At 62.5% G+C, this 56,292-nt stretch carries 57 protein-coding genes (2 of these 57 running past the window's edge); 33 read left to right on the forward strand and 24 right to left on the reverse strand.

The genetic code is table 11. The features are described 5' to 3' along the window. Nucleotides 1-410: the start of a PLP-dependent aminotransferase family protein gene (locus tag QCE73_RS22950; RefSeq protein WP_309883709.1), read on the reverse strand. Its footprint begins 1,000 nt before the window's first position; the window shows 410 of its 1,410 coding nt (coding positions 1-410); its start codon is at nt 408-410; the stop codon falls past the left edge of the window. A gap of 309 nt (nt 411-719) precedes the next feature. Between QCE73_RS22950 and QCE73_RS22955 the strand changes: the two genes are divergently transcribed. The 9 genes from QCE73_RS22955 (at nt 720) to QCE73_RS22995 (ending at nt 11,924) form a co-directional block, all read left to right on the forward strand. Continuing rightward, a complete protein-coding gene (locus QCE73_RS22955; RefSeq protein ID WP_309883710.1) occupies nt 720-2,147 on the forward strand; it encodes an amino acid permease in 1,428 nt (475 codons plus the stop codon). Beyond that, nucleotides 2,147-3,379 carry an FAD-dependent oxidoreductase gene (locus tag QCE73_RS22960; protein ID WP_309883711.1) on the forward strand — a complete coding sequence of 411 codons (1,233 nt, stop codon included), beginning with the start codon at nt 2,147-2,149 and terminating at the stop codon, nt 3,377-3,379. Before QCE73_RS22955 ends, QCE73_RS22960 begins: the two co-directional genes overlap by 1 nt. A gap of 96 nt (nt 3,380-3,475) precedes the next feature. Further along, nucleotides 3,476-4,627 carry a branched-chain amino acid ABC transporter substrate-binding protein gene (locus tag QCE73_RS22965; RefSeq protein WP_035501388.1) on the forward strand — a complete coding sequence of 384 codons (1,152 nt, stop codon included), beginning with the start codon at nt 3,476-3,478 and terminating at the stop codon, nt 4,625-4,627. After that, nucleotides 4,624-6,003: an ethanolamine ammonia-lyase subunit EutB gene (locus QCE73_RS22970; RefSeq protein ID WP_309883712.1), complete on the forward strand. Its 1,380-nt coding sequence runs from the start codon at nt 4,624-4,626 to the stop codon at nt 6,001-6,003. Before QCE73_RS22965 ends, QCE73_RS22970 begins: the two co-directional genes overlap by 4 nt. Then, nucleotides 6,003-6,770, forward strand: a complete 768-nt coding sequence (eutC, locus tag QCE73_RS22975; RefSeq protein ID WP_309884187.1) for an ethanolamine ammonia-lyase subunit EutC — start codon at nt 6,003-6,005, stop codon at nt 6,768-6,770. Before QCE73_RS22970 ends, eutC begins: the two co-directional genes overlap by 1 nt. A 252-nt stretch (nt 6,771-7,022) precedes the next feature. Then, nucleotides 7,023-7,328, forward strand: coding sequence for a DUF485 domain-containing protein (locus QCE73_RS22980; RefSeq protein ID WP_035501389.1), 306 nt, complete (start codon nt 7,023-7,025; stop codon nt 7,326-7,328). After that, nucleotides 7,325-8,986: a cation acetate symporter gene (locus tag QCE73_RS22985; RefSeq protein WP_309883713.1), complete on the forward strand. Its 1,662-nt coding sequence runs from the start codon at nt 7,325-7,327 to the stop codon at nt 8,984-8,986. Before QCE73_RS22980 ends, QCE73_RS22985 begins: the two co-directional genes overlap by 4 nt. Before the next feature lie 148 nt (nt 8,987-9,134). Then, entirely contained in the window at nt 9,135-10,592 is a 1,458-nt protein-coding gene (locus QCE73_RS22990; RefSeq protein ID WP_309883714.1) for an NAD-dependent succinate-semialdehyde dehydrogenase, read from the forward strand. A 114-nt stretch (nt 10,593-10,706) separates the two neighbouring features. Continuing rightward, on the forward strand, nt 10,707-11,924 hold the full coding sequence (locus tag QCE73_RS22995) for a hypothetical protein (RefSeq protein WP_309883715.1): 1,218 nt from the start codon (nt 10,707-10,709) through the stop codon (nt 11,922-11,924). Between the two features lie 9 nt (nt 11,925-11,933). Here the strand turns inward: QCE73_RS22995 and QCE73_RS23000 are convergent, their stop codons facing one another. From QCE73_RS23000 to QCE73_RS23015, 4 genes are all read right to left on the reverse strand, one after another. After that, on the reverse strand, nt 11,934-12,380 hold the full coding sequence (locus QCE73_RS23000) for a universal stress protein (protein ID WP_187604016.1): 447 nt from the start codon (nt 12,378-12,380) through the stop codon (nt 11,934-11,936). A gap of 70 nt (nt 12,381-12,450) precedes the next feature. Continuing rightward, nucleotides 12,451-15,192 (reverse strand): MGH1-like glycoside hydrolase domain-containing protein, encoded by a 2,742-nt coding sequence (locus tag QCE73_RS23005; protein WP_309883716.1) that lies wholly within the window; start codon nt 15,190-15,192, stop codon nt 12,451-12,453. Between the two features lie 114 nt (nt 15,193-15,306). Continuing rightward, nucleotides 15,307-16,719 (reverse strand): cation:dicarboxylate symporter family transporter, encoded by a 1,413-nt coding sequence (locus tag QCE73_RS23010; protein ID WP_309883717.1) that lies wholly within the window; start codon nt 16,717-16,719, stop codon nt 15,307-15,309. Between the two features lie 26 nt (nt 16,720-16,745). Then, entirely contained in the window at nt 16,746-18,116 is a 1,371-nt protein-coding gene (locus QCE73_RS23015; RefSeq protein ID WP_309883718.1) for an adenylosuccinate lyase family protein, read from the reverse strand. A 136-nt stretch (nt 18,117-18,252) separates the two neighbouring features. Between QCE73_RS23015 and QCE73_RS23020 the strand changes: the two genes are divergently transcribed. From QCE73_RS23020 to QCE73_RS23060, 9 genes are all read left to right on the forward strand, one after another. Further along, a complete protein-coding gene (locus QCE73_RS23020) occupies nt 18,253-18,984 on the forward strand; it encodes a GntR family transcriptional regulator (protein WP_238211130.1) in 732 nt (243 codons plus the stop codon). A gap of 83 nt (nt 18,985-19,067) precedes the next feature. Then, the gene (locus tag QCE73_RS23025) at nt 19,068-19,601 is read left to right on the forward strand and encodes a DUF4142 domain-containing protein (RefSeq protein ID WP_309883719.1); all 534 of its coding nucleotides are present in this window, start codon (nt 19,068-19,070) and stop codon (nt 19,599-19,601) included. A 1-nt stretch (nt 19,602) separates the two neighbouring features. Beyond that, nucleotides 19,603-19,905, forward strand: coding sequence for a cupredoxin family copper-binding protein (locus QCE73_RS23030; RefSeq protein ID WP_309883720.1), 303 nt, complete (start codon nt 19,603-19,605; stop codon nt 19,903-19,905). A gap of 8 nt (nt 19,906-19,913) precedes the next feature. After that, nucleotides 19,914-20,600, forward strand: coding sequence for an RNA polymerase sigma factor (locus tag QCE73_RS23035; protein ID WP_309883721.1), 687 nt, complete (start codon nt 19,914-19,916; stop codon nt 20,598-20,600). 44 nt (nt 20,601-20,644) lie between these two features. Further along, nucleotides 20,645-20,956, forward strand: coding sequence for a hypothetical protein (locus QCE73_RS23040; RefSeq protein ID WP_309883722.1), 312 nt, complete (start codon nt 20,645-20,647; stop codon nt 20,954-20,956). A gap of 124 nt (nt 20,957-21,080) precedes the next feature. Further along, nucleotides 21,081-21,830: an electron transfer flavoprotein subunit beta/FixA family protein gene (locus QCE73_RS23045; RefSeq protein WP_309883723.1), complete on the forward strand. Its 750-nt coding sequence runs from the start codon at nt 21,081-21,083 to the stop codon at nt 21,828-21,830. After that, nucleotides 21,830-22,762: an FAD-binding protein gene (locus QCE73_RS23050; protein ID WP_309883724.1), complete on the forward strand. Its 933-nt coding sequence runs from the start codon at nt 21,830-21,832 to the stop codon at nt 22,760-22,762. Before QCE73_RS23045 ends, QCE73_RS23050 begins: the two co-directional genes overlap by 1 nt. Next, nucleotides 22,762-23,589 carry a CoA ester lyase gene (locus QCE73_RS23055; protein WP_309883725.1) on the forward strand — a complete coding sequence of 276 codons (828 nt, stop codon included), beginning with the start codon at nt 22,762-22,764 and terminating at the stop codon, nt 23,587-23,589. The genes QCE73_RS23050 and QCE73_RS23055 overlap by 1 nt, the downstream gene beginning before the upstream one ends. Nucleotides 23,590-23,673: 84 nt before the next feature. Continuing rightward, nucleotides 23,674-24,621: a LysR substrate-binding domain-containing protein gene (locus QCE73_RS23060; RefSeq protein ID WP_309883726.1), complete on the forward strand. Its 948-nt coding sequence runs from the start codon at nt 23,674-23,676 to the stop codon at nt 24,619-24,621. Here QCE73_RS23060 and QCE73_RS23065 read toward each other — a convergent pair. The 3 genes from QCE73_RS23065 to QCE73_RS23075 are packed head-to-tail and all read right to left on the reverse strand — an operon-like array spanning nt 24,618 to nt 27,834. After that, entirely contained in the window at nt 24,618-25,796 is a 1,179-nt protein-coding gene (locus QCE73_RS23065; RefSeq protein WP_309883727.1) for a CaiB/BaiF CoA-transferase family protein, read from the reverse strand. The genes QCE73_RS23060 and QCE73_RS23065 overlap by 4 nt on opposite strands. 12 nt (nt 25,797-25,808) lie before the next feature. After that, entirely contained in the window at nt 25,809-26,972 is a 1,164-nt protein-coding gene (locus QCE73_RS23070; RefSeq protein ID WP_035505759.1) for an acyl-CoA dehydrogenase family protein, read from the reverse strand. Nucleotides 26,973-27,018: 46 nt separating this feature from the next. Then, a complete protein-coding gene (locus tag QCE73_RS23075; RefSeq protein ID WP_309883728.1) occupies nt 27,019-27,834 on the reverse strand; it encodes a MaoC family dehydratase N-terminal domain-containing protein in 816 nt (271 codons plus the stop codon). A 247-nt stretch (nt 27,835-28,081) separates the two neighbouring features. Here QCE73_RS23075 and QCE73_RS23080 point away from each other — a divergent pair, with 247 nt between their 5' ends. Further along, nucleotides 28,082-28,942: an NmrA family NAD(P)-binding protein gene (locus tag QCE73_RS23080; protein WP_309883729.1), complete on the forward strand. Its 861-nt coding sequence runs from the start codon at nt 28,082-28,084 to the stop codon at nt 28,940-28,942. 10 nt (nt 28,943-28,952) lie between these two features. Here the strand turns inward: QCE73_RS23080 and QCE73_RS23085 are convergent, their stop codons facing one another. From QCE73_RS23085 to QCE73_RS23105, 5 genes are all read right to left on the reverse strand, one after another. Then, the gene (locus QCE73_RS23085) at nt 28,953-29,411 is read right to left on the reverse strand and encodes an MEKHLA domain-containing protein (RefSeq protein ID WP_309883730.1); all 459 of its coding nucleotides are present in this window, start codon (nt 29,409-29,411) and stop codon (nt 28,953-28,955) included. 36 nt (nt 29,412-29,447) lie between these two features. Next, nucleotides 29,448-29,828 (reverse strand): DUF1090 domain-containing protein, encoded by a 381-nt coding sequence (locus tag QCE73_RS23090; protein WP_035505767.1) that lies wholly within the window; start codon nt 29,826-29,828, stop codon nt 29,448-29,450. Nucleotides 29,829-29,914: 86 nt separating this feature from the next. After that, a complete protein-coding gene (locus QCE73_RS23095) occupies nt 29,915-30,685 on the reverse strand; it encodes an SDR family oxidoreductase (RefSeq protein WP_309883731.1) in 771 nt (256 codons plus the stop codon). Between the two features lie 14 nt (nt 30,686-30,699). After that, entirely contained in the window at nt 30,700-31,671 is a 972-nt protein-coding gene (locus tag QCE73_RS23100) for a zinc-binding alcohol dehydrogenase family protein (protein WP_309883732.1), read from the reverse strand. A gap of 43 nt (nt 31,672-31,714) precedes the next feature. Further along, nucleotides 31,715-32,569 (reverse strand): alpha/beta hydrolase, encoded by an 855-nt coding sequence (locus tag QCE73_RS23105; RefSeq protein WP_309883733.1) that lies wholly within the window; start codon nt 32,567-32,569, stop codon nt 31,715-31,717. 145 nt (nt 32,570-32,714) lie between these two features. On the opposite strand from QCE73_RS23105, the gene QCE73_RS23110 reads away from it, so the two are divergent. Continuing rightward, entirely contained in the window at nt 32,715-33,341 is a 627-nt protein-coding gene (locus tag QCE73_RS23110) for a CGNR zinc finger domain-containing protein (protein ID WP_309883734.1), read from the forward strand. Between the two features lie 15 nt (nt 33,342-33,356). Here the strand turns inward: QCE73_RS23110 and QCE73_RS23115 are convergent, their stop codons facing one another. Further along, a complete protein-coding gene (locus QCE73_RS23115) occupies nt 33,357-34,475 on the reverse strand; it encodes an MBL fold metallo-hydrolase (RefSeq protein WP_309883735.1) in 1,119 nt (372 codons plus the stop codon). Between the two features lie 111 nt (nt 34,476-34,586). On the opposite strand from QCE73_RS23115, the gene QCE73_RS23120 reads away from it, so the two are divergent. Further along, complete coding sequence (locus tag QCE73_RS23120) at nt 34,587-35,216, forward strand: TetR/AcrR family transcriptional regulator (protein WP_309883736.1); 630 nt, start codon at nt 34,587-34,589, stop codon at nt 35,214-35,216. Here QCE73_RS23120 and QCE73_RS23125 read toward each other — a convergent pair. Beyond that, a complete protein-coding gene (locus tag QCE73_RS23125) occupies nt 35,211-35,942 on the reverse strand; it encodes a GntR family transcriptional regulator (RefSeq protein WP_035505778.1) in 732 nt (243 codons plus the stop codon). The two genes, QCE73_RS23120 and QCE73_RS23125, sit on opposite strands and share 6 nt — an antisense overlap. 338 nt (nt 35,943-36,280) lie before the next feature. On the opposite strand from QCE73_RS23125, the gene QCE73_RS23130 reads away from it, so the two are divergent. From QCE73_RS23130 to QCE73_RS23170, 9 genes are all read left to right on the forward strand, one after another. Then, a complete protein-coding gene (locus tag QCE73_RS23130; protein ID WP_309883737.1) occupies nt 36,281-37,597 on the forward strand; it encodes an aromatic ring-hydroxylating dioxygenase subunit alpha in 1,317 nt (438 codons plus the stop codon). 61 nt (nt 37,598-37,658) lie between these two features. Further along, nucleotides 37,659-39,095 carry a glutamine synthetase family protein gene (locus QCE73_RS23135; RefSeq protein WP_309883738.1) on the forward strand — a complete coding sequence of 479 codons (1,437 nt, stop codon included), beginning with the start codon at nt 37,659-37,661 and terminating at the stop codon, nt 39,093-39,095. A gap of 26 nt (nt 39,096-39,121) precedes the next feature. Further along, a complete protein-coding gene (locus QCE73_RS23140) occupies nt 39,122-39,445 on the forward strand; it encodes a 2Fe-2S iron-sulfur cluster-binding protein (protein WP_238288776.1) in 324 nt (107 codons plus the stop codon). A 4-nt stretch (nt 39,446-39,449) separates the two neighbouring features. Next, on the forward strand, nt 39,450-40,676 hold the full coding sequence (locus QCE73_RS23145) for an FAD-dependent oxidoreductase (protein ID WP_309883739.1): 1,227 nt from the start codon (nt 39,450-39,452) through the stop codon (nt 40,674-40,676). Beyond that, the gene (locus tag QCE73_RS23150) at nt 40,673-41,422 is read left to right on the forward strand and encodes a gamma-glutamyl-gamma-aminobutyrate hydrolase family protein (RefSeq protein WP_309883740.1); all 750 of its coding nucleotides are present in this window, start codon (nt 40,673-40,675) and stop codon (nt 41,420-41,422) included. The genes QCE73_RS23145 and QCE73_RS23150 overlap by 4 nt, the downstream gene beginning before the upstream one ends. Nucleotides 41,423-41,426: 4 nt before the next feature. Further along, on the forward strand, nt 41,427-42,401 hold the full coding sequence (locus tag QCE73_RS23155; protein ID WP_309883741.1) for a LysR substrate-binding domain-containing protein: 975 nt from the start codon (nt 41,427-41,429) through the stop codon (nt 42,399-42,401). Nucleotides 42,402-42,637: 236 nt separating this feature from the next. Next, entirely contained in the window at nt 42,638-43,996 is a 1,359-nt protein-coding gene (locus tag QCE73_RS23160) for an MFS transporter (protein ID WP_309883742.1), read from the forward strand. 167 nt (nt 43,997-44,163) lie between these two features. Next, nucleotides 44,164-44,430, forward strand: coding sequence for a hypothetical protein (locus tag QCE73_RS23165; RefSeq protein ID WP_309883743.1), 267 nt, complete (start codon nt 44,164-44,166; stop codon nt 44,428-44,430). 320 nt (nt 44,431-44,750) lie between these two features. Continuing rightward, nucleotides 44,751-45,092, forward strand: a complete 342-nt coding sequence (locus QCE73_RS23170) for a ProQ/FinO family protein (protein WP_309883744.1) — start codon at nt 44,751-44,753, stop codon at nt 45,090-45,092. Between the two features lie 29 nt (nt 45,093-45,121). Here the strand turns inward: QCE73_RS23170 and QCE73_RS23175 are convergent, their stop codons facing one another. Beyond that, complete coding sequence (locus QCE73_RS23175; RefSeq protein WP_309883745.1) at nt 45,122-45,667, reverse strand: DUF4863 family protein; 546 nt, start codon at nt 45,665-45,667, stop codon at nt 45,122-45,124. An 82-nt stretch (nt 45,668-45,749) separates the two neighbouring features. Here QCE73_RS23175 and QCE73_RS23180 point away from each other — a divergent pair, with 82 nt between their 5' ends. Then, nucleotides 45,750-45,983: a hypothetical protein gene (locus tag QCE73_RS23180; RefSeq protein WP_309883746.1), complete on the forward strand. Its 234-nt coding sequence runs from the start codon at nt 45,750-45,752 to the stop codon at nt 45,981-45,983. A gap of 74 nt (nt 45,984-46,057) precedes the next feature. Next, nucleotides 46,058-47,188 (forward strand): porin, encoded by a 1,131-nt coding sequence (locus QCE73_RS23185; RefSeq protein WP_309883747.1) that lies wholly within the window; start codon nt 46,058-46,060, stop codon nt 47,186-47,188. Between the two features lie 106 nt (nt 47,189-47,294). Here QCE73_RS23185 and QCE73_RS23190 read toward each other — a convergent pair whose 3' ends face one another. Beyond that, nucleotides 47,295-48,449, reverse strand: a complete 1,155-nt coding sequence (locus QCE73_RS23190; protein ID WP_035505800.1) for a porin — start codon at nt 48,447-48,449, stop codon at nt 47,295-47,297. 390 nt (nt 48,450-48,839) lie between these two features. On the opposite strand from QCE73_RS23190, the gene QCE73_RS23195 reads away from it, so the two are divergent. Next, the gene (locus tag QCE73_RS23195) at nt 48,840-49,457 is read left to right on the forward strand and encodes a hypothetical protein (protein ID WP_309883748.1); all 618 of its coding nucleotides are present in this window, start codon (nt 48,840-48,842) and stop codon (nt 49,455-49,457) included. A gap of 23 nt (nt 49,458-49,480) precedes the next feature. Here the strand turns inward: QCE73_RS23195 and QCE73_RS23200 are convergent, their stop codons facing one another. The 7 genes in view from QCE73_RS23200 to QCE73_RS23230 are tightly spaced (at most 33 nt apart) and all read right to left on the reverse strand, a layout consistent with a single transcriptional unit that may run on beyond the window. Then, the gene (locus QCE73_RS23200; RefSeq protein WP_187604055.1) at nt 49,481-50,503 is read right to left on the reverse strand and encodes a GlxA family transcriptional regulator; all 1,023 of its coding nucleotides are present in this window, start codon (nt 50,501-50,503) and stop codon (nt 49,481-49,483) included. Between the two features lie 3 nt (nt 50,504-50,506). Then, nucleotides 50,507-51,838: an MmgE/PrpD family protein gene (locus tag QCE73_RS23205; protein WP_309883749.1), complete on the reverse strand. Its 1,332-nt coding sequence runs from the start codon at nt 51,836-51,838 to the stop codon at nt 50,507-50,509. 3 nt (nt 51,839-51,841) lie between these two features. Next, nucleotides 51,842-52,642 (reverse strand): crotonase/enoyl-CoA hydratase family protein, encoded by an 801-nt coding sequence (locus QCE73_RS23210; protein ID WP_309883750.1) that lies wholly within the window; start codon nt 52,640-52,642, stop codon nt 51,842-51,844. Continuing rightward, a complete protein-coding gene (locus tag QCE73_RS23215) occupies nt 52,639-54,213 on the reverse strand; it encodes a long-chain-fatty-acid--CoA ligase (RefSeq protein WP_309883751.1) in 1,575 nt (524 codons plus the stop codon). Before QCE73_RS23215 ends, QCE73_RS23210 begins: the two co-directional genes overlap by 4 nt. A gap of 15 nt (nt 54,214-54,228) precedes the next feature. Then, the gene (locus QCE73_RS23220; protein ID WP_309883753.1) at nt 54,229-55,437 is read right to left on the reverse strand and encodes an acyl-CoA dehydrogenase family protein; all 1,209 of its coding nucleotides are present in this window, start codon (nt 55,435-55,437) and stop codon (nt 54,229-54,231) included. Beyond that, on the reverse strand, nt 55,421-56,239 hold the full coding sequence (locus QCE73_RS23225; RefSeq protein ID WP_309883754.1) for a nitrilase-related carbon-nitrogen hydrolase: 819 nt from the start codon (nt 56,237-56,239) through the stop codon (nt 55,421-55,423). Before QCE73_RS23225 ends, QCE73_RS23220 begins: the two co-directional genes overlap by 17 nt. Nucleotides 56,240-56,272: 33 nt before the next feature. After that, nucleotides 56,273-56,292 carry the 3' end of a glycine betaine ABC transporter substrate-binding protein gene (locus QCE73_RS23230; protein WP_035505815.1) on the reverse strand. It continues 865 nt past the right edge of the window, so 20 of the gene's 885 nt are visible here — the last part of the coding sequence; the start codon falls outside the window, past its right edge — the gene reads right to left on this strand; it ends in the stop codon at nt 56,273-56,275.

Genomic DNA, 56,292 nt, shown 5'->3' on the forward strand with positions numbered 1-56,292 from the left:
TGCGCAAAGCGCGGATCGCGCGGCAGCTCGCCCATCGTGCGCGCGAGGCACGCGAGGAATTCGCCGGTCGCGGGCCGGTTCACGGTCAGGTCGATGACCGCGCTGCCCGAGCTCGCGGGCGGCGTCTCGACGCTCGGCATCGCGCCGCCGGTCACGAGCGAGCCGCGCCGCTTGCTGCCGATCACGAGGCCGCGCAACTGCAACTCCTTGTACGCGCGCGACACCGTGGACACATTGATGCCCAGGTCGCTCGCCAGTTGCCGTTGCGGCGGCAGACGGCTGCCGGGCGGATAGATGCCGCTGCGGATTTCCTTCTCGATGGAGCTGGATACCTCGATATAGGTCGATCGCTTGGTCGCGCCGTCGCCTTCGCCGTTCGCGGTCAGCGTCTGATCCTTGTCGGAAGCCATGAATCTCTGTCTCCATACAAACGATGCTTTGTCCGCGATTTGTGCGGAAGTCAGGCGATTCTAACCCAGAGTGGCCGCGATGCAATGCTCGCGTAAGCGCCAAAGCGCGTTGAGGCGTGCTGAAGCGCTTCTGCAAGACCCGCTCCAGCCGCACTCAGGGAAAATCCCATCACCACACAATAGCGTTTTTAATTGCACACAAAAAAATCTTGTGTGATTCTAGTATCAGAGTTTGTCTGGTGTGCGCTGCGCTTTTGCATCAGCCGCGCGTCCGATTCATCCGATCTTTGTCCGCAGGAGATTTCCCCGATGTCCTTGCCTCAAACCTCTCAACCCAAGCTCGGCGCGGCGCTGCGCCAGCGTCACGTCACGATGATCGCGCTCGGCGGGATCATCGGCGCCGGTTTGTTCGTCGGCAGCAGCGCGACGCTCGCGACAGTCGGCCCGGCGGCGTGCGTGTCGTATCTCGTCGCCGGCATCGTCGTGCTGATGGTCATGCGCATGCTCGGCGAAATGGCGCTCGCCGTGCCCGGCGTCGGCTCGTTCACCGAATACGCGCGCATCGGCCTCGGCAACTGGGCCGGCTTCACGAGCGGCTGGCTCTACTGGTATTTCTGGGTGATCGTCGTCGCGGTGGAGGCCGTCGCGGGCGCCGCGATATTGCAGCGCTGGATACCGGCGCCGGTCTGGGTCATCGGCCTCGTGCTGTTGTCCGTGATGACCGTGATCAACCTGCTCTCAGTCAAGTCGTACGGCGAATTCGAGTTCTGGTTCGCGTCGATCAAGGTCGCGGCGATCATCGTGTTCATCGCGATCGGCGCGGGCTATCTGCTCGGCTTCGGGCACACGGGCAGCGCGGTTACGCATCTCACCGGCAATCGCGGCTTTCTCCCGTTCGGCGCGATGTCCGTGTTCGCCGCCGTGCCGACGGTGATCTTCGCGGTCGGCGGCGCGGAAATCGCGACCATCGCGGCCGCCGAATCCGACGATCCCGCGAAGAGCGTCGCCGCCATGACGCGCTCGGTGATCCTGCGCGTCATCACGTTCTATGTCGGCTCGCTGTTCCTGATCGCGTGCATCGTGCCGTGGGGCAGCATCGTGACGGGACATTCGCCGTTCGTCGCCGCACTGGAGACGATGCGCATTCCCTACGCCGCCGACATCATGAACGCGATCGTGCTCGTCGCCGTGTTGTCCGCGCTGAACTCGGGTCTGTATGTGTCGTCGCGCATTCTGTTCCGTCTCGCCGAACGCGGCGATGCGCCGAAGGCGCTGCTCAGGCTCACGCCGCAGAAGGTGCCGCGTCTCGCGGTGCTGCTCTCGAGCGTGGTCGGCTATGTGGCGATCGTCGCGGCGATCGTGTCGCCGCAGGGCGTGTTCCTGTTCCTCGTGAACGCATCGGGCGCGGTGATGCTGTTCGTCTATCTCGCGACGGCGCTCGCGCAGATCCGCATCCGCCGACGCATTCAGAAAGAAGCGCCCGAGCGTCTCACGCTCAAGATGTGGCTCTTTCCGTGGCTGTCGTATGCGGTCGTCATCGCGATCGTCGGCGTGCTTGCGGCGATGGGCGCGGACCGCGAACTGCGTCCGCAACTGATGGCGAGCCTCGCGAGTCTCGCGGTGGCATCGGCGGCGTACCTGTTCGCGGCGAAGCATCATCGTCGTCAGGAGGAGAGCGAGTCGGCGACGGGTTTCCTGTCGCATGAAGGCGAGCTTGCATGGAAGGGGCGTGACTGATGTCGAATGTGGCGATCATCGGCGCGGGGTTCATCGGCATGGCGAGCGCGGCCTGGCTCATGCGCGACGGTCACGGCGTCACGCTGTTCGATCCGTCGGGCGTGGCGCAGGGCGCGTCGTTCGGCAACGCGGGCACCTTCGCGCCGTACGGATGCGTACCGGTGAACAATCCGTCCGTGTTCCGCGATATCCCGCGATTTTTGCTCTCGAACGACAGCCCGTTCAGATTGCGCTGGAGCTATCTGCCGCAACTCGCGCCGTGGCTCGCGCGCTTTCTGATGAGCTCGCGGCGCGCGAACTTCGAAGCGAGTGCGAAGGCGTTGTCGGCGCTGCTCTCGCGTGCGCAGGAAGGCTACGCGCCCTTGCTCGACGAAGACGGTCTCGCGCGTTTCGTGAAGCCGCGCGAGTGTCTGTATCTCTATTCGAGCGCCGCGTCGTTCGATGCATCGCGCGATTCGCTCGACCTTCGCGAACGGCTCGGCGTGAGCTTCGACGTGCTCGAAAGCGGCGCGATCCGCGAACTCGAACCGCAGCTCGCCCCGATCTTCGCGCGCGGCGTGCTGTTTCGCGATAGCTGGCATTTCACCGATCCCGCCGGTTTTCTGGAGGCCTTGTATGAACGGCTTGCGGCGCGCGGTGCGCAACTGGAACGCGCGAAAGTCGATGCGATAGAACCGGACGCGCAAGGCGTTTCATTGCGCGTGAACGGCGATGCGCGCCGCTTCGATCATGTCGTCGTCGCGACGGGCGCGCGCTCGCGCGAGTTCGCGCGTCAATGCGGCGACGACGTTCCGCTCGATACCGAGCGCGGTTATCACGTTCGTTATGCATCGGCGTCGAACCTGATATCGCGGCCGTGCGGCTGGGCGGAGCGCGGCTTCTACATGACGCCGATGAGCGACGGCATTCGCGTCGCGGGCACGGTCGAGCTCGCGGGCTTTACCGAAGAACGCAACCGCGCGCTGCTCGATCTCGTGACCGTGTCGTCCAAGCGCGCGTTGCCCGCGCTCGGCGCGCCCGATCGCGAATGGCTCGGCTTTCGTCCGACATTGCCCGACGGCGTGCCGGTGATCGGCGCGTCGAAGGCGAGCGAGCGCGTCGTGTATGCGTTCGGGCATCAGCATCTCGGGTTGACGCTCGCGGGCGTGAGCGGACGCATCGTCGCCGATATGATCGCGCGGCGCGCACCGCCGCTCGATCTCGCGAGCTATCGCGCGTCGCGCTTTCACTGAGCGCGGCACGCATTCGCATGAGACCTGTTCGCGGTGTCGCGCCGCGAGCGGGCCGTATGAAAACTGGCGCGACGTCCAACCATGTGGAGCACGAACATGAACCGCCGCTTTTTGCTTTCGAGCCTTGCCGCAGGCGTGCTTGCCGCGCATATGCCGATGTCGTGGGCCGCCGATCCCGAAGTCGTGAAGATCGGATTCGTCGGGCCGTTGACGGGGCCGGTCGCGCGCGTCGGCAAGGATTTGCAGTACGGTGCGCAACTCGCGATCGATGAAGAGAACGCGAAGCATCCGACCGTCGGCGGCAAGCCCGTCAAGTTCGAACTGGAGGTGTACGACGATCAGGCCGATCCGCGCGTCGCGATTCAGGTCGCGCAGAAAGCGGTCGATAGCGGCATCGTCGGCGTGATCGGGCATTACAACTCCGGTTGCAGCATTCCGGCGTCGACTGTCTATCATCAGGCGAATGTCGCGATGATCACGCCCGGCTCGACGAACCCGCAACTCACGAAGCAGGGCTTCAAGAACGTGTTCCGCACGATGGGCCATGACGGCGTGGGCGGCGTGGTGGCGGGGCGCTTCGTCGTGGAGCAGATGAAGCCGAAGCGCATCGGCATCATCGACGATCGCACCGCGTTCGGGCAAGGTCTCGCCGATTCGTTCGAGAAAGGCGTGAAGGAGGCGAACGGCAAGATCGTCGCGCGTGAATACACCAACGACAAGGCCGTGGACTTCCGCGCCATTCTCACGACGATGAAGAGCCAGAACGTCGATCTGATTTTCTTCGGCGGTCTCGATGAACAGGGCGCGATGCTCGTCAAGCAGATGCGCTCGCTCGGCATGACGACGCAACTCTTCGGCGCGGGCGCGCTCAAGAGCAATGCGTTCCTTCAGATCGCGGGCACGTCGGGCAACGGCACGCAGGATCTCGAACCCGGTCCCGCGCTCGACAAGCTGCCGTCCGCGCAGGAGTTCGGCAAGCGCTACAAGGCGCGCTTCAATCAGGATGTGGAGCTGTATGCGCCTTTCGCCTACGATGCCGCGCTCGCGATGATCAAGGCCATCCACGATGCGAATTCGCTCGATCGCGGCAAGATCGTCGAGGCGCTCGCGAAGGTCAACGTGACGGGCGTGACCGGCAAGATATCGTTCGATCCGTACGGCGATCTGATCAAGCCGCCCTATACGCTCTTTCAGGTCGAGCAGGGCCAATGGAAGAGTTTGAAGACAGTCGGCGGAAGCGGCGTATGAGCTTCAGCGAAACCGTAGGCGTTCGCACGTATCGTTTCGACGATCTCGCAACGCTGCTCGCGAAGGCGAGTCCGCGACGTTCCGGCGATGAACTCGCGGGCATCGCCGCGGCGACGGAAGAAGAGCGCGCGGCGGCGAAGCTGGCCTTGTCGGCGGTGCCGCTGCGCGCGTTCGTCGAAGAGGCGTTGATCCCGTACGAAGACGACGAAGTCACGCGCCTCATCATCGACGAACATTCGAAGGATGCGTTCGCCGCTGTGTCGCATCTCACGGTCGGCGAGTTCCGCGAGTGGCTGCTGGCCGATTCGACCGATACCGCCGCGCTCGTCGCGGTGTCGCAGGGACTCACGCCGGAGATGGTCGCGGCGGTATCGAAGCTGATGCGCAATCAGGACCTCATCCTCGCCGCGAAGAAGCGCCCGGTCGTCACGCGCTTCAGGAACACGGTTGGCTTGCCTGGACACATGTCGGTGCGCCTTCAGCCGAATCATCCGACCGACGATGTGCAGGGCATCGCCGCATCGATGATCGACGGCCTCATGTACGGCTGCGGCGACGCGATGATCGGCATCAATCCCGCATCGGACTCGCCGCAGGCCATCGGCAAATTACTCGCGATGATGGACGCGTTTCGCGAACGCTACGACGTGCCGACGCAGACCTGCGTGCTGACGCACGTGACCAACACGCTCGCGGCGATGGAGCAGGGCGCGCCGGTCGATCTCGTGTTTCAGTCGATCGCGGGCACGCAGAAGGCGAACGCATCGTTCGGCATCTCCATCGCGTTGTTGCAGGAAGCGTATGAAGCGGGCTTGTCGTTGAAGCGCGGAACCGTCGGCGAGAATCTCATGTACTTCGAAACGGGGCAGGGCAGCGCGCTGTCCGCGAACGCGCATCACGGCGTGGATCAGCAGACCTGCGAAGCGCGCGCCTATGCGGTGGCGCGCAGGTTCAATCCGTTTCTCGTGAATACGGTGGTGGGCTTCATCGGTCCGGAGTATCTCTACGACGGCAAGCAGATCATTCGCGCGGGCCTCGAAGATCATTTCTGCGCGAAGCTGCTCGGCGTGCCGATGGGTTGCGACGTCTGCTACACGAATCACGCGGAAGCCGATCAGGACGACATGGACACGCTGCTCACGCTGCTCGGCGCGGCCAACGTGAACTTCATCATGGGCGTGCCCGGCGCCGACGATGTGATGCTGAACTATCAGAGCACCTCGTTTCATGACGCGCTTTATGTGCGCGATGTGCTCGGCCTGAAACGCGCGCCCGAGTTCGAAGCATGGCTGCAGGCGATCCAGATCACGAATGCGCGCGGCATGCTGCGGGAACAGACGCAATGGCCCGCGCTCGTCGACTGGATGAGGGCGTGATGAAAGTCAGCGCGAATCCGTGGGAAGCGTTGCGCCGGTTCACCGATGCGCGTATCGCGCTCGGACGCGCGGGCAGCAGCGTGCCGACCGCGCCGCTGCTCGCGTTCAATCTCGCACATGCACAGGCGCGCGACGCGGTGCATCGGCCGCTCGATGTCCCGGCATTGCAGGACGAACTGATGTCGAAGGGATTCGAGAGCGCCACGGTTTGCAGCGCCGCGCCCTCGCGCGATGTCTACCTGCGGCGTCCCGATCTCGGACGCCGCCTCAACGAGACGAGCGCGACACAGCTCGAATCGCACACGAAGGACACGGACCTCGTGTTCGTCATCGCCGATGGACTTTCATCGAACGCGGCATCGACGCACGCGATCGCGCTCATCGAAAGAACCGTCGCGCGGCTCGACGGCTGGCGCATCGGTCCTGTCGTCATCGCGACGCAGGCGCGCGTGGCGCTCGGCGATTGCATCGGGTCGATCCTGAAGGCGCGCATCGTTGCCGTGCTGATCGGCGAAAGACCGGGGCTCACTTCTCCGGCGAGTCTCGGCGTGTATGTGACGTACGATCCGCGTCAGAGTCGCAGCGATGCGGAACGCAACTGCATATCGAACGTTCGCCCTGAAGGACTGGCCTACGATGCAGCCGCGTTCAAGCTCGCGTGGCTGCTGAACGAAGCGCGCTCGCGCAAGCTGACGGGCGTCGGCCTGAAGGACGACAGCGCGATAAGCCTGCCCGAGCGAACGATCGATCGCCTGTCGCGCGCATGACTGCGCATCCGATGCTCCGCGTAAACCCCGTCGAAAGAAAGTGCCTCGCGTAAGAAACGGGTAAGCGGACGCTTTTACCTTAGTCTCCAGCGCATCGAAAGCAAAACTCGCCTGAAAAGTATGCGCGAGGGCATTGCATGACGTCCCCGTCCGGGGATGTTCTTATTCATACGCATCGCTGACCGTTCGCGCGCCGCGCCGAACGCGGGCGTTTTCGCACGCAGAAAAGAGACATTCATGCAGGAGACGGAAATGGATCTCAAGATCGTAGAAAAAATCAAGTCGAGCGCCGCGTACGGCGAACTGGTGCGAAAACGCTCGAAGCTCGGCTGGACGCTGACCGCGCTCGTGCTCGTCGTGTACTACGGCTACGTGTTGCTCATCGCGTTCGACAAGGATTTGCTCGCCGCGAAGATGGGCGCGGGCGTGATGACCTGGGGCATGCCGATCGGCCTGTTCGTGATCGTCTTCACGGTCGTGATAACGGGTCTCTACGTGCGCCATGCCAACAGCACGTACGACGAACTCACGGACAAGATCAAGCGGGAGGCCGCATGAAGCCGCAACGTATCCTCGCATCGGGCGCGCTTGTCGCGGCTTCCTCGAGCGCCTTCGCCGCCGGCGGCGATCTCGGTCAGGCGGTGAAGCAGGCGACCAACTGGACCGCGATCTGCATGTTCATCGCGTTCGTGATCGCGACGCTTTTCATCACCAAATGGGCCGCCAAAAAGACGCGTTCGGCCGCCGAGTTCTACACCGCGGGCGGTGGCATCACAGGCTTTCAGAACGGCCTTGCGATCGCGGGCGATTTCATGTCGGCGGCCTCGTTCCTCGGCATTTCGGCGGCGGTCTACAGCAACGGTTATGACGGCCTCATCTATTCGATCGGCTTTCTCGTCGGCTGGCCGATCATCACGTTCCTGATGGCCGAGCGCCTGCGCAATCTCGGCCGCTTCACCTTCGCCGATGTCGCCGCATACCGCTTCAAGCAGACGCCGATTCGCGCGTTCGCGGCGTCGGGCACGCTCGTCGTCGTGGCGTTCTATCTGATCGCGCAGATGGTCGGCGCGGGACAACTCATCAAGCTCCTGTTCGGCCTCGAATACTGGATCGCGGTGGTGATCGTCGGCGCGCTGATGATGGTGTACGTGCTCTTCGGCGGCATGACCGCGACGACGTGGGTGCAGATCATCAAGGCGTGTCTGCTGCTCGCGGGCGCTTCGTTCATGGCGTTCATGGTGCTGTGGCAATTCCACTTCAGCCCCGAGGCGCTCTTTGCGAAGGCGGTCGAGGTGCACGAGAAGAAGGAATCGATCATGGGCCCGGGCAACTTCATCAAGGACCCGATCTCGGCGATCTCCTTCGGCATTGCGCTGATGTTCGGCACGGCCGGTCTGCCCCACATCCTGATGCGCTTCTTCACCGTGCCGAACGCGAAGGAAGCGCGCAAGTCGGTGTTCTGGGCGACGACGTGGATCGGCTACTTCTACATTCTCACGTTCATCATCGGCTTCGGCGCGATCGTGCTGGTGAGCACCAATCCGATGTTCAAGGATGCGGGCGGCAAGCTGCTCGGCGGCACGAACATGGCGGCGGTGCATCTTGCTAACGCGGTCGGCGGCAACGTGTTTCTCGGCTTCATCTCGGCAGTGGCGTTTGCAACCATTCTCGCGGTCGTCGCGGGGCTGACGCTCGCGGGCGCGTCGGCGGTGTCGCATGATCTCTATGCGACCGTGTTCAAGAAGGGCCAGGCGTCGAGCAAGAGCGAACTGAAGGTCTCGCGTATCACGACGATCGTGCTCGGCATCGTCGCGGTGGTGCTCGGCATCGTGTTCGAGAAGCAGAACATCGCGTTCATGGTGTCGCTTGCGTTCGCGGTGGCGGCGTCGGCCAACTTCCCGGTGCTCTTCATGTCGGTCCTGTGGCGCGGCTGCACGACGCGCGGCGCGGCGATCGGCGGCTTCCTCGGCCTGTTCTCGGCGGTCGCGATGACGGTGCTCTCGAAGGCCGTGTGGGTCGATGTGTTCCACTACGCGAGCGCGCCGTTCCCGTATGCATCGCCCGCGCTGTTCTCGATGGCGATCGGCTTCATCGGCATCTGGCTCTTCTCGGTGACCGACAAATCCGCGCGTTCGCGTATCGACAAGGCCGGCTTCGAAGCGCAGACGGTTCGCTCCGAGACGGGCATCGGCGCGGTGGAGGGCGCGAGCCACTGAAGTCCTGACGGCGGCGCGTTCTCCGATGCGCCGCCGCCGACGCGATTCGTATGCCGGAGATGCCGGGTGCGTCGCGAATGGCGAGTAAAAAATGCGTTAAGCTCGATGCAACTGAAAGCACGAAGCTTCTTTCGCATTGGAGCGAGCCATGGAATTGCAGTGCCCCAGTCTTTTCGAGCAATCGGCGTATATCGGCGGCGCGTGGGTCGACAGTACTTCGCTGCCGCGCGTGCCCGTCACCAATCCTTCCACCGGCGAGATCATCGGCACCGTGCCGCAGGTCACGGCGGAGCAGGTGAGCGAAGCCATCGACTGCGCGAACGCGGCCTTGCAGGACTGGCGCAACTGGAGCAGCCGCGAGCGTGCGTCGGTGCTGAGGGAATGGGCGCGGCTCGTCGAACATCATCGCGACGATCTCGCCATCATCCTGAGCACCGAGCAAGGCAAGCCGCTGCACGAAGCGCGTTCCGAAATCACGCAGGCCGCGAACTATCTCGACTGGTTCGCCGAAGAAGCGCGCCGCATCTACGGCGACAACATTCCCGCGCCGCGCCGCAATCAGCGTATCCGCGTGCTGCATCAGCCGGTCGGCGTGTGCGGCGCGATCACGTCGTGGACGTTTCCCTCTTCGATGGTCGCACGGCGCGTCGGCGCCGCGCTCGCGGCGGGCTGCACGGTCATTCATCATCCTGATCCGCAGACGCCGTACTCGGCGCTCGCGCTATGCGCGCTCGGCGAGAACGCGGGCTTGCCGCGCGGCGTGCTGTCCGTGCTGACGGGCGAGGGCGAGCCGATCAGAAGCACGCTGCTCGCGAGTCCCGGTGTGCGGAAAGTGTCGTTCACCGGTTCCATCGACGAAGGCAAGCGGCTGATGACCTTGTGCGCATCCACCGTGAAGAAGATGTCGCTCGAACTGGGCGCGAACTGCCCTTTCATCGTGTTCGACGATGCGGATATCGACCTCGCCGTGAAAGGCGCGCTCGATGCGCGTTTCCGTCACTCGGGCCAGGCGGCGATGTGCGCGAACCGCTTTTTCGTGCATGAGGACGTGTACGAGACCTTCGTCGCGAAGCTCGTTTCGAAAGTCGCGTTGCTCAAGGTGAGCGACGGACTGGACGAAGGCGCGCAGATCGGCCCGCTCATCGACGACGCGGCGGTGGTGCGCATCGAAGGTCTCGTCGATGAAGCGGTGAGGCTCGGCGCGAAGATCGCGGCGGGCGGATCGCGTGTCGCGCCCGGATCGAACTTTTTCAGGCCGACGGTCCTGACGGGCGTCGATCCGTCGATGGGCGTGTGCGGCGACGAAGTTCTCGGGCCGATAGCGAGCGTGCTCCAGTTCAGGGACGAGGACGACGTCATCACGCTCGCGAACGATACGCGCACCGGGCTCGCGTCGTACTTCTACACGGCGGATATCAGCCGCGCGTTCCGTGTGATGGAGGCGCTCGAATGCGGGGTCGTCGGCGTTAACGATAGTCTCGTGTTCAACGAGGTCGCGCCGTTCGGCGGCATCAAGGAATCGGGGATGGGGCGCGAAGGGGCGTCGTCGGGGGTGGAGGAGTATCTGGAGGCGAAGTATGTTTGTTTCGGGAATCTGGAGCCGTGAGGCTTAGCGGTCCGCCTGCGTGCGCGACGTGTCGACTGGGCAGGCCTTTATAATCGCCGCTCCCGGCGTCGACCGTTCAAACCGAGCAGTGGCGCAGTCAAGAAAGCAAAAAGAATGTCCAGACAAACCGCTGCTCCTCTTTTGATTCCTCACAACTCGAATACCGCAATCCGCTTGCAGGCCGACGCTCTGCACAAAGGCGCGAGAGAAATCAGCGAGGCCGATATCCAGGCGTATGTGCACGCGCATCCCGCCTGCCTTCCTATCGAGGAAATCGACGCGATCTTCTCCGGTGCTGTGTCCATATGCCGCGAGCTATATACGAACGCCGGACCCATCGACGTATTCATGGTCACGCCTTCTGGATTGCCCGTGCTGGTCGAATGCAAGCTATGGCGCAATCCCGAAGCGCGGCGTGAAGTCGTAGGCCAGATCCTCGATTACGCGAAAGAACTCAGCCGCTGGTCCTCGTCTGACTTGCAGCGAGCGGTGAAGCAGTGCCTGAAACGTGACGGAAACCCACTGCTCGAGATGGTGCGGGCCGTCGACCCGGAAGTCGATGAGATCAAATTCAATGATGCGCTCACCCGGAACCTTCGCCGTGGACGGTTCCTGCTTCTCATCGTCGGCGACGGCATACGCGAGGGCGTTGAGGCAATCGCGGAGTATCTGCAGGCGCACGCCGGGCTGCATTTTTCGCTTGGTCTGGTCGAGATGCCCATCTACGTCATGCCTGACGGCGGACGGCTGATCGTGCCGCGTGTCCTCGCTCGCACGACTTTGATCACGCGGACCGTCGTGATGGTGCCCGAAGGTCACGCACTTGACGATATCGCGGAGGGCGAAGACGAGGGCAACGTTGATCGATCGGCGCTTTCGGAAGAACAGCGAAGCTTCTGGACAGAGTTTCTTGGCGTCCTCAAGCTCGACGATCCAGAGCAGCAGATACCGAAACCCGCGCGGAAAGGTCATATCGGCTTCACGCTGCCGGTGCCTGATAGAAGCGCGTGGATCACTGTGTATCGCGATCTGCATCGGCACAGGGTCGGCGTATTTCTTTCTTTCGGCCGGAATACCATCGGTGAGCGCGCGGTGCAGACCGTCATCGAAGACTGGGATTCTGTGAGGGCCGAGTTGGGCGGAAGCGCCGAGATAGTCGACGAGGATTCCCGGCTCTACATCAGAGACCGTCGCGAATTCGGACCGTTGAAGCAGGCCGAGGTGCGTAAGGCTGCCTTCGCGTGGTTAGCGGAGCGCACGAATACCTTCGTAAACGTGTTGCGTCCACGCGTGCGGTCGGCGGTGGCGGATGAAAAGGCGTCGGTCGAATGAACTGCGCCATCACTCCGGCGGCCTCACCACCAGAATCGGCAAATGACTATGCGTCAGCACCTTCTGCGTCTCGCTTCCGAGCAATAGCCCGCGAATTCCGCCATGACCGTGCGAGGCCATCACGATGAGATCGCAGTGCCGCGTCTTCGCCGTATCGAGGATCACTTCATAGGGATGCGATCCCGTGGGCGCTTCGGTATCGCACTCCACGCCCGCCTGTACCGCGATATTCCGCAGATTTTCGAGGTACACGCGAGCGCGCGCCTGATCGGCGGCCTGAACCTCGTCCTGATTCGCGCCCGCCATCTCGGCGCTATAAACGGTCATATGAAACGGCCGCATCATATAAAGACCGGTGATGCGCGCGCTGTTCTCCTTGGCGAGCGCAACGGCCATGCGCACCGCCGCCTCCGATAGCGCGGACCCGTCCGTTGGAACCAGCAAATGGTTGAACATGATGACGTCCTCCGGTTCTCTGGGGACTCGAAAGAGAGAGTCGAATCGACGATTCCAGTATAGGCGAGTTCTAGCGACCCATTGCCGCGATAGCCTCCTCATCCAGACGCACGGACATGACGGGCGCTTCGGGCCCCACGTGCGACAGCTTCATCAGACGCGGCTGCAGCAGCAACGCTACGAGCCCGCTCCATCCCGTCTGATGCGAAGCGCCGACGCCGCGCCCGTTGTCGCCATGAAAGTACTCGTGAAAGAGGATGAGATCCTGCGAGCGCGGATCGGCTTGCAGCATCGGATACGCGGCCATCACGGGACGCTTGCCATCGGCATCTTTCAGGAAGAGCGTGCTGATGCGTCGCGAGAGGTCGTCGGCAATCTCGCTCAGCGAATGCATCTTGCCCGAGCCCGTCGGATGCTCGACGCGAAATTCGTCGCCATAGTAACGATGAAACTCGTACAGCGATTCGATCAGCAAATAGTTGACCGGCATCCAGATCGGTCCACGCCAATTGGAATTGCCGCCGAATACACGCGAATCCGATTCCGCGGGCAGGTATCTGATGCAGACCTTCACGCCATCGTGATCGAAGATATATGGCTTTTCGCAATGCACGCGTGACAATGCGCGCACGCCATAGTCGGAAAGGAATTCGCATTCATCGAGCGTGCGCCGCAACAGCGCTTTCATGCGATGTCCGCGTAATAGCGAAAGCAGGGTGGTGTTGCCCTTGCCGGGCTCGGTCCAGCGCGAGACGAGCTTCGCGAGATTCGGCCGATGATCTAAAAACCACGCAAGCCTTTCGCGCAGTCCCGGCAAATCGCCGTACACGCGCTCTTCGAGCACATGCACCGCGAAGAGCGGTATCAGCCCGACGATGGATCGAATGCGCATCGGCACGCGCGTTCCGTTCGGCAGATGCAGCACGTCATAGAAGAATTCGTCGCTGCGGTCCCACAAGCCCGTGTTGCAGCCCTCGCCGCAACTCACCGCTTCCGCGATATACAGGAAGTGCTCGAAGAACTTCACCGCGATCTCGACATACGACTCGTTGGCCATCGCGAGTTCGAGCCCGATCTGCATGAGGTCGAGCGCATACGAGGCCATCCACGCGGTGCCATCGGCCTGATCGATGCGTCCGCCCGTCGGCAGCGGCTGCGAGCGGTCGAAGATGCCGATGTTGTCGAGCCCGAGAAAACCGCCCTGAAAGATGTTGCGGTCGTCGGCGTCCTTGCGGTTGACCCACCATGCGAAGTTGAGCAGCAGCTTGTGGAACATCACTTCGAGGAAAGCGTGATCGCCGATGCCGGTCATCTCGCGATCGAGCTCGAATACGCGCCATGTCGCCCACGCGTGAACCGGCGGATTCGCGTCGCCGAAGGCCCATTCATAAGCGGGCAATTGCCCGTTCGGATGCATGTAGCGTTCTTTCACGAGCAGCGATAACTGCTTCTTCGCGAAGTCCGGATCGATCGTCGCGAACGCGACTGCATGGAACGCGAGATCCCACGACGCGTACCACGGGTACTCCCATTTGTCGGGCATCGATACGATGTCGCCGTTGCACATATGCCGCCAGTCCGCATTGCGGCCCTGTCGGCGTCCTTTGGGCGGAATGGGCTGGCCGGGATCGCCGTCGTGCCAGCGCGTGACGTCGAACTGGTAATACTGCTTCGTCCATAACATGCCTGCGAGCGCCTGACGCTGCACGAGACGCGCATCGGCTTCGTCGATATCGTGTTGCAGCGTCGCGTAGAACTCGTCGGCTTCCGCCAGGCGTTGCGCGAAAAGCTGCGCCATGTCGAGCGGCGGATCGTTTGAAACCGATGCCGGACGCCAGCGCAGATACATCACGGAGCGTTCATGCGGTCCGAGTTGCAAACACGCGTGCGCGGCGCTGCGCGTGCCAAGATCGCGCCGGATCGCGTGTTCGTCGCCTTCGACGAGATAGTCGTTGAAGCCGTCCTTGAAGGGACCCGCGCCCTCGATACCGAAGATGCGACGAACGTTCGTTTCGTTCTCGCAAAAGAGCCATTCGACGGGCGTTTCCGCCGATGCCGTCACCAGCATCGCGCCTTGCGACGGATTGTGCGCGACGACGCGGGCACCTTCGCGCGCATCCTGTTCCAGCGTCAGCGACGGCTTGCCCCATTTGCTCGACCACGACCAGCGGTTGCGCGCCCAGAACTGCGGCAGCACGTGAAGCGTCGCGGGCTCGTCAGCGCGGTTTTCGACGGTCACGCGCATCACGACATCATCGGCCGTGTGCTTCGCATACTCGACGCAGACATCGAAGTATCGATCGTTGTCGAACACGCCGGTATCGAGCACTTCGTATTCGGGAAGCTCGGGGCCGCGCCGCCTGTTCTCGTCGATGAGCTGCTGATACGGATACGCGTCGTGCGGATACTTGTACAGCATCTTCATGTACGAATGCGTCGGCGTGCCGTCGAGATAGAAGTACAGCTCCTTCACATCCTCGCCGTGATTGCCTTGCTCGTTCGTGAGACCGAAGAGCCGTTCCTTGATGATCGGATCGCGCCCGTTCCACAGCGCGAGCGACACGCACCAGTCGAGCGGGTCGTTGCCGAATCCGGCGATACCGTCCTCTCCCCAGCGATACATGCGGCTGCGCGCATGGTCGTGCGGAAAGTAATCCCAGGCGGTTCCGCATTCGCTGTAATCCTCGCGGACCGTGCCCCATTGACGCTCGCTCAGGTACGGTCCCCAGCGTCGCCACCGGTCGAGTTCGGCGCCATGCAGGCGAGAGCCTTCCCTGGTTTGCAGCAAATGGATTGCGCGTAGCGGTGGCATGCGACCTCCGGTCCGGATGACCATCCAATATGTTCGATGCGCGGCTTTCCGATGATAAGCGAAGTGAAAAAAAGCGCGGCGATTGCCGCGCTGCAAAAACTCATCATGCCCGTTTCATCGCGTTCCCGCGCTTCTCAGCGAGATTCCGTCTGGATGAGGATTCGCGTCGTTCATGTCTTCCGGAAGGAGATTGCCGTCCGCGAGCCGCCGGTCCGCTTCCGCGACCTCCGGATAACGCTCCGGATAAAGATGCCGTTCGCTGACGGCGGCATCGAACGTGCGCGACCATTTGGCGATCACGACGGTCGCGAGACTGTTGCCGATGGTGTTGCACGTCGCGATCGCCATCGACATGAAGCGGTACACGCCGAAGATCAGCGCGAGGCCTTCGACCGGAAGGATGCCCGTCGATGTGACGGTCGCGGCGAACACCACGAACGATCCGCCCGAGACCGTGGCCGCGCCCTTCGACGTCAGCAGCATCAGCAACAGAATGCCGATCTGATGGTCCAGCGTGATCGGCACGCCGTAAGCATGAGCGATGAACATCACGCCCATCGACATGAAGATCGACGTGCCGTCGAGATTGAACGCATAGCCCGTGGGCAGCACGAGCCCGACGGTCTGCTTCGCGCAACCGAGGCGTTCGAGCTTGATCAGGAGACGCGGCAATGCGCTTTCCGAAGACGCCGTGCCGAGCACGATGAAGATTTCGTCCTTGATATAGCGCAGAAAGCGCCAGAGGCTAAAGCCCGCGAGCTTCGCGATGATGCCCATCACCACGACGATGAATAGCGCCACCACCGCATAGAAGCTCACCACGAGTTGTGCGAGCGCGACCAGCACGGCCGTGCCGTTGCTGCCCACCGAATACGCGACCGCGCCCAGTGTGCCGAGCGGCGCGAGCTTCATCACGAGGTTGATGAACGAGAACAGCACTTCGGAAACGAGATCGAGTCCTTCGTTGATGCGCACGCGGCGGCGCTCGGGAATGGCGAGAATGCCGATGCCGACCATCACCGCGAGCACGACCACCTGCAACAGCTCGCCTTTCGCGAACGCGCCGATGAAGTTGTCCGGCACCACATGCATCACGAACTCGGTGAAGCCTTGCGGCGCGGCCTTTGCGGCCGTCGCGGGCACGGCGCCGACAGCGACGGAAGTCATCGCCTTGCCCGTTTGCAGCAGATTGCCCGCGAGCAGGCCGACAGCGAGCGCGATCGTCGATACGACTTCGAAGTAGACGATCGCTCTCCAGCCGACGCGCCCCGCGCTCTTCACATCGCCCGCCGACGCGATGCCATGCACGATCGTGAGAAACACGAGCGGCGCGACGCCGGCCTTGATGAGCGCGAGAAAGATATCGCCGAGCACCTTCAGTTGCGCGCCGAACTTCGGAAAGACGAGACCGACCGCAATGCCGATCGCGAGCGACAAGAGCACCTGCATGCCGAGCTTGCGATACCACGGCAGCTTCTTCGGCGGTGCGACGGTCGTGTCGTCGTGTGATGCGGGTTCGTTATGCATCGCATGCTCCTCCATGTTCTTAACGTTCAGACTTCGCTCGACAGCGCGATGGCGCGATCCACCATCTGCGGCGCGAGACCGAGATAGTTCGCGGGATCGGTCATGCGGTCGATCGCGGCGCGGTCGAAGTGCTTCGTCACTTCCGGCAATGCGGCGAGCGCTTCCGCAAGCGTGCCGCCTTGTTCGTTCACCGTGCGGCATGCGTCGTACACGATGTCGTGCGCCTGCTGACGTCCGGTGTAAGGGGCCATGCCCATCATCACGGCTTCCGCCACGATCAGGCCGCGGCTGATGCCGAGGTTGTGCTTCATGCGCGCTTCATCGACGATCAGGCCGCCGAGCATGAACTTCGCCTGATGCAGCGCACCCGACGTGAGAATGAAGCTCTCGGGAATCGCGATCCATTCCGCATGCCACGGGCCGGTGGCGCGCTCGAAGTCCTGGATCATCGCGTCGACCATCAGGCCCGCGTGCTGCCGCACCGCTTTAGCGGCGGCCAGCATGAGCTCGCTCGAAATCGGATTGCGCTTTTGCGGCATGGTGCTGCTCGCGCCGCGTCCCTTCACGAAGGGCTCGTACACTTCCGCGAATTCCGTCGACGCCATGATCATGATGTCGATCGCGATCTTGCCGAGCGACCCGGTGACGAGCGCGAGCAGGTTGACCGCTTCGGCGAAACCATCGCGTGCGACATGCCAGGTGGTTGCGGGCACGCCGAGCTTCAGTTCTTCGGCGAGCGCCTTCTGCACCGCGAAGCCCTTGTCGCCGAGCGATGCCAGCGTGCCCGCCGCGCCCGCGAATTCGACGACGGCCACGCGCTCGCGCATCTGCGCGATGCGTTCCTGATGGCGATCGAACATCGCGAGCCAGATCGCGACCTTGTAGCCGAAGGTCACGGGCAGCGCCTGCTGCAAATGCGTGCGGCCGGCCATCGGCGTGTCGCGGTGCTTCTTCGCCAGATCCGCGAGAATCGTGCGCAATTCGCGTATGTCGCCGTCGATGGATTCGAGCGCATCGCGCACTTGCAGCGCGACGGCGGTATCCATGATGTCCTGAGTCGTCGCGCCCCAATGAACGTAACGTCCGGCGTCGCCGCACATGGCGACCATCTGATGCACGAGCGGCAGGATCGGATAGCCGACGATGTCCGTTTCCTCGCGCATGTGATCGAAGTCGATGCGCTCGATCTTCGATTCGCGCGCAATCACTTCGGCGGCCTCGGTTGGAATCACGCCCGCGCGCGCCTCGGCCTTCGCGAGCGCCACTTCGACATCGATGTAACGCTGCACCAGCGCGTGATCCGAGAACAGCGCGCGCATTTTCGCGGTGCCGAACGCGTCGCGAAACAGCACGGAATCGAACACGGTGCTGGCCAGGGGAGAAACGGAACTCGTCATGTTGACCTCTTGCGGAAGCGGAATTGATCGGGGCAGGACAGCCAAATATGTCCGGACATATCCACACTAATATGTTCGAACATATCGGGCAAGCTATGATTTACCCTGACCACCGAAAAACACCGCCAGAGCTGCAATGAACAGACCGCATTTCGCCGATATCGCGCGCGAGCTGACCGAGGGAATCGCGTCGGGCCGCTTTCCTGTCGGCTCCTATCTGCCGACCGAACTGGAACTCCGCGACCACTATCAGACGAGCCGGCATACCGTGCGCGCCGCGCTGCACGAATTGCAGCAACTGGGCCTCGTGTCGCGGCGCAAGAATGCGGGCACGCGTGTCGAGTCGATGCAGCCGCGCAATGACTTCCGTCCGTCGCTCGCGTCCGTCGACGATCTCGTGCAGTTCGGCTCCGAACATTTGCGTCTCGTGCAATCGACGCAGCACATCGAGGCCTCGGCGAAACTCGCGAAGACCTTGCGCTGCGCGCAGGGCACGCCGTGGCTGCGCGTATCGAGCCTGCGTATCGATGGCGACAAGGACAGCCCGCCCGTCGGCTGGACGGACGTGTATATCGATCCTGCATACGACGACGTCGCCGAAGCCGCGAAGGAGAATCCGGATACGCTCATCAGCTCGCTGATCGAAGCGCGCTATGGGCGCGGTATCGACGAGATTCAGCAGGACGTGCGCGCGATCAACGTATCGGCGGAAATGGCGAGGCGTCTGCGCGTGGAGGCGGGCACGGCGGCGCTGGAGATCGTGCGCCGCTATCTCGATGCGAGCGGCGCGACGTTCGAGGTGTCGGTGACGGTGCATCCGGCGGAGCGCTTCTGCGTGTCGATGCGGCTCAAGCGCTCGCCTGCCTGAGCGCATCCTCCGCGATCCGGGAACGCCGTCTTTCGACGTGACATCCAAGCCGGTATCCACAACGGAATGCCGGGAGACGTCACATGAAACTCATCCACACCGCGTTGAGCGCGATAGTCGCATTCGCAGGCATCGCGGCTCATGCGCAAAATGCCGGACCGACCGATCCGCAGATCGCGGCTATCGTCGTGACGGCCAATCAGGTCGATATCGACGCGGGCAAGCTCGCCGAATCGAAGACGAAATCCAACGACGTGAAGGCGTTCGCGCAGCAAATGGTCACGGACCATAGCGGCGTCAACAAGGCCGCGACCGATCTCGTGAAGAAGCTCAACGTCACGCCCGAGGACAACCCGACGAGCCAGAGCCTGAAGCAAGGCGGAGACGCGAATCTCGCGAAGCTCGAAGCGCTTTCGGGCGGAAGCTTCGACAGGTCGTACATCGATCACGAGGTCGCCTATCATGAAAGCGTGCTCGATGCGCTCGACAAGACCTTGATACCTGGCGCACAAAACGAAGAACTGAAGGCGCTGCTCGTCAAGGTGCGGCCCGCATTCGTCGCACATCTAGAACATGCACGGCATGTGCAGGCGGAACTGAAAAAGAGCGGAGCGTGAAATGCGCTGGCTTCTTTGCGTAGGCGCGCTCGTTTTGTGTGGCGAGGCGAGCGCCGCGACGTACGTCGTCGTGATCGAGCAAATGCGTTTCGAGCCGCCTGTGTTGACCGTTGCGCTCGGCGATCGCATCGTGTGGGTGAACAAGGATTTGTTTCCGCACACCGCGACCGCCGATAAAGCGGCCTTCGATTCGCATGATATTTCGCCCGATGCGTCGTGGAGTTACGTCGCGCGCGAGGCGGGAAGCTATGCATATTCGTGCAGGCTGCATCCGACGATGCACGCGACACTGAACGTTCGATAGAGACGACGATGAGCGAGACCGCACAAACCTTCGTAGCCGACGACGATCTGAGCATTGCACGGCGCATCGTCGCGGGCGATCGCGCGGCGTTCGAATTGCTGATGCGCCGGCATAACCGGCGTCTGTATCGCCTCGCGCGCGCGAGCTTGCGCAACGACGCCGAAGCCGAGGATGCATTGCAGGACGCGTATTTGCACGCGTATCGGTCGATGAGCCAGTTTCGCGGCGACGCGCAACTTTCCACGTGGCTATCGCGACTCGTGCTCAATGAGTGTTTCGCGCGCATCCGGCGTTCGGCGCGGCGTCAGAACGTGATTCCCATCGTGGATGCGCCCGATTGGGTCGAACAGGCTGAAGCAATGACCTCGCACGACGATTCCGCGCCCGACGATGCGCTCGCGCGTTCGCAGGTTCGGGCACTGCTCGAAAGCAAGCTCGACGCATTGCCCGAGCTGTTTCGCATCGTGTTCGTGCTGCGTTCGATCGAAGAGATGACGGTCGAAGAGACGGCGCAGTGTCTGAACATTCCCGAAGCGACCGTGCGCAGCCGGCATTTTCGCGCGCGCGGCATGTTGCGTGAATCGCTGGCGCAGGCGTTCGATCTCGCCGAACGCGACGTGTTCGAATTCGGCGGCGCGCGATGCGATCGGATCGTTGCGAGCGTAGTATCGAAACTAGGCGATGGCGGTGCTTGATGACAATAAACAGGGCGGCTGCTTGCGCAATAGCGGGAATCGTCATGCTGGCCGGCATTTCGGGCGCTGAAGCAAGGACGATCAAGGTCATATCCGGAACTTATGGCGCGAATTGCGGCGCCGCGAACGGCAACGCGACGCGCGATCTGACGCTTCAGTGCGACGGCCTCGATACGTGTCAGTACGTGCCGGACAGAAGGCGCATCGGCGATGCGACGCGCGCTTGCAGCAAGGATCTTCAGGCCGACTGGCGCTGCACGGACAGCGAATTCCACACCGCGATGCTCAGCCCCGAAGCGGGCACGAACAGCACGCTCGTGCTGAGCTGCGTCGAGCAAAACGGACCGGGGCACTGAGCGGCCCTAGGTTGAGCCTATGACCGGCAAAGTTATCTGATATTTGCGCGCTTTCCGGACACGCATTCAAATAGAGGTTAGGTCAAGCCTCTTTCTGAGAGCTTGTCATTATTCGGAGACGCAAGTGAAGATTCTTGTCCCAGTCAAGCGCGTGGTCGATTACAACGTGAAGGTCCGGGTGAAGTCGGATAACACGGGTGTCGATATCGCCAACGTGAAGATGTCGATGAATCCGTTCGACGAGATCGCTGTTGAAGAAGCGGTGCGGTTGAAGGAAGCGGGTGTTGCGACGGAAGTTATCGCGGTGTCGTGCGGCGTGACGCAGTGTCAGGAGACGTTGCGTACGGCGCTTGCGATCGGCGCGGATCGTGCTGTGCTGGTGGAAACGTCGGAGGACTTGCAGCCTTTGGCCGTCGCGAAGTTGTTGAAGGCGCTGGTCGATCAGGAGAAGCCTGATTTGATCATCCTCGGCAAGCAGGCCATCGACGACGATTCGAATCAAACCGGTCAGATGCTTGCGGCGCTCGCTGGCTTGCCGCAGGCGACGTTCGCATCGAAGGTCGTGGTCGCGGATGGCAAGGCGACTGTATCGCGTGAAGTCGATGGCGGCGCCGAAACGCTGTCGCTGAAGCTGCCCGCAGTGGTCACGACTGACCTGCGCCTGAACGAACCGCGCTACGTGACGTTGCCGAACATCATGAAGGCGAAGAAGAAGCCTTTGTCAACGGTGAAGCCCGCCGATCTGGGCGTCGATGTTACGCCGCGTCTGAAGACATTGAAAGTTGTCGAGCCGCCGAAACGCAGCGCGGGCATTACGGTGCCGGACGTGAAGACGCTGGTCGAGAAACTGAAGAACGAAGCGAAGGTAATCTGATGACGACTCTCGTTATTGCGGAACACGACAACGCATCGATCAAGGCAGCGACGCTGAACACCGTTGCGGCTGCGGCGAAGATCGGTGGCGATGTGCATGTGCTGATCGCAGGTTCGAACGCGCAAGGCGCGACGGATGCGGCGGCAAAGATCGCGGGCGTGTCGAAAGTGCTGCTCGCCGATGCGCCTCAACTCGCCGATGGCCTTGTGGAAAACGTCGAAGCGACGGTGCTGAACATCGCGAAGGACTATTCGCATATCTTCGCGCCAGCGACGGCTTACGGTAAGAACATCGCACCACGTATCGCCGCGCATCTCGATGTCGCGCAGATCAGCGATATCACCGCCGTCGATAGCGCCGACACGTTCGAGCGTCCGATCTACGCGGGCAATGCCATTGCAACGGTGCAATCGAGCGATCCGATCAAGGTCGTCACGGTGCGCGCAACGGGTTTCAATCCGGTTGCAGCTGAAGGTGGTAATGCGGCGATTGAAAAGATCGAAGCCGCAGCCGATGCAGGCATCTCGCAGTTCGTGAGCCGTGAAGTGACGAAGCTCGATCGTCCGGAACTGACGAGCGCGCACATCATCGTGTCGGGTGGACGTGGCCTCGGCAGCGGCGAGAACTATACGAAAACGCTGGAGCCGCTCGCCGACAAACTCAACGCGGCGCTGGGCGCATCGCGCGCAGCAGTCGATGCCGGCTATGTCCCGAACGACTATCAGGTCGGTCAAACCGGCAAGATCGTCGCGCCGCAACTGTACGTGGCAGTCGGCATCTCGGGCGCGATCCAGCATCTCGCGGGCATGAAGGATTCGAAGGTCATCGTCGCGATCAACAAAGACCCGGAAGCGCCGATCTTCAGCGTGGCCGATTACGGTCTCGTCGGCGATCTGTTCACGATGGTCCCCGAACTGGTCAACGAACTGTGATGCAAACGCCCGCCAAATCGCACGCCGATCGATATCGTTCGTTCCTGTTCGTGCCGGGCAATCGCCCCGAGCGTTTCGCGAAGGCGCTGGACAGCGGCGCCGACGCGATCATCATCGATCTGGAAGATGCCGTCGCGCCCGCGAGCAAGGACGAGGCGCGCGACGCCGTGGCCGCATGGCTCTCCCCCGAGCGTCACGTGCTGATTCGCGTGAATGCGCGCGATACGCCGTGGTTCGAGCGCGATGCGCAACTGGGCAAGCTGCGCGGCGTGGCGGGCATTGTGTTGCCGAAGGCGGAAAGCGCCGCGGATATCGTCGCGCTCGTCTCGCGCACGAAGAGCAGAATGCCCGTGTTTCCGCTGATCGAAAGCGCGAAGGGCATGTTCAACGCGCTGGAGATCGCGAAAGCACCCTACGTGCGTCAGTTGATGTTCGGTACGCTCGATTTCTGCGCCGACATGAACATGGTCACCGATGACGATGTTCTCGATCCATTCCGCGCGAATCTCGCGATGATATCGAGGGTCGCGGGCATCGGCGCGCCGATCGACGGCGTGACGCCCGCGCTCGACGACGAATACGCGCTGAAGAACGAAACGCTCAATGGAAAGCGTCGTGGCTTCGCGGGCAAGCTGTGCATTCATCCGAAGCAGGTTCGAACGATCAACGAATGTTATGCGCCGAGCGAATCCGAACTCGCTTGGGCGAAGCGCATACTCGATGCGTTCTCGAATGCGAACGGCGCGGCCATCGCCGTCGATGGAAAAATGGTGGACCGGCCCGTCGTGCTTCGCGCGCAAACGATACTCGAAGGCGCGCGCGCGTAGTTCATGTGGACCCGCGAGTTATAGAATAGGCGACCGGCGCCGGACATTCACGCGCGCGCCTGTCATCGACTCTCGCCATTCCACATGGACGTCCGCCAGCTTCGCTACTTCGTCAGCATCGTCGATTACGGCAGTCTCGGCAAGGCGGCGGAAAAGCTATACGTCGCACAGCCTTCGCTCAGCCAGCAAATGGCGCGGCTCGAAGAAGAACTCGGCGTCACGCTCCTTTTGCGCAGCAATCACGGCGTCACGCCCACCGCCGAAGGCGATGCGCTCTATCGCCACGCGCGTCTCGTGCTGCGGCAGATGGAGCAACTCAAGCAGGAAGTGACCAAGGGCGCGGGCGCTGAATCCGGCACGGTGGCGGTCGGCTTGCCGACGACGATGGCCTCCGTGCTCGCGGTGCCGCTATTCGAGCGCATCCAGGATCAATACCCCGGCATTCGCCTGCAATTCTTCGAAAGCATGAGCGGCTATCTGAACGAGCTGCTCGCCAATGGCCGGCTCGATCTCGGCATCCTGTTTCGCGAATCGGACACACCCGGCATCACGGCCTTGCCCGTGCTCGATGAAACGCTTTATCTGCTGGGCGATCCGGGCGGCGATATCTCGCCGCGCGCATCGACATGCCCGCTCGCCAAGCTTGCGGGCGTCAAGCTCGTCGCGCCCGGTGCGTCGAACGGCTTGCGTCTTTTGATCGAGCGCACGTTCGCGAGCGAGAAGGTCGAACTGAATATCGTCGCGGATATCGACTCGTTGCCCGCGCTCTTGCTGATCGCGAATTCGGGCCGTGCCTGCACGATTCTTCCTTCATCGGCAATCGCGCAATGGAACGAGGCGCTCCTGCCGAAGATGCGGAGAATCGTCGAGCCGACGATCAGGCGGCCAGCCAGCATCTGCTGGCCCAATGGCGCGCCGATGAATTCGGCGACCGTCGCGGTGCGCGAGACACTGATCGAGTTGATCGCCGAGCATATCGAACACGATAGCTGGCAGGGCGTGACGATGCGCAAGCGGGGACCGCAAGCCTAGATCGCATTCGCTGCGCGCAAGCGCTCGATGGCTCCATCGTCGAGACCGAGTTCACGCAGGACCGCATCGGTGTGCTGTCCGAGCGCGGGCACGGCGTCCATGCGCGGTTCATCGGCGCCGCCGAGTCCCGGCGGATAGAGCGCGGGAATGACGCCGGCCGGCGTTTCGACGCGTGTCCAGCGATGGCGCGCTTCGAGCTGATCGTGCTTCCACACATCGTGCATGTCGTTCATGCGCGCATTGGCGATGCCCGCTTCCTCCAGCCGCTCGATGACTTGCGCGGCGCTCAGCGAAGCGAACGCATCGACGATGATGTGCGTCAACGCTTCGCGATGCTGCGTACGACGGCTGTTCGCGCAGAAGCGTTCGTCGTCCTGAAGCCCGGGCTGGCGAATCACGATCTCGCAGAACTTCTTCCATTCGCGCTCGTTTTGCAGGCCGAGCATCACGGTCTTGCCGTCTCCTGCCTGGAACGGGCCATAAGGAAAGATCGTCGCGTGCGATGCGCCCGCCTGAGGCGGCGGCGTCTGCCCGTCGATCGCGTAGTAGAGCGGATAGCTCATCCATTCGACCATGCTTTCGAGCATGGAGATGTCGATGCGCTTGCCGCGCCCCGTCTGCCCACGCTCGATGAGCGCCGCGAGAATGTTGGTGTAGCCGTACATGCCGGCGGCGATATCGGCGATCGAGCAACCTGCCTTCGCGGGCTCGCCTTTCGAACCCGTAATGCTGAGAAAGCCCGATTCGCTTTGAATCAGCAGGTCGTAGGCTTTCTTGTCGCGCATCGGGCCGTCCGAACCGTAGCCCGAGATATCGCACACGATGAGGCGCGGATAACGCACCTTCAGCGTCTCGTAGTCGAGCCCGAGCCGTTGCGTCGCGCCGGGCGCGAGATTCTGCACGAATACATCGGCATCGGAGAGCAGCTTGTGCACGACATCGAGCGCTTCAGGATGCTTGACGTCGAGCGTCACGCTCTCCTTCGAGCGGTTCGTCCACACGAAATGCGATGCGAGCCCCGACACGCGTTCGTCGTAGTTGCGAGCGAAATCGCCCGTTCCGGGACGCTCGATCTTGATCACGCGCGCGCCCAGATCGGCGAGCTGACGCGTGCAGAAGGGCGCGGCTATGGCATGCTCGAACGTGACGACCTTGATGCCTTGCAGTGGACGCATGATCGGCCTCCTTCAGAACGAGCGCGGCAGGCCGAGGATATGCTCGGCGACATACGAGAGAATCAGATTGGTCGAGATCGGCGCGACCTGATATAGACGCGTCTCGCGGAACTTGCGCTCGACATCGTATTCCGCCGCGAAGCCGAATCCGCCGTGGAATTGCAGACACGCGTTGGCCGCTTCCCATGAGGCATCGGCGGCGAGGAGCTTCGCCATATTGGCTTGCGCGCCGCAATGCTGGTGGGCGTCGAAGAGCTCGCACGCCTTGAAGCGCATCAGGTTCGCCGCTTCGACATTGACATAGGCGCGCGCAATCGGAAACTGCACGCCCTGATTCTGGCCGATGGGACGCCCGAACACGACGCGATCCTTCACATACTGCGAAACCTTGTCGATGAACCAGTAGCCGTCGCCGATGCACTCCGCCGCGATCAGCGTGCGCTCCGCGTTCAGCCCGTCGAGGATGTACTTGAAGCCCTTGCCTTCCTCGCCGATCAGATTCTCCGCGGGAATCTCCAGATTGTCGAAGAACAACTCGTTGGTCTCGTGATTCACCATGTTGAGGATCGGCTGCACCGTGAGGCCGTGACCGATCGCTTCGCGCAGATCGACGATGAAGATCGACATGCCTTCGCTCTTCTTCTTCACATCCGCGACAGGCGTGGTGCGCGCGAGCAGGATCATGAGGTCGGAATGCTGCACGCGCGAGATCCATACCTTCTGACCGTTGATCACATAACGATCGCCCTTCTTTTCGGCGGTCGTCTTGATCTTGGTCGTATCGGTGCCGGTGGTCGGCTCGGTCACGCCCATCGATTGCAGACGCAATTCGCCCGATGCAATCTTCGGCAGATAGCGCTTCTTCTGTTCCGCCGAGCCATGACGCAGCAGCGTGCCCATGTTGTACATCTGGCCGTGACACGCGCCCGAGTTGCCGCCCGAGCGATTGATCTCTTCCATGATGACCGACGCTTCGGTCAGCCCGAGACCCGAGCCGCCGTACTCTTGCGGAATCAGCGCGGCGAGCCAGCCCGCTTTCGTGAGCGCATCGACGAATGCTTCGGGATAGCCGCGCGCTTCGTCGATCTTGCGAAAGTATTCACCGGAGAACTGGCCGCAAAGATCACGCACGGCTTCGCGGATATCCTGATAAGCGTCGGGAGTGGATTCGATCATGATGTGCTTGGCTATTGGGTTCGTGTCGTCAAACGAGTCAGGCGAGTCAGGCGAGCGTGGCGCGCGCGGTCATGCCGAGCCAGCCTTCGTGATCTTTCGACCACAGTTCGACGGTCTTGCCGTCCGCCGATGGCTGGCCGCACAGATGCAGCGTATTACCGGCGAAACACGGGCGCTGCGCCTTGAAAGAGAAGTCGATGACAGTCGCATCGGGCAACTGGCGGCGCAGCAGATCCATCAGCAGCGTCGCGATGAGCGGCCCATGCACGACGAGGCCCGGATAGCCTTCGACCTGCGTGACGTAAGGCTTGTCGTAATGGATGCGATGCGCGTTGAAGGTCAGCGCCGAATAGCGTAGAAGCAGCGTTTCGTCGGGCACGATATCGCGTTGCCATTGAGCGTCGCGGGGTGCGGGAGTCGGGGCGGGTGTGGGTGCGCCGGGCGCGGCCGGTTCGCGATACACGATGTCGTGCTCTTCCTCGATCGCGGTGACATCGCCGCAGCAAATGCGATGCCCGACCGTCACGAAACCGAGCTTGCCCGTGCGGCCTTGCTTTTCGCTGACATCGAGAATGGTCGATTCGCGCGTGATGCGTTCACCGACGACCACCGGCGCAGGAAAGCGCAGACGCCCGCCCGCCCACATGCGTCGCGGCAGGCCGAGGTCGGGCAGGAAACTGCCTTTCTGCGGATGCCCGTCTTCGGCGATGAGCGATTGCCTCGCGATCGGCCTGAAGAATATCCAGTGCCACAAGGGCGGAAGCGCGTCGCCTTCGTTCGGCGCGGCGTCGTAATCGAGCGTGGCGGCGAGCGCCGCGACGGAGGTGGGCGCGACGATATCGGCGGCGCTTTCCGTTTGCATGGTGTCGTCTCCGTTGCTGGACCGGCCAGCGAATCCTGGTTGGATAAGGGAGACTTTAAGGAAATGTTCCGTGGAGTGGAAATACCAGTTTCATGTGCCGGGCATAGGGCGAACCTATTGCGCTCGTGCGGTGCGATCAATGACGCCGGATCATCAATCCGATAACCCGCGAGTCATTTGTCGCGGACGGTCCACGCCCTAACATGCAATCCATCGCAGGCAGACGAATTGCACAAGGAGTCAGACCATGTATGTCATCACTGGAATTACAGGGCAAGTCGGCGGGGCGCTCGCAAACGCGCTGTTGAAAGCGGGGAAACCCGTTCGCGCCGTCGTGCGCGACGAGAAGAAGGGCGCGCTCTGGGCGGCGCGCGGTTGCGAGATCGCCCTCGCCACCATGACCGATGCCAATGCGCTCACGCACGCCTTCGAAGGCGCCGAAGCCGTGTTCATTCTTCCGCCGCCGGAATTCGATCCCGCGCCGGGCTTTCCGGAAGCGCGCGAGGTGATCGATACGATCGTCGCCGCCGTGGCGCGTTCGAAGCCGCGCAGCATCGTGTGTCTGTCGACGATCGGCGCGCAGGCCACGCAGACCAATCTTCTGACGCAGCGCTCGCTGCTGGAAGAAGCGCTTCGCAAGCAAGCGATCCCGGTCACGTTTCTGCGTCCGGGCTGGTTCATGGAGAACTGCGCGTGGGATGTCGATTCGGCGCGTAACGAAGGCATCGTTCGATCGTTTCTGCAACCGCTCGATCGCGCAATTCCGATGATCGCCACCGACGACATCGGCGAACTCGCGGCGACGCTCATGCAGGAGCGCTGGTCGGGCGTGCGCATCGTCGAACTGGAAGGACCGCGGCGCACGAGCCCGGACGATATTGCCGCCGCCTTCGAGCAAGTGCTCGGCCAGCCGGTGCGTGCGCAGGCGGTTGCACGCGACACGTGGGAAGCGCTGTTCGTGAGTCAGGGCATGAAGCATCCGACGCCGCGCATTCAGATGCTCGACGGCTTCAACGAAGGCTGGATCGACTTCGAAGGGCAACGCGAACATATCGTCAAAGGCACGACGCCGCTCGTCGATGTGATCCGCAAGCTCGTCGCGCGTTGAGCGGAACGCTTCAGGCTATGTTGCTGACGTGCGGAATCATCGCCGCCTGGCCGCGATACACGCCGTCCCGATCGAACAATTGCCACACGGTCGCGCGTTCGATCCAGAAGCGCTCGCCCGATTTCGTGACACGAACGCCGCGATAGCCGTCCACGTAGCCATCGCGCGTCACCTGTTCGAGAAACGCCTGACGTTCGCCGCGCTCGGGCGCTTCGGCCGACAGACGCGACGGCAACGCGGTCAGCTCGTTCCATGTATAGCCGAAGAGACGTTGCGCGCGCAGGTTGCCGTAGACGAACACGGGATCAGCCTGGGTATCGTGCGCGAGGATGCCGAAGGGCGCATCTTCGTAAAGCCAGCGCGCGGCTTCGGCGGGCGTCAGTTCTTCATCGGGAACGAGCGGCTTGCCCAGCAGGCGCGCATAGCTTGCGCCAAGAAGCTTGAAGAAATCGGGATCGGTTGGCTGCATCGTGCGAAGTGTCTTGAATGAGCGGAAAACAGCACCTTACTCGTTCGCTTCCGTTTGCGCACGTTCGAGGTCGGCATGAGCTTCATCGACCTTGTGCTGGCGCTCCGCGATCTTCTTCGCGCTCTTGCCTTCGTCCTTCGCTTTCTGCAAATCATGCTCGCGCTCGGCAAGCTTCTTTTGCGCTTCCGCGACCTTGCGCTGGCTCTCGCTTCGCAGCGACGCATCCGTGCAGTTCGCGTTCAGTCGCGCGAGCGCGGTTTCCAGTCCATCGACGCGATTTGCGTTGCCATGCGCGCGCGCATAAGCGATTTCCTGTTCGATCGAACTGCGCTTCGCATCGCATCCCTTCGATTGAGCCGCGCAATAGAGGGGACTTGCAATCGAAACGAGCAGCAGTGCCTTGAATGCGAGTTTCATGTGTGGCCTCACGAAAGTCCATGCAGGACGATTCATTCGATGTCGACACAGGATACTTTACAGGCACTGACCGCGCTCGCGGCAAGTCATATCGACTTGACCTCGCCACCGTCCATTCTCAGCGTGCTGCCCGTCATCCATTTCGCGGCGGGCGATACGAGGAACGCCATCAGTTCCGCGATCTCTTCCGGCGTGCCGTAACGTGCGATGCCCGCTTCGACAGGGAAACGCGCGGTCGCTTCCTCCACTGTCATATCGTGCAACGGTGCCCAGTGCTCCAGATACGAGCGCCGTCGGCCCGTCATCACAGGACCGGGCAGCACGCTGTTGACCTGCACGCCGTCCGCGATGCCGCGATCGGAAAATGCCTTCGCCAAGGCGACAATCGCCGCGTTGATCGTGCCGACCGCCGCATAGGGCGCTTTGGGAAACAGCGCGGAATTGCCCGACATCAGCACGACCGATCCCGATGTCGCTTTGAGCGAAGGCCACGCCGCGACCGTCAGGCGGCGCGCACCGTGGAGCTTCAGCGCGAGGCCCGCGTCCCATTGTTCATCGGTCATGTCGAACAGATCGATTTGCGGCACTGCGCCCGCGATATTCAACAACGCGTCGATGCGGCCGAACGCTGCGAGCGCGCCATCGACGACCTCTTGCGCGGCGTCGGCTTGCGAAAGATCGACATCGAGCGTCAGCGTCCTTGCGCCGGCTTGCTCGACCATCGATGCGGTTTCTTCGAGATTCGCGCGATTGCGTGCAACGAGCACGATCGAATCGAAATCGCGTGCGAGGCGGATTGCGGTGGAACGTCCGATGCCCTGACTCGCGCCCGTGACGATCGCTACTTTCGTGGACATGTCATGTCTCCCGTTCAATGAACGACGACCATCTTTCCGTTGGCTTCATTCGCTTCCATCACGCGATGCGCTTCGTGAATGTCGTCGAACGAAAACACGCGGGAAGGCTTCGCGTTGAAACGTCCCGCGGCGATATCGGCGGCGATTGCTTGCAGCGGCACATCGGAGAGCGGAAAGCCGGGCGTGCCGAAAACGAAGCTGCCGAAGAAGGTCAGATTCACACCGCTCGGCATCTGCAAAAGGGGATTGAAATCCGCGATCGGCGCGAGGCCGCCGAGCCAGCCCGCGAGACATGCACGGCCGCCGCGACGCAGCATCGCGAGCGAGTCGAGAATCGTGCTATTGCCGACGAGATCGAGCACCGCATCGATCTCTTTCGTTTCCGCGATGCGCTTGCTCAAGTCCGGTCCTTCGAGTTCGACACGCGACACGCCCAACGCTTCGAGCTTCGCGAAGCGATCGCGATTGCGCGTCGTCGCGATGACCTTCGCGCCCGCGTTCACCGCGAGATTCACCGCTGCCTGTCCGAACGATGAAGTCGCGCCGCGAATGACGACTGTCTGTCCTGCTTCGATCTCCAGGTTGCGAAAGAGGCACGTCCAGGCCGTCGCATAGGTTTCGGGAATGGCCGCCAGTTCGGCCCACAACAAATCGGATTCGATCAGCGCAACATTCGACACCGGCGCGCGCGTGAATTGCGCATAACTTCCGTTGATCGTGCGCCCGAGTCCGCCCATCAATGCAGCCACTTTCGCGCCGACGGGAAACTCGCCGCCCGGACACGACTTCACGATGCCCACGCATTCGATGCCGCTCACTCTCGCGGCTTCGGCCCATTCGCCGCGCCGCATATGCATCTCCGCATGATTGATGCCGAACGCCTTGATCTCGATGACGACATGTCCTTCCAGCGGTTCCGGCTCCGGAATCTCGGTATAGACGAGGCTATCGATACCGCCGAACGTGTCGAGCACGATTGCACGCATGATGGTTCTCCTGTGATGGATGAGCGCGGTGAAGCTCCGCGTTTTATTGAGCGAGGAATTCGGTGATGGCCGCCGCGATCTGCGTCGCGTGCGTTTCGAGTGCGAAGTGGCCTGTATCGAAGAAGCGCACGTCCGCATGCGGGATATCGCGCTTGAATGCTTGCGCGCCCGGCGGCAGGAAGAACGGATCGTTCTTGCCCCACACGGCGAGGAACTTCGGCTGATGCTCGCGGAAGTACGCCTGAAACGCCGGGTACAGCGCCACGTTGTTGCGGTAGTCGCCGAAGAGATCGAGCTGCACTTCATGCGCGCCGGGGCGATTCAGGTAGTAGTCGTCGAGCGTATAGCCATCGGGCGAGATCGCGGATGCGTCGGGCACGCCGTGCGTGTATTGCCACTTCGTCGTGTCCTTCGTGAGCATCGCGCGCAATGCATCGCGGTTCGCTTGCGTGGGCGCTTGCCAGTACGCGCGGATCGGATTCCAGCCGTCGCTCAATCCCTCTTCATACGCGTTGCCGTTTTGCGAAACGATCGCCGTGATGCGCTCGGGATGCTTGAGCGCCAGTCGAAAGCCGGTCGGCGCGCCGTAGTCGAAGACATAGACCGCATAGCGATCGAAGCCGATCACTTCGGTGAAGCGATCGATCACGTTCGCGATGTTCTCGAACGTGTACGAGAACGCATCGCGGCTCGGCATATCGGACAGGCCGAAGCCGGGAAGATCGGGCGCGACGATATGAAAACGCTCGGCGAGCAGCGGGATCAGATCGCGAAACATGTGGCTCGAACTCGGAAAGCCGTGCAGCAACAGAAGCTTGGGGCCATCCGCCGGACCGGCTTCGCGATAGAACACGTTGAAGCCGTCGACGTCGATATGACGATGCGCAATGGTGGACATGGGCGTTTCTCCGCTGGTTGAGGGGGAAAAATTCTTGTAACCGTTAAAACTATGTGAGACAGGTTACAAACGGACGATGTAACTTGTCAAGATGTTTTTTAGCGGTTACGATGAAGCCATCGTAGAAACACGTCTGGATTGCAAAATGGACTACCGCCCGATACCGGCGATCTTCGTGGCCGACGCGCCCGGCCTCGATTTCCTCAACTCGATCGCGACGCCGGTCGATGAACCCGTCGACTGGATCGGCGATGGCGAAGGCTTGCTGTCATGGCTCGAACAGGCGCAACTGGTGCCCGCCGACGTGCTGGCGCACATGCGTTCGCAAACCGCGCCTGCCGAACTGGACGAGGTCGCGGCGAAGGCGCGCGGACTGCGCGAATGGTTTCGTGCGTTCGTGCGGAAGAGGAAAGGGCGGCCGTTATCGGCGAAGGATCTGGCCGAGCTCGAACCGCTGAATGGCGTTTTGCAGCGCGACGAGCAACATGCGGTGATCGTCGCCGATGCGAATGCCGCGAGCGGTCTCGCGTTCGTCATGCGGCGACGCTGGCCGAACGCCGAATCGCTGCTGATGCCGATCGTCGAAGCGCTCGCGAAGCTCGTCTGCGAAGAGGACTTCACTTACGTGAAGGCGTGCGAAGGCCCGAAATGCACGCTGCTTTTCGCGGATCACACGCGCGGACATGCGCGTCGCTGGTGCAGCATGGCGATCTGCGGGAATCGCGCGAAGGTGGCCGCGCACCGGGCGCGGCTCAAGGAAGGAAAGTTGTAATCGCGCGGCGGGGCGTTATTCCGCGCTCTCGGCCCGCGACGCGCACATGCGCCACGATGAAGCTGCCTTCGGCGCATCGGCCGCTTCGCGCCACCAGCGCTCGCCGCGCTCTGGCGCTTCGAGATCCAGCCGCTCACCCATCCGCGGTGTCGCGACTGCAACGCCGCGTGCGAGCGCCAGCCCCGTCACGCGCTCGAACGGCTCCTGCCACGGATGCATCGCGAGATCGAACGTGCCGTTGTGAATCGGCGCGAGCCAGCGTCCGCGCAGATCGATATGCGCCTGCACCGTTTCCTCTGGCTGCATGTGGACGTACGGCCATTGCGCATCGTATGCGCCGGTTTCGATCAGCGTGACGTCGAATGGGCCGAGGCGCTCGCCGATCGTCCTGAAGCCGTCGAAATAACCGGTGTCGCCGCTGAAGAACACGCGCAGTTCATCGTCGATGATCACCCACGAAGCCCACAACGTGCTGTTGCCATCGAAGAGGCTGCGGCCGGAGAAATGCTGCGCGGGCGTCGCGGTAAAAAGAAGCTCGCCGACTCGCGCGCTTTGCCACCAGTCGAGCTGACGCACCTTCGATGCATCGATGCCCCATTCGATCAATCTGTCGCCGACGCCGAGCGGCGTGAGAAAGACTTCGGTCGTCGCGGCGAGCGCGAGCACGGTATCGCGGTCGAGATGATCGTAATGATCGTGCGACAGGATCACGCTGCGCAACGGCGGAAGATCGCCGAGTGCGATGGGCGGCGCGTGAAAGCGCTTCGGTCCCATGCGCCTGAACGGCGACGCGCGCTCGCCGAAAACCGGGTCCGTCAGCCAGTATTCGCCGCGCAGCTTGAAGAGTATCGTCGAATGGCCGAGCCGGTAGAGACTGCGATCGGGCGCGGCATCGAGTTGCGCGCGCGTGAGCGTTTCGACGATGGGCGGCTGCGTCGGCACGGTATTGCGCGGCTTGTTGAACAGCACGTTCCAGATGATGCGCAAGGTCTTGCCGAGGCCTTCTTCCGGACGTGGCTTCACATTGCGAAAGCGCGCGCCGTCATGTTGCGGCGACGCGTTCGACAACGCGCGGCCGCGTTCCGCGGCGGCAAAACCCAGGGCACGGCTGATGCGATCGGTGAACGAAGTCATAGGGCGTGACGGGGCGCGAGCCCGAAGCGGAAAGTAGACTGTACAGTGTAGTTTAATTTTGAGAAAAAAGTAAACCGGACGGTGTAAAATATGGGGATGGATTCGAGCGATATGAACGACCTTCCCCAGCGGCTGACCGACCGCAAGCGCGCCGCGATCGTGGACGCAGCGGTGGCGGAGTTTATTGCGGCGGGCTACGACGCGACCAGCATGGACCGCATCGCCGCGCGCGCGGGCGTGTCCAAGCGCACGGTCTATAACCACTTCGAGAGCAAGGAAGCGCTTTTCGCCGCGATCCTGCATCGCTTGTGGGATGCGAGCGAAACGGGCGACGCGCCCGTCTATAGCGCCGATGAACCGCTGCGCGCGCAACTGCTCGCGCTGCTCACGCGCAAGCTGCGGCTCATGACCGACGAGGCCTTTCTATCGCTCGCGCGCGTGGCGATCGCGGCGGGCATTCATTCGCCGGATCGCGCGCGGGACATGGTGGCGCGCATCGGCGAGCGTGAGGAAGACGTGACGGCGTGGATCAGAAAAGCCGCCGCCGATGGCCGTCTCGTGGTCACCGACCCGGTCTTCGCCGGGCAGCAACTGCATGGCATCGTGAAGGGTTTCGCGTTCTGGCCTCAGGTCACGATGGGCCAGCCGCCGCTTTCGAAGCCCGAGCAGAAAGAAGTAGCGGAAGCGGCCGCCGACATGTTCCTCGCGCGCTATGAACGCGCCATGCCGAAGCGCTCATAAAACGGCTTCCGCGACGAGCTGCAACGCCGGCGCGAGCTTCACGCAATCCTCGGGGCGCTCCAGCGCATAAGCCAGATTCCTCTGCGCGATCTGCACGTGCTCGGTCGCGAGCGCCTGCGCGCGCGTGCCTTCGCCGCGTTCCAGCGCGTCCACGAGACTGTGATGCTGCTGATGCGCGATGAAAAGCCATTGCCGTCCTTCATCGATGGCCGATTGCATCGGCAGCATCGCGCTCGCGGCGGCGAACGGCAGCCGATTATTCATGTCGATGGCGCGCATCAGCGCCGCATTGCCCGACCCGTCGACGATCAGCTTGTGGAAGCGATTGTTCATGTCGGTGTAGGCGGCGTAGTCGTCGAGATCGAGCTCGGACTTCGCGAGCAGGCGGTCGCCCGCTCGCAAACACTCGGCGAGCGCATTCGACAACTGGCGCGGCACGCCATGCTCCGCGACGAGACGCGCGGCCATGCCTTCGAGATGACCGCGCACCGCGATGGCATCGGCGATTTCGGCGGCCGTGATGCGCCGCATCACATATCCGCCCGCCGGCGATGGCTCGACGAGACCTTCCTGTTCGAGCGTCGTGAGCGCGAGCCGGACGGGCGTGCGCGACGCCTTCAGCCGTTCCGCGAGCGCAACTTCGCCCAGGCGCTCGCCCGGCGCGAATTCGCCTTTCAGGATCAGATCGCGCAGGTAGACCAATACGCGTTCTTGCTGGGATTCCATGGTTTTTCTCCGCTTGCCGTTGTGGGCGATTCTAGGCCAAGGGCTGCTCGCTGTGCTCGACATTCGGACATCGCGCTCGAAGATGTTTTTCGATGTATGCAATACGGCCGAAAATGACTGGATATGATCGATGAGGGTAAATCCGAATAAACCATAAAAAGCGCATATAAAACAGAATGATATCGAAGTTTGGCGAATCGCGGATGGTGGAAGAAGCACAAGCGTGCTGCATACATCGTTTGTGCATTTGAGTTCGAAAAGCTATTCTACGTCTCAAGAACACGTCGCGCTGCATGCAATCGGCCGACGTCTGAATTCAACAAACCGGAGATACCGCCATGATGAGTTCGCAGCAAAACGAGACCATTACCCGCGTCGGCAAGGGCACGCCCGCCGGCCAGTTGCTGCGCCGGTACTGGCAGCCTGTCGCGCTCGTCGAGGAATTACCGGCCGAGCGTCCCGTCAAGGCGGTGCGCCTGATGGGGCAGGACTTCGTCGTGTTCAAGGACGAGCAAGGCCGCTACGGCATGCTGGATCGCGATTGCCCGCATCGCGGCGCCGATCTCGCGGCGGGGCGTCTCGAAGGCGGCGGACTGCGTTGCGCCTTTCACGGCTGGCTCTTCGACGCCAGCGGACGTTGCCTCTCGACGCCGGGCGAACCCGTCGGCAGCACGCTGTGCAACAAGGTGCGGCAGTCGGCGTATCCGGTCATCGAAAAGGCCGGCGTGCTGTTCGGCTATATCGGCAAGGACGAGCCGCCCGCGTTCCCCAACTTCGATTGCTTCGCCGCGCCCGATGCCTACACGTTCGCATTCAAGGGACTCTTCGAATGCAACTGGCTGCAGGCGCTCGAAGTCGGTATCGATCCGGCGCACGCGTCGTTTCTGCATCGCTTCTTCGAGGATGAAGACGTGAGCGAAAGCTATGGCAAGCAGTTTCGCGGCGCGTCGGCGGATTCGAACATGCCGATCACGAAGGTGCTGCGCGAATTCGAATCGCCGGAAATTCTCGTGAGCCCGGCGGATTACGGCCTGCGTCTCATCGCGAAGCGCGCGCTCGACGAAGCGCATACGCATGTGCGTGTAACCAATGTCGTGTTCCCGCAAGCCTTCGTGATTCCGATGAGCTCGGAGATGACGATCACGCAATGGCACGTGCCCGTCGATGATGAAAACTGCTACTGGTATGCGATTTTCACGAGTTTCGGCGCGCCGACCGACAAGGCGCAGATGCGCGAGCAGCGGCTCGAACTCTACGAACTGCCCGATTACACGTCGCGCAAGAACAAGCGCAACAACTACGGCTTCGATCCGCGCGAGCAACTGAGCGAAACCTACACGGGCATGGGCTTCGACATCAACGTGCACGATCAATGGGCGGTCGAATCGCAGGGCGCGATACAGGACCGCACGCGCGAGCATCTGGGCACGACGGACAAGGGCATCATCGCGTATCGCCGCCTGCTCGTCGATGCTATCGAAAAGACGCAAGCGGGCGAGAAGACGCTGATGCTGATCGACGAGAGCGAAGCCGCGAACTTCACGGGCCCCGCATCGATCGACGGAATCGGACCGGCGGACCGCTGGGACGAGTACTGGAAAGAGTCCGACGTGAAGCGCCGCGTAAGCGCGCCGTGGCCCGCGCCAAAAGCCTGAAAACACCGACCCGCAACCTGAATGGAGCGCGCGGCGCATGATGCTGCCGCGCGGAACGCACATGTCTTTTGTAGAGACTCATGGTTTGTGGACGGACGCGCAGCATGCTGCGTATGCCGAACTCGTCGAGCGGATCAAGCAAAGCGATGTGAAGGTCGTGCGCTTTTCGTTTCCCGATCAGCATGGCTTGCTGCGCGGCAAGACGCTCGTCGTCGATGAAGCGATCAAGGCGATGAAAAGCGGCGTCACGCTGACGACGACGCTCTTCGCCAAGGACACATCGCATCGCACGGTGTTTCCCGTGTTCACGGCGGGCGGCGGCTTCGACATGCCCGAGATGCAGGGCGCATGCGACACGCTGATGATCGCCGATCCCGAAACGTTTCGCGTGCTGCCGTGGGCGCCGCATACGGGATGGGTGCTGTGCGACGTGCACTTCGCCAACGGCGCGCCGGTTCCGTTCGCCACGCGGCATCTGTTCCGGCGCGCGCTGAATCAACTGTCGAATCACGGTTATGAATTCGTATCGGGCCTCGAAGTGGAGTTTCATGTCTTCAAGGTGACGGACCCTCACATGAAGCCCGAGCATTCGGGACAACCCGGCTTGCCGCCCGATGTCGAGTTGCTGTCGCATGGTTATCAGTATCTGACGGAGTTGCGCTACGACGCCGTCGATGACGTGATGGAAATGCTTCGGCGCAATATCGAAGGGCTTAATCTCGACGTGCGTTCGCTCGAAGTCGAATATGGCCCGAGCCAGTTCGAGTTCACGTTCGCGCCGACGAAAGGCATCAAGAGCGCCGACGACATGATCCTCTTTCGCAGCGCGGTGAAGCAGATCTGTCAGCGCAATGGTTATCACGCGACCTTCATGTGCCGCCCGCGCATTCCGAACGTCGTGTCGAGCGGATGGCATCTGCATCAATCGCTCGTGCATGCGGGCGAGGGCACGAACGCCTTCATGCCTGGCGATGCATCCGAGCCCTTGTCGATCACCGGTCAACGCTATCTCGCGGGCCTGCTCGCGCACGCGAAAGGCGCGACTTCATTGTCGACGCCGACGATCAACGGTTATCGGCGCTATCGGCCGTATTCGAATGCGCCCGATCGCGCGATCTGGGGCCGCGACAATCGCGGCGTGATGCTGCGCGTGCTCGGTGGCGTGAACGATTCCGCGAGCCGCATCGAGAATCGCGTGGGCGAGCCGACCGCGAATCCGTATCTGTATTTCGGCTCGCAGGTGATCTCGGGTCTCGACGGCATCCGTCGCAAGCTCGAACTCCCGCCTTCCGCCGATACGCCTTATGAAACGCAGGCGGAAGCACTGCCGCGCAGCTTGAGCGATGCACTCGATGCGTTGCGCACCGACGAATGCCTGCGCGAAGGATTCGGCAGCGCGTTCGTCGATTACTTCTGCAAGCTTAAGCAGGCGGAGATCGACCGCTTCAATCTAGAAGTCACCGAGTGGGAACACCGCGAATATTTCGAAGCGTTCTGACGGCGCGCTCACAGAGGAGAAATGTCATGCCTATGGTTACCTATATCCTGCGCGACGGCGCGCGCCGCGACATCGACGTGCCCGACGGCACGAGCGTGATGGAAGCCGCGATCCACAACAACGTGCGCGGCATCGACGCCGAATGCGGCGGCTGCTTGTCATGCGCGACGTGTCATGTTTATATCGATGCATCGTCGACGGCGGATCTTCCATCGCCCGACGAATCGGAACTGGAACTGCTCGACGGCGTCGCAGCACAGCGGCGTCCCGAAAGCCGGCTCAGTTGCCAGCTCGTGATGAGCGCCGCGATGAACGGCCTCGTCGTGCAGATTCCGCAAGCACAGGGATAAGACCATGCATAGCACGCTCGTGATCGTCGGCGCATCGTACGCGGGTGTTCAGCTCGCGGCGGCTGCGCGTGAAACCGGCTTCGAAGGACGCATCGTGCTCATCGGCGACGAAGCCGATGCGCCTTATCAGCGTCCGCCGCTCTCGAAGGGATTTCTCACCGGAAGCTTCAGCGAAGCGCGCCTGCCTTTGCGCTCGCAAGCCTTCTTCGACGAAGAGAAGATCGAATGGCTGCCCTCGATGCGCGCAACGCATATCGATCGCGAGCGTCGTGAAGTCGGGTTGCAGGACGGCTCGCGCATCGCATACGACCATCTCGCGCTGACGACGGGCGCGCGCGTGCGCAAACTCGATTGCCCCGGCGCGACGCTCGATGCCGTGCACTACCTGCGCGATCTGCGCGATGCGCGGCGGCTCGCGCAAACGGCGAGCACGGCGCGGCGCGCGGTCGTGATCGGCGGCGGTTATATCGGTCTCGAAGCGGCGGCTTCGCTGCGTCAGAAGGGTATCGATGTGACTGTGGTGGAAACGGAGCCGCGCCTGCTTGCGCGCGTCGCATCGCCGTGGATGTCGACATTTATGCAGGATGCGCATGCGCAGAACGGCGTCGCCTTCGAGTTCGGGCGCAAGGTGATCGAGTTGAAGCAAACCGGGGATGCGGTGTCCGTCGTGCTCGACGATGACACGCACTTGTCGTGCGATCTCGTCGTGGTCGGCATCGGCGTGATACCGAATACGGAGCTGGCGGCGGAATGCGGCCTGACGGTGGCGGGCGGCATCGTCGTCGATGAATGCGCGCGCACGAGCGATCCGGCGATCGTCGCCGCGGGCGATTGCGCCGCGTTCGTGCCGCATTGGGCGCCAAGCGATTCACGCGCATGCCGCATCGAATCGGTGCAGAACGCGAACGATATGGCGAAAGTCGCGGCGCTCGCGATTGCGGGCCGGCCCCAGCCGTATCGGACGGTGCCGTGGTTCTGGTCCGATCAATACGATCTCAAGCTGCAGATGGCGGGCATTCATTCGGGATTCACGCATCACGCGTTGCGCGGCGCCGTGGAAGAACGGAAGTTCTCGATCTTCTACTTCCGGGACGAAGCATTGATCGCGGTCGATAGCATCAATCGTCCGCAGGAACACATGCTCGCGCGCAAGCTGCTCGCGAACGGCGTGCATCTATCGGCGCGCGATGCGGAAGACCCTGCGTTCGATCTGAAAGGGGCGGTGCAATGAGGCCGCTCGTCGGTGTCGTGTGCGACCGGTTTTTCGTCGGCGATCACGATCTGCATAGTGCGAAGCAAAGCTATGTCCGCGCGTTGATGACGTGCGCGCAGTTAAGCCCGGTGCTGATTCCGGCATCGCGCGATGTCGAATCGGTCGCGGACTATCTCGACGGCGTGAGCGGGCTGTTGTTTCCCGGCGGCGCATCGAATGTCGAATCGCGCCTGTACGGCGGTGCGAGCGATGCCGAGATGCTCGTCGATCCCGATCGCGATCATGTCGCGCTCGCGCTGATGCGCGGTGCGGCGGCGCGCGGCATGCCGTTTCTCGGCATTTGCCGCGGCTTTCAGGAGATGAACGTCGCGTTCGGCGGAACTCTGCACGCCGATATCCATGCATCGGGGCATTCGGAAGATCATCTCGAAGACCTGAGCGAAGATATGCTCGCGCGCTATCGCTATCGGCATGAAATCGCGCTCACCGACGGCGGCATGTTATCGACGCTCACGGGCGGCGTGCAGCATGTGCGTGTGAACTCGCTGCATCGTCAGGGCGTGGCGCAGCTTGCATCGCGTCTTGCCGTCGAGGCGCGCGCGCCGGATGGTCTTGTCGAAGCGATTCGTCTCGATGAACATCCGTTCGCGCTCGGCGTGCAATGGCATCCCGAAGCGATGGTCACGAGCGACGCGCTTTCGCGTGCGCTGTTCGAATCGTTCGGCGCGAGTTGCAGGCGCTACGCGACGCGCGACGAAGGTTGATGTCATGTCGGCGGACCGCATCGACCTCAATCTGCTGCGCGTATTCGACGCGATTTTCGAAGACCGCAATCTCGCGCTCGCGGGCAAGCGTCTGAATCTCAGTCAGTCGGCGATCAGCCATGCGCTCGGACGCATGCGCGACGTGCTCGGCGACGATCTCTTCGTGCGCACCGGGCGCGGCATGGAACCGACCGTGCGCGCGCTCGCGATGGCGACGCAGGTGCGCGGCGCGCTCGCGCAGATCAAGGCGGCGCTGGGCGTCGACAAGTTCGATCCGGCCATCGCGCGACGCACCTTCGTGCTGGCCGCGAACGATTACATCACGGCGCTGCTGCTCGCGCGGCTCAGTCAGCGCCTGCGCGCGGAAGCGCCGCTCGTGGATATCGTCGTGAGACCGTCGACGCGGCTCGATCTCGCGGGGCAGATCGATGTCGGCCGTATCGATGTAGTGATCGGCATTTTCGCCGATGTGCCGCGCCGCTTTCACGCGGTGAGTCTCTGGGAGCAGACGGACGTGTTGCTGTTGCATCGCGAGCATCCGCTCATCGACCGGCCGCTTGCGCGCGAGGATTTGCTGAACTATCCGCTCGTCGCGGTCTCGCAGGGCGGCGAGGAAGAGGGCGCGGTGAGCGGCTTCATCGTCGAGCGCGGGCTCGCGCGGCAATCGGAGATGTTCGATCGCGAGGCGCTCGATCGCGGTTTCGCCGGCAGCGACGAGGCGCCGCGCGTTCGCATGGCTGTTGCGCATTCGCTTGCGATTCCCGCGCTCCTGCGTCATAGCGACATGCTCGCGCTGGTGCCGTCGTCGCTCGGCCGCGAACTGGCGCGCGACGGCGAACTGTCGATGCGTCCGACGCCCTATGCATGTCCCGACGTAACCGTGCGCGCCGTCTGGCACGAACGCAACGATCTCGATCCTGGGCTGCAATGGCTCAGACAGCAACTCATCGACGTATCACGGCAGGTGCGATGCCGCTGATGCGCGGCATTCAAGCTCGTCATGCAGAAGATTCACTGCGTCCGCAGCGCTGAAGGCGAACGCGTGAATATCGTCGAAAGTCCCTGAAACAAGGGCTTTTTCAATCGAAAAGGTGACATCGCACGCGACGTCGAAAGACAGTCGCGGCCGATGCACGCCCCGCGTTCGTAACTCACCGGGTTGTATGCCCGGATGCGCGCTCTTAATCTGGGCGCCCGTCGATCAGAGAGGATGCAATGGAAGAGACAAAGGTTATCGATGTACAGGCGCTCGTCAACGCGCACCCGTTTTCGCGTTATCAATGGCTCGTGTTCGCGATGTGCTTCGTGATCGTGTTGATGGATGGCTTCGACACGGCCGCGATCGGTTTCATCGCGCCATCGCTCGTCGGCGAATGGCACTTGAGCAGGGCGGCCCTCGCGCCCGTGCTGAGCGCCGCGCTCTTCGGGCTCGCATGCGGCGCGCTGTCGTCGGGGCCGCTGGCGGATCGCTGGGGCAGGCGCGGCGTGCTGATCGCGGCAGTGCTGATATTCGGCCTCGCCTGTCTTGCTTCGGGCTTCGCGAGCAATCTCACGGAGTTGACCGCGCTGCGCTTCGTCACCGGCGTCGGTCTGGGCGCGGCGATGCCCAACGCCGTCACGTTGATGAGCGAGTTCTGTCCGAACAGCCGTCGCGCGACCATCGTCAATCTGATGTTCTGCGGCTTTCCGCTGGGCGCCGCGTTCGGCGGATTCCTCGCGGCATGGATGATTCCGCAGTTCGGCTGGCGCGGCGTGCTGCACTTCGGCGGCGCGGTGCCCTTGTTGTTGACCGTAGTGCTCGCGATCGCGTTGCCGGAATCGGTCCAGTACATGGTGTCGAAGAAGAAACCGGTCGAGCGCATTCGGAAGGTGATGGCGCGCATCGCGCCGGAAGCGGTATCGGCGGAATCGTTCGTGATGCGCGAAGCCACTGTGCGCGACACGGACGGCGGCGGCGCGCGCATCGTGCTGTCGCGCGGCTATGTCTTCGGTTCGTTGATGCTGTGGCTGTGCTACTTCATGGGCCTCGTCATCTTCTACGGCCTGATCAACTGGATGCCGGTGCTCCTGAAGGACGCGGGCCTGAGCCCGCAGCGCGCGGCGCTGATTTCCGCGCTCTTTCCGCTCGGCGGCGCGGGCACGGTGCTGTGCGGCATGCTGATGGATCGCTTCAATCCGAACGGCGTCGTGGCGGCCGCGTATGCGCTCGGCGCGGTGAGCGTGGTTGCGATCGGACAGGCCATCGGCAATGTCGGCCTGCTGGTGTGCGCGGTCTTCGTCGCGGGCCTGCTCGTGAATACCGCGCAGGCGTCGATGCCCGCACTCGCTGCCGCGTTCTATCCGACAGCGGGACGCGGCACCGGCGTCGCGTGGATGCTCGGCGTCGGGCGCTTCGGCGGCATTGCGGGGTCGTTTCTCGTCGCGGAGCTGTCGCGGCAGCGGATGAGCCTGCCGGGCATCTTCACCGTGGTGGCGATGGCCGGCGCGGCATCGTGCGTCGCGTTATTGCTCAAGCAGATGGCGAGCCCGCGTATCGCGGCGGACGTCGCGGATGGCCAGCCAGTCGCACATTAGTGCGCGAATGAAGATTCGGCCGAACGTTCATGCGACGCGACGAGCATCGGATTTAACTTCGTGCCGGCTTGGGTATATGTTTGATATGTGCGCAGATGCTTGCGCACCTGGTTCACCTGGCGATGGTTTCGTCAGGCAGCGGTAAGTCTTCGTTGAAGGAGAAAGTCATGAAGACCTTCCTCGTTACGACCACGCTAGTGGCCGCGTTTTCACTCGGAAACCTGACTCAGGCACAGGAACCCACCGATACCCTGCAGTCCATCCCCGCACCCCGTCAACAAGAGGCCCAGACTGCGCCACCTTCCGGCGACACCGCTTATGGCGGCGCGGCAATGGGCCAGAGCGCGAGCGGGAGAACGTCGAACTGGGCCGGGAGCATGTCGAACAACTGCGCTCCGCGACCCTTCTGCAACACCTATTCGGGCGGACAGTAAGCGCAACGCCGGCAAGGCGGTCTTTTCGGTTTCGGATACCCCTCCGATGAGGCCGCCGGCGCCCGCAACGAGGTCGTCACCGGAGGCTGTTAAAATCCGGATACGTTTTCTACGGGCACGATGTGATGGGCTTCGAACAACTCGCCGGACTGAAAGAGCAACTCGCAAAACAGGCTGCAAGCAACGCAGCGAAGAAAAAGGCGCCGCACGTGCGGCGTCCCGCGCCGGCGGCCGCGTCGAAGCCGGCTGAGCCTGCTAAATCCGCCAAACCTGCCAAATCCGCCAAACCCGCGGTTCCATCGAAACCGGTGGATCCCGTCGTGCATACGATCGGAAAGCTGCAGAAGCGTTTTCCTCTCGCATTTCCGAAGAATCCCGCGCCCAAGGTTCCCTTGAAGGTCGGCATTTTCGAGGATTTGATGAAGCACGCGGAGGAGCTCAAGCTCAACGAGAAGGAACTGCGCAGCGCGATCAAGGTATGGTGCCGGGGCAACCGCTACTGGACCTGCCTCGTGCAGGGCGCGCCGCGAATCGATCTCGCGGGCGAAAAAGCAGGTGAAGTGACGACGGCCGATGCGGAACGCGCCGTGTATCTGGAGACCAATCGCCTGGCGCGATCGGCTCCGGCTCCGGCTCCGAAGGCCGCGGAAGCCGCCGAGTAACGCGACTCGCCGCGCGCTTCGATGTCCGTTTACTTCGCGGGCGCTTGGATGTCATAAGCGATCCGCCCCGCAGGCAGAAAGAACAGCGCGATCACCGCGCCGCCCTTCGCTTCCGGATAGTGATGGCTGCCCGGCGCGGGCGCTGTCCATCCGCCATGACACCATCCGTTGGGACCGGCGAGCGCCGCGCCTTCGTCGAGCGGCACGACCATGTTGAACTCGCCATACGGGTGCGCGTGATAATCGCCGCGGAAGCTGTCTTCCGGATTGTTCTGCTCGTTGCCCGTGCTGTCCATCAATACAGCCGTGATGCTGAAAAAGAATGTCTCCGGACACGGCGCGACAAGACGTGCGCGTCGATATCGCGGTCCGGAGATTTCGACATCCGCCGCCCATCCTTCCTCGACGCCTAGCGTGATCAATCGCGCCAGATCCTTGTAGAGCGCGCTATCCACGCCGTATTTCGTATTGAGCCATTGCTCGACGTTCGGGTCCGTCGTCATGTTTCTGACCTCTTCGAGAAAGGGCAGGCATCGCGCGACGAGTTCTTCCTTGCTGGTTTGCTTCGGTGACATGGGTTCGTTTCCTTCGCTTGATTGAAGATCGACAGGTGAAGCCAAAGATGCCATATCGACTTGCGCGCCAGAAGCGAAGTCGTTGCAAGTGAAACATGAATGCCGTGCAACTCGCGCGACGTTCAAGAAAGGCTTGAACATATTTCATCTCCATGAACGCAGCGACATTCCTGCAATTTTTCTTGCGATTCGACTCACAGAAGAAACGAGAATGCGTGCGGTCGAGCGCTTCATGGAAACAAAACACTTCGCTTCACTTTTCGACGCCGACGCTTCCGTCGTCCGCCCCGTTGCCGATATCAGTCTCAATCCCTAAGCTCGCCGCGATGATTTCATTCATCGGCATAAGATTCGTCATCCGAACGAATATATGGAGACACGGGAGAGTTCATGAGATTTGGCCGAATCGCGGTATCGATCGCAATGTCGTTCAGTGTGTCTGCGTTCGCGCAAAGCAGCGTCACGTTGTATGGCGTGATGGACACGGGCGTCGAGTACGTGTCGCACGCAAACGCCGCGGGCGATCATGTCGTGCGCATGCCGGGCATCACCGGCGAAGTGCCATCGCGCTGGGGGATGCGCGGCGTGGAAGACCTCGGCGCGGAGCTCAAGGCCGTATTCGTGCTCGAAAGCGGTTTCAACGTGCGCGCGGGCGATTCAGGGCAGGGCGGGCGGCTTTTCGGCAGGCAGGCGTTCGTCGGGCTGGAAGGTCCATGGGGCGCGCTGTCGTTCGGGCGGCAATACACGATGACCTACTGGGCCATGCTCGACGCCGATATCCTCGGGCCGGACATCTACGGCATCGGCGCGCTGGATGCGTTCATCCCGAATGGACGTAGCGACAACACCGTCGCCTATAAGGGCAAGTTCCACGGCGTGACGGTGGGCGCGTCGTATTCGTTCGGTCGCGACAGCGCGGGCACGGGCAACTCGCCGGGGCAGGGCACATGCTTCGGACCCGTGCCGGGCGATGCGAGCCAATGCCGCGAATGGAGCGCGATGTTGAAGTACGACAGCACGTACTTCGGCGTTGCCACCGCTTACGACGAGCAGCATGGCGGCACGAACGCCGCAGCGAATTTCTTCGATGGCGTGGCGCCCTTTCCGATCGCATCGAGCGGCGACAAGGACGCGCGCCTTCAGGCGAACGGCTATGTGAACGTGATGGGCGTGAAGCTCGGCGGCGGCTGGGTCGGACGTCGCGTGGAATCAGACGGGCCCGGTGGCAGCGTGCGTTCCAATCTCTTCTATCTCGGCGCGCAATACTACGTGACGCCGGCGCTCGCGCTCGATGGCGAAGGCTATCGCGTGATCGTCCAGCAACACGATACGCGCGCGACGATGGCAAGCCTGCGCGCCACCTATTTCCTGTCGAAACGAACGGCGGTCTACGGCAACGTCGCTTACTTGTGGAACAGCGCGAAGGCGCGCTATTCGGTGAGCGCGGGCGGCGGCGGCACGACACCCGGCGCGGGCATGGGGCAACTGGGCGCGATCGTCGGCGTGAGGCACTCGTTCTGACTGGCGCATGTCAGGCAACGGCGGTGCGCCTTCGGTGCCTATCGAATGGATGAAAAAAAAGCGCGATGCCGATGCGGCATCGCGCTTTCATCGAACGAGCCTTCGATCAGAACTTGTGACGCAGACCGACGCGCGTCACGAGCTGCGTGTTCGCGCCCGCATTGCCGATGAACGACGACGACGAGCCGATCTCCGCCTGCACCGGCACGCCGCGGTTGCTGCCCGACGCCTTCTGATACGCGCCGATCACATAGACATCGGTGCGCTTCGACAGCGCGTAATCCACCACGCCGTTGATCTGATGCCACTTGCCGTCGAAGTTGCCGCTCAGGTCCGAGAACGTATAGCCGACGCCCGCGCTCAATGCCGGCGTGAACGTGTACTTGCCGCCGATTTCATAGTTGTTCAGCGTCGACGATCCGGTCGTGATCTGATGGAACATCGTGTGCGTCCAGTTCGCCCAGATCACGGCGGCGGCGATCGAGTAACGCGCGCCCACGCCATAGGTTTCGAGGTCGTGCAGGCCGAGCGTGTTCACGTTGGCGATGCTCACGCTGAACGCCGGCGTCGCGGCGTTCGGATAGCGCAGCTTGGTGTACGCCGCGCCGATGCCGAGCGGCCCTTGCGCGTAGTTCAAACCGAAGCTATACGCGCTCGACGAGCCTTGCACCGCGTTCGCGCCGGTGCCGATCGTGGGCGAGCCCGCGAAGTTCGTCGAGTTCGAGAAGCCGTACATCGCGCCGAACGTCAGGCCGTAGAAATTGGCGCTGCTGAACTTGACCGCATTGTTGATGCGGCTCGACGTCAGCTGGTCCAGATCGTTGATGTGATACGCGTAGTTGCCGGCGGGCGTCTGGCTGCCCATCGTGTAGCTGCCGCCGAGATAATCGGTGGAGAACGAGTATTGACGACCGAACGTGAGCGAGCCGTATTCGTTCTTCGCGAGGCCGACATACGCCTGACGGCCGAACAGCGCGCCGCCCTGGCCGAGCGTGCCGTCGCCGCTGTTGAAGCCGCTTTCGAGCACGAAGATCGCCTTGAGACCGCCGCCCAGGTCTTCCGTGCCGCGCAGGCCCCAGCGGCTGCCTTGCGCGACGCCGTCGCCGTATTTCACGACGCTGTCGTGGCCGCCGGGCACCGCGACCTTGTTCGCATACGTGATACCGGCGTCGATGATCCCGTATAGCGTGACGCTGCTTTGCGCGTGCGCCGCGATGCCGAACATGCCGAGTGCCGCGGCCGCTACGATGTGCTTCTTCATTTTTCTTTTCCCAGGTGTTGTCCGCGTGACGCGGATGCCGCTCGACGCGGCCCGATCGAGGGACGGCGCAGCGCTTTTGAAAGCGCGAACGCGGCCATCCCGGCTTCGCGAGTAATCGCGCGAAGGTCGAGTCGTGCGTGATGTCATTGAAGCCACTTCTTGCGAGAGAAGTGGCAAGAGGTCCCACCGCGATGAAGCCGCAGAACGCCGCTTCACGTTATAGCGATGGGAATATAGCGCGTCGTCAGGGATTGGTAAATTTGCGTTACGTTATTTGTAGCATTTCTCCCACATTACGGTTACACGTCGCGCAACTAACTGTCAATCGTCGCCGCGCACTTTGATCGGGCGCAGTCCTTGCCTATAAAGAAAAAACGCAAAGGAGATGCCATGCCGGAGAACCGCCATCCAGACGCTTGCAGAATCGGCGTCGCTTTCATCGAAGGGCAACTGACGACGCTCCATGCCTATGCGAGCCTGCTGTCCGACTGGATCGAGCGTGGCGCGGCGCCGCCCGACTTCGCGAAAGCGCAGCCGTTACTCGCGCGCAAGCATTCGCATCCTGAAGCGCATACGCATAGCGAAGACGGCACGCCGATGAAAAGCTCGCCGCCGGAAAACGCGCCGTCTTGGCCGTCGTTCGACACGGCCGAGAAGCGCATCGCTTTCGCGCTGACCGTGCCGTGCACGAATGCGATTCTCGCGGTCGCCGAATACTTCGATATTCACCGGCTTTCCGCATCGCGCGCGCCCGAAGTGCAATTTCTCATGCGTCTGCGCGATGCCGTCGTGAACGGCAACACGTTCAGCCTCGCCGCCGACGAATACAGGCCGCACGCCGCGTATGCCGGGCTGATCGTCGATCACGCGCTGGACGGCACGTTGCTCTTCAGCGATGGCGTCGAGCCCGGTTTTATCGAATTCGGCGATACGGTCGGCTTGCTTCGCTATCTCGAGAAGCTATTGAAGAGCATGCAATCGGCGATCAGCGCGGGCGATGCCGGATAACCGCGCGATAACTTTCATCGCGTCTAGCTCGCGGCGCGCTCCTGTCCAGGCGTCTTTGCAAAGCATTGCTTGTAGCAGCGCCCGAGATGCGACGCGCTCGCGAAGCCGCACTGCATCGCGACATCGAGTAAAGAAAGCGACGATTCGCGAATCAGCTTTTGCGCGGCCTTGAGCCGAAGCTCCAGATAAAACTGCGACGGCCGCACGTTGAAGTGCTTGATCCACATGCGCTCGAACGTGCGCGGCGAGATGCCGGCGAGCGATGCGATCGTCTTCATCGGAATGGGACGCTCGATGTTCTGCTCCATCAGCGTGACCGCATGCACGATGCGGCGGTCTTCCACGCCGTAGCGCCATTGAATTGCCATCTTCTGGCTTTCCTGCGCGGTGCGCATACGCGTGTGGATGAACTGATCGGCGACTTCCGCCGCGAGCTGATGCCCATGCTGACGCGCGATCAGATCGAGCATCATGTCGATGGCGGCGGTCCCGCCGCTGCATGTCATGCGATCGCCTTCGATGCAATAGAGATCGCGGCTCACGTCGAGCGTCGGAAATTCGTCGGCGAGTTCCTTCAGTGCTTCCCAGTGAATCGTGCAACGGCGCTTGTCGAGCAATCCCGCGCGCGCGAGGATCATCGTGCCGAGACTGATGCCGCCGAGCGTCGATCCCTTCGCCGCATAGCGCCGCAAAAAATCGAAGACTTGTGCATTGCGATAGTTCGACACGCCGATACTCGCGACGACGAACACATGACTCAATTCCGGCGACGACGTGATCGCGAAGTCGGGCAACAGCGCGAAGCCCGAGCTCGAAGAGACCGGCTCGCCGTCCGCGCTGATCAGGTGCCAGCTATAGAGCGCCTTGCCGCTCACGCGATTGGCTGCGCGCAATGGCTCGGTGACGGAGCTGAGCGCCATCATCGAGAAGTGCGGAACGAGAAAGAAGCCCATGCGCTGGGTTTTCGTCTCTCCATCGACGATGGACGCAGGCGCGCGCACGGCCCTGATCGAGCGTGTGGTCGGCGGGATGTCGTTCGCGTTCATGCGCTAGACGCGAATCGATCCGAGCACGAGATCGAGCAGGGGCGTCACGTCGTGCGAGTCGAGCGCATCGACGGTGCGTTCCAGTTCGCGCGCCATGTTCGCGCCGCATGCGGGCTCGGCGAACGCGCGGAACTTGGCGCGGATCGCGTGCGCGTCAAGCGGCAAGTCGGGATCGCCCAGCGCTTGCGTCGCACCGGAATCGAAACGCCTGCCATCGAACAATTCGATGCTCACTTCGGCGAAGCGCTCGCCCGGAAAACGCGACGTGTACTCCGCGCCTTCCTCGACGCGAATGAGATGGCTCAGACGAAGGACTTGCCGATCGCGAAGGGCATCGCCGTGAAGCGCGTCGAAGCGCACTGCACCATGTTTCAACGCGACCGCGACGGGAAAGAGCAGACTGTACTGCGCCTCTTCAGTCGATGCCGGCGCGGCGTGCGCGAGGCGCGTCGCATGATGGAACGTGCGCACGTTCACCGCGCGAATCTGCTCGCTCGTGAAGCCGTGCGCCGACTTGAGCGCGAGCGCCGCATCGATAGCGGGATGCGCCCATCGGCAGACGGGTTGCGGTTTGAAATATTGCTCCATGATGCGCCAGCGTTCGCCCAGATCGCTCCAGATACCTCGGGTTTCGTCCTGCTCGATGGTGATCGCCGGCGCGCCGGTGAAGCCGCGCTGCGCGAGAAACGCGGCGGAAAGACCCGCCATGCAGCCCCAGCCGGAACCGTCCTTCACCATCGTCGGGTAATCGATGCAGCGCATCATCTGACTGCGCGGCCCGTGATACTCCGCGATGCCGAGCGCCTCGCGCGTTTGCCGCATGTCGAGCGGCAGCACGCGCGCGGCGAGCGCCGCCGCAGCCAGGGCATTCCAAGCACCCGACGTATGATAATCGCAGGCGCTCGCGTGCAGCGCAATGCCCGCGCGTGTGCCGAGCTCATAGCCGAGCACGATGCATGCGAGAAACTCCCGGCCGGTCATGCCGGGCCGCATGTCGGCGAGCGCGAGCAGCGCGGGCAGCACCGTCACGCCGACATGGCCCTTCGTCTGCGCGTGGCCGTCGTGGCCGTCGCAGCTATCGATGGTCATCGCGCCCGCAAGACCCGCGCCGATCGGGCTGGCGGCGCGGCCATCGAACAGCATGCGCGAGCGCAGCGCGCCGGGCGCGAAGAACTCGAAGGCGTGATCGCTCGCGATGCGCGACAACTCGGTCTTTCGTCCGGCAAGCGCGACGCCGAGCAAATCGAGCACGCAAAGTTTTGCCTGTTCGATGACGCGCTCAGGCAAGACATCGAACGTCAGTTCATGAATGAACGCGATGGCGGATGTGCCCATCCATCAGTCTCCGGTATAGGAGGGCGCGCGGCGCTCGAACGTGGCGGCGATCGCCTCGCGATGATCCGCCGTGCGATGCGCGATGCCCTGAAACGCCGCCGACATTTCCAGCAGGCTCGGCAGGTCCATGCGTTGACCTTCGCGCACGAGGCGCTTCGACATGCGCAGGATATCGGGCGCATTGCTCGCGATCTCGCGTGCGAGCGTGAGCGCCGTTTCCATCAATTCCGCATCGGGCACGACGCGCGACACGAGTCCCCATGCCTCGGCGCATTTCGCGTCGATCGCCTTGCCGGTGAAGATCATTTCGTTGGCGCGCGACAGTCCGACTGCACGCGGCAGCAGCCACGTGCCGCCATCGCCGGGAATGATGCCGACCTTCGCGAAGCTCTCGGCGAACAACGCGCTTTCGCCCGCGATGCGGATATCGCACATCAGCGCGAGATCGCAGCCGGCGCCGTGCGCGGGACCGTTGACGGCGGCGATGCACGGCACGTCGAGTTCATGAAAGGCGCGCGGAATGCGCTGAATGCCGCGCCGATAGTTCTCGCGAATATGCGCCGACGTACCCGAAAACGTGCCGACTTCATCGCGCATATGCTTGATGTTGCCGCCCGACGAGAATGCCGGACCCGAACCCGTCAGCACGATAACGCGCACGGACATGTCGCCTTGTGCGCGCTCCAGACACGCGATGATCGCATCGACGACTTCTTGTTCGGTAATGGCGTTGCGCGTGTCTGGGCGGTTCAGCGTCATCGTGACGACGTGGCCGTCCTGTTCGTACAGTACGGGTTCGCTCATTGCGAGGCTCCTGAAAGCATGCTTTGATAAACGGGTCCGGCGAGTTCGTGACGCAGCACCTTCCCGCTCGGATTCAGCGGCAGCTTATCGACGAAGAAGACCTTCTTCGGACGCTTGTAGGGCGCGAGATCGTCGCCGGTTTTGCAGAACGCGACGACATCGTCTTCGGTCAGCGTCGATACGCTGCGCACGATAAAGGCGGTCACCGCTTGCCCCCATTTTTCGTCGGGCACGCCGATCACCGCGGCTTCCTGCACGCCGGGACAGTGATACAGCACTTCCTCGATCTCGCGCGGATAAATGTTCTCGCCACCCGACACGATCATGTCGTCGGCGCGGCCCTGAAAGTGAAAGTAACCGGCTTCGTCGATGCTGAAGAGATCGCCCGTATAGAGCCAGCCCGACTTGAACTTCTTGTCGGTTTCGACCGGGTTGTTCCAGTAGCCCGACGCGAGCTGCGGTCCCTTGACGATCAACTGGCCGACTTCGCCCGCCGCGACGGTTTCGCTCGGCGTCACGACGCGCTCCGGATCATTGCGGATCACGCGACAGGTGCTGATGAGCGTGGGCTTGCCGCACGAGCCGAGGTAAGTGAGCGCATCGCGCGGATGCAGCAGCAGCGTGAGGCTTGCTTCGGTCATGCCATAGCCGTTGAAAATGCTCGGGCAGAACTCGTCGATCACGCGCCGCATCGTTTTCGCGGGTATCGCCGCGCCGCCGGTCGTGATCATGCGCAGGCTGTGCGTATCGATCGATGCGAAGTCCGGATGGAACAGCATGTCCTGTATCTGCGTCGGCACGGCGAATAGCGTCGTGATGCCGTAGTGCGCGATGGCTTGCAGCGTCGCGAGCGGCTCGTAGCGCGGCAGGATCACGTTATGCGCGCCAACCATCAGATGCGGCACGAAATACGCCTGCATGCCGCCGACGTGATAGAGCGGTGCGATATGCAAGGCCGCATCCGTGCTCGTGAGGCTGTACTCCATCACGCAGTTCGTCGCGATGGACACGTCGTTGCCGTGCGTGTGGATCGCGCCCTTCGGACGCCCCGTGGTGCCGGACGTGTAGACGAGCGCGGAGATATCGTTGGGCTCGAGGCGCGGCAGCGGCGCATCGAATTGCTCCACGCGCGCGATCAACGCTTCGAACGCGTGATGATGCGCGGGCATGTCGGTGCCGTTGTTCACGCACACATAGGTGCGCAGATCCGGCAGCGACTGCTCGATCTTCGCGACGACCGGCAACATCGAGTCGTCATAGATCAAAGCCCGCGCGCCCGCGTCGCGCAGAATGAACGCGGCTTCGTTGGCGGAGAGACGGAAGTTCATCGGCACCGCGATGGCGCCGAGCAACTGACACGCCATGTACGCGGTCGGCGTCGCGTCGGAAGTCTTTTGCAGAATCGCGACGCGGTCCATCTGGCGCACGCCCAGATCGAAGAGCGCCTGCGCGAGACGGCGCACGCGCGCGTTCCATTGCGCATACGTGAGTGAAACGGCGCCGCAGGTCAGCGCGGGACGGTCCGGATATTTGGCGACCGTGTTTTCGAAAAGCGACGTGATCGTGAGCATGATGCGTGTTGCTCTCTAGAGAGTGATCCGGATGTCGGGAAGATCGCGACCCGCGATCAGATACTTGGCGACTTCTGACGTGCCGCCGACGATGGTGAGCGCCCGCGCATCGCGATAGAGCTGCTCGGCGCGGCCGTATTCCTTCGTGAGGCCGTCGCCGCCGAGAATCTGCACGGTTTCGTCGGCGCAATAGTTCGCGGTTTCGGTCGCGACGAGCTTGGCCATCGCGGCTTCCTTCATCAGCGCCTTGCCGTCGGCGCCCGTGTCGTACATCTTGGTCGCGCGATAGGTGATGAGTTCCGATGCGTCGATGCGCCAGCTCATCTGCGCGATCTTGTCCCAGATGAGTTGCTTGCAGCCGAGCGCCTGACCGAAGGATTTGCGCGTCTGCGCGTGCGCCGTCGCGATATCGAATGCGCTGCGTGCGACGCCGAGACCCGAGCCGCCGAGAATCGCGCGCTCGAAGTTGAACATGCCGCGCATGATGCGAAAGCCGCCGCCTTTTTCGCCGAGCAGATGATCGGCAGGCACACGGCAATTCTCGAACTTCACCTCGCCGACGATGCAGCCGCGCCGCCCCATGAACGTATAGTTGCGAGGGAAGCTGATGCCCTTCGCGTTCTTCGGCACCGCGACCGCGGTCATGCCATCGCCGGTCAGTCCATAGACGATATAGACGTCCGCGACGGATGCATTCGAGATATACCGCTTGAAGCCATTGATGACCCACTCGTCGCGCGCTTCATCGAACTCGATGCGCGTCTCCATGCCCGCCGAATCGCTGCCGACATTCGGTTCGGTCACACAGATTGCGCCGATGGCCGTGCCTTCGAGTATTGGCGTGAGATAGGTATCGCGCAGACGCTCGCTCGCATGACGATGCAGCGGATACGCGCATGACAACGCAGTCGCGATGGTCGTCTCGAACGCGTAGTTGATGTACGACGCTTCTTCGGAAAGGATCGTCGCGTGCGTGAGGCCGGGGTGTTCGAGCTTGCCTTTGTACAGGTCGGGGAACATCAGCTTCAGATAGCCCGCCGCGCCGAGTGCGCGTACTACGTGTCTGACCGCATCCCAGCTCTGACGGTCTTCGATATCTGCTGCGCGCGGCGCAAGCTCGCGTTGCAGGAAGTCGCGGACTTCGGCGCGAAAGGCCCGGTCCGCATCGTCTAAAAGAAAATCGCGCATGATCGTGGTGTAGGTTCGTTCAGATTCGCTGCGCATAGACGCGTGCGTCGCGCACGGTCGGCAGAAGAAAGCGGGCGCGGCGGATCGCTTCGTAATCGATCTCGCCGACGACGAGGCATTCCGCTTCGCCTTCTGCCTGCGCGATGGTTTTGCCGAAAGGATCGAGGATGCGCGAGCCGCCCCAGAAGGTCATCATGCCCTCCGTGCCGACGCGATTCGCCATGACGATCGGCACGCCGTACGTGAGTGCGTAGAAGCGCAGATTGAGGTCCCATCCCGATGGATTGTCGAAGCCTTCGCCCACGGCCTCGCGCGCGGAACTGATCGGTGCCGCGAGCAGCGTGACGCCGTCGCACATGAGTCCGTGCACCACCGCCGGATTCCACAGATCGTTGCAGATGGGCGTCGCGACGCGCCAGGTGTCATCGATCGAATAGCTCTCCGGCTTCGGGCCGGCGGCGAAGTAAAGGCCGTCGCGCAGCTTGCCGTAGGTCGCCAGCATCGTCTTGCGATGCACGTGAATCAGTTTGCCGTTCGCGACCGTCGCCTGGCTGTTGTAGAACTGCCCGCCCGGCGCCTCCTCGATGAAGCCGAAGACCACATGCATGCCCGCGCTCGCTTCGGCGAGTTGGCGGATCGCGGGATCGTCGCGCGTCATCGCGAGACGCAGCGCATCCTTGCCGCCGCTATGGCCGTGCAGCGAAAGCTCGGGGAAGACGAGCAGACGCACGCCGCGCTTCTTCGCATCGCCGATATGATCGAGATGACGGACGAGGTTCGCGTGCACGTCGCCGTATGCCGTATCGGTTTGCGCAGCGGCCACTTTGATCGTGGTCATGAGGTCGATCCTTTGCATTTGCGCGGCTGGCGTTCAGATCAGCCCGGACTCTT

The organism is Caballeronia sp. LZ029, assembly GCF_031451275.1.
GTDB classification, from domain to species: Bacteria; Pseudomonadota; Gammaproteobacteria; order Burkholderiales; family Burkholderiaceae; genus Caballeronia; species Caballeronia jiangsuensis.

Coding starts and splice junctions, on each gene's coding strand:
- QCE73_RS22955 (WP_309883710.1), top strand. CDS start 720: ATGTCCTTGCCTCAAACCTCTCAACCCAAGCTCGGCGCGGCGCTGCGC.
- QCE73_RS22960 (WP_309883711.1), top strand. CDS start 2,147: ATGTCGAATGTGGCGATCATCGGCGCGGGGTTCATCGGCATGGCGAGC.
- QCE73_RS22965 (WP_035501388.1), top strand. CDS start 3,476: ATGAACCGCCGCTTTTTGCTTTCGAGCCTTGCCGCAGGCGTGCTTGCC.
- QCE73_RS22970 (WP_309883712.1), top strand. CDS start 4,624: ATGAGCTTCAGCGAAACCGTAGGCGTTCGCACGTATCGTTTCGACGAT.
- eutC (WP_309884187.1), top strand. CDS start 6,003: ATGAAAGTCAGCGCGAATCCGTGGGAAGCGTTGCGCCGGTTCACCGAT.
- QCE73_RS22980 (WP_035501389.1), top strand. CDS start 7,023: ATGGATCTCAAGATCGTAGAAAAAATCAAGTCGAGCGCCGCGTACGGC.
- QCE73_RS22985 (WP_309883713.1), top strand. CDS start 7,325: ATGAAGCCGCAACGTATCCTCGCATCGGGCGCGCTTGTCGCGGCTTCC.
- QCE73_RS22990 (WP_309883714.1), top strand. CDS start 9,135: ATGGAATTGCAGTGCCCCAGTCTTTTCGAGCAATCGGCGTATATCGGC.
- QCE73_RS22995 (WP_309883715.1), top strand. CDS start 10,707: ATGTCCAGACAAACCGCTGCTCCTCTTTTGATTCCTCACAACTCGAAT.
- QCE73_RS23000 (WP_187604016.1), bottom strand. CDS start 12,380: ATGTTCAACCATTTGCTGGTTCCAACGGACGGGTCCGCGCTATCGGAG.
- QCE73_RS23005 (WP_309883716.1), bottom strand. CDS start 15,192: ATGCCACCGCTACGCGCAATCCATTTGCTGCAAACCAGGGAAGGCTCT.
- QCE73_RS23010 (WP_309883717.1), bottom strand. CDS start 16,719: ATGCATAACGAACCCGCATCACACGACGACACGACCGTCGCACCGCCG.
- QCE73_RS23015 (WP_309883718.1), bottom strand. CDS start 18,116: ATGACGAGTTCCGTTTCTCCCCTGGCCAGCACCGTGTTCGATTCCGTG.
- QCE73_RS23020 (WP_238211130.1), top strand. CDS start 18,253: ATGAACAGACCGCATTTCGCCGATATCGCGCGCGAGCTGACCGAGGGA.
- QCE73_RS23025 (WP_309883719.1), top strand. CDS start 19,068: ATGAAACTCATCCACACCGCGTTGAGCGCGATAGTCGCATTCGCAGGC.
- QCE73_RS23030 (WP_309883720.1), top strand. CDS start 19,603: ATGCGCTGGCTTCTTTGCGTAGGCGCGCTCGTTTTGTGTGGCGAGGCG.
- QCE73_RS23035 (WP_309883721.1), top strand. CDS start 19,914: ATGAGCGAGACCGCACAAACCTTCGTAGCCGACGACGATCTGAGCATT.
- QCE73_RS23040 (WP_309883722.1), top strand. CDS start 20,645: ATGCTGGCCGGCATTTCGGGCGCTGAAGCAAGGACGATCAAGGTCATA.
- QCE73_RS23050 (WP_309883724.1), top strand. CDS start 21,830: ATGACGACTCTCGTTATTGCGGAACACGACAACGCATCGATCAAGGCA.
- QCE73_RS23055 (WP_309883725.1), top strand. CDS start 22,762: ATGCAAACGCCCGCCAAATCGCACGCCGATCGATATCGTTCGTTCCTG.
- QCE73_RS23060 (WP_309883726.1), top strand. CDS start 23,674: ATGGACGTCCGCCAGCTTCGCTACTTCGTCAGCATCGTCGATTACGGC.
- QCE73_RS23065 (WP_309883727.1), bottom strand. CDS start 25,796: ATGCGTCCACTGCAAGGCATCAAGGTCGTCACGTTCGAGCATGCCATA.
- QCE73_RS23070 (WP_035505759.1), bottom strand. CDS start 26,972: ATGATCGAATCCACTCCCGACGCTTATCAGGATATCCGCGAAGCCGTG.
- QCE73_RS23075 (WP_309883728.1), bottom strand. CDS start 27,834: ATGCAAACGGAAAGCGCCGCCGATATCGTCGCGCCCACCTCCGTCGCG.
- QCE73_RS23080 (WP_309883729.1), top strand. CDS start 28,082: ATGTATGTCATCACTGGAATTACAGGGCAAGTCGGCGGGGCGCTCGCA.
- QCE73_RS23085 (WP_309883730.1), bottom strand. CDS start 29,411: ATGCAGCCAACCGATCCCGATTTCTTCAAGCTTCTTGGCGCAAGCTAT.
- QCE73_RS23090 (WP_035505767.1), bottom strand. CDS start 29,828: ATGAAACTCGCATTCAAGGCACTGCTGCTCGTTTCGATTGCAAGTCCC.
- QCE73_RS23095 (WP_309883731.1), bottom strand. CDS start 30,685: ATGTCCACGAAAGTAGCGATCGTCACGGGCGCGAGTCAGGGCATCGGA.
- QCE73_RS23100 (WP_309883732.1), bottom strand. CDS start 31,671: ATGCGTGCAATCGTGCTCGACACGTTCGGCGGTATCGATAGCCTCGTC.
- QCE73_RS23105 (WP_309883733.1), bottom strand. CDS start 32,569: ATGTCCACCATTGCGCATCGTCATATCGACGTCGACGGCTTCAACGTG.
- QCE73_RS23110 (WP_309883734.1), top strand. CDS start 32,715: ATGGACTACCGCCCGATACCGGCGATCTTCGTGGCCGACGCGCCCGGC.
- QCE73_RS23115 (WP_309883735.1), bottom strand. CDS start 34,475: ATGACTTCGTTCACCGATCGCATCAGCCGTGCCCTGGGTTTTGCCGCC.
- QCE73_RS23120 (WP_309883736.1), top strand. CDS start 34,587: ATGAACGACCTTCCCCAGCGGCTGACCGACCGCAAGCGCGCCGCGATC.
- QCE73_RS23125 (WP_035505778.1), bottom strand. CDS start 35,942: ATGGAATCCCAGCAAGAACGCGTATTGGTCTACCTGCGCGATCTGATC.
- QCE73_RS23130 (WP_309883737.1), top strand. CDS start 36,281: ATGATGAGTTCGCAGCAAAACGAGACCATTACCCGCGTCGGCAAGGGC.
- QCE73_RS23135 (WP_309883738.1), top strand. CDS start 37,659: ATGTCTTTTGTAGAGACTCATGGTTTGTGGACGGACGCGCAGCATGCT.
- QCE73_RS23140 (WP_238288776.1), top strand. CDS start 39,122: ATGCCTATGGTTACCTATATCCTGCGCGACGGCGCGCGCCGCGACATC.
- QCE73_RS23145 (WP_309883739.1), top strand. CDS start 39,450: ATGCATAGCACGCTCGTGATCGTCGGCGCATCGTACGCGGGTGTTCAG.
- QCE73_RS23150 (WP_309883740.1), top strand. CDS start 40,673: ATGAGGCCGCTCGTCGGTGTCGTGTGCGACCGGTTTTTCGTCGGCGAT.
- QCE73_RS23155 (WP_309883741.1), top strand. CDS start 41,427: ATGTCGGCGGACCGCATCGACCTCAATCTGCTGCGCGTATTCGACGCG.
- QCE73_RS23160 (WP_309883742.1), top strand. CDS start 42,638: ATGGAAGAGACAAAGGTTATCGATGTACAGGCGCTCGTCAACGCGCAC.
- QCE73_RS23165 (WP_309883743.1), top strand. CDS start 44,164: ATGAAGACCTTCCTCGTTACGACCACGCTAGTGGCCGCGTTTTCACTC.
- QCE73_RS23175 (WP_309883745.1), bottom strand. CDS start 45,667: ATGTCACCGAAGCAAACCAGCAAGGAAGAACTCGTCGCGCGATGCCTG.
- QCE73_RS23185 (WP_309883747.1), top strand. CDS start 46,058: ATGAGATTTGGCCGAATCGCGGTATCGATCGCAATGTCGTTCAGTGTG.
- QCE73_RS23190 (WP_035505800.1), bottom strand. CDS start 48,449: ATGAAGAAGCACATCGTAGCGGCCGCGGCACTCGGCATGTTCGGCATC.
- QCE73_RS23195 (WP_309883748.1), top strand. CDS start 48,840: ATGCCGGAGAACCGCCATCCAGACGCTTGCAGAATCGGCGTCGCTTTC.
- QCE73_RS23200 (WP_187604055.1), bottom strand. CDS start 50,503: ATGAACGCGAACGACATCCCGCCGACCACACGCTCGATCAGGGCCGTG.
- QCE73_RS23205 (WP_309883749.1), bottom strand. CDS start 51,838: ATGGGCACATCCGCCATCGCGTTCATTCATGAACTGACGTTCGATGTC.
- QCE73_RS23210 (WP_309883750.1), bottom strand. CDS start 52,642: ATGAGCGAACCCGTACTGTACGAACAGGACGGCCACGTCGTCACGATG.
- QCE73_RS23215 (WP_309883751.1), bottom strand. CDS start 54,213: ATGCTCACGATCACGTCGCTTTTCGAAAACACGGTCGCCAAATATCCG.
- QCE73_RS23220 (WP_309883753.1), bottom strand. CDS start 55,437: ATGCGCAGCGAATCTGAACGAACCTACACCACGATCATGCGCGATTTT.
- QCE73_RS23225 (WP_309883754.1), bottom strand. CDS start 56,239: ATGACCACGATCAAAGTGGCCGCTGCGCAAACCGATACGGCATACGGC.